A 57,238-nucleotide genomic window follows, 5' to 3' on the forward strand; every position below is an offset into this window, starting at 1 on the left:
TCCGGCGGGAGGGGCCCGGGCGTTTCCGTTCCCTCGCGGCCGTCAAACCCGTCCGGTTGGCGGGGTCCCGCCAGGGGACTGCCGAGGGGGGCGAACCGGAGAAACCGGGCAACGGGCGGCAACCGAACCATCCGTACCGGGATTTGGCGGTTCCTGGCCAATCGCGTAGGCAGCCTGTCCATCAGTGCAAACGGTTGTCATGCTTCTGACCAAGTCCCGTCCAACTCTTCGCCGCCCCACCCGAATCCGGCGGAGGGTCAGGAACCGCACGGGACGGCACGTCCGCGCCCTACCGCCCCCAAGGCGCCAACCCCGGCGCCCCGGTACGCGGCGCACCCGCACGCACCCGCGGGTCTCGTGGAAGGAACCCCGTACGTGAAGCGAAAGCTGACTGTCGGAGCCGTACTCTCCGCCACCGCCCTGCTGGCCGGCGTCGTCCAGATCGCCGCCGCCCCCGCCCAGGCCGCCACCCCCTCGGCCGCGCAGCAGCAGTCCGCGCTGCTCGCGCTGGCCTCCGGGCAGAGCGCCCCGGTCGCCCAGGCCCTCGCCCTCGGCGGCCAGGAGAAGCTGGTGCCCAAGGACGTGGTGGTGGACCAGGACGGCACCCGCCACCTGCGCTACGACCGGACCTACGCGGGCCTGCCGGTGATCGGCGGCGACCTGGTCGTCCACCAGAAGGCCGACGGCTCGGTGAAGTCGGTCGACCGGGCCTTCGCCGGGCAACTGTCGGTGCCCAGCCTGACCCCGGCCCTCGCCGCGCCCCAGGCCGCCGAGAAGGCCACCGCCGCGCTGCGGGCCACGGTCGGCGTCGCCGCCGACGCGGACGAGGCGGCGCTCAGCCGGATCGACCGCACCGGCGCCCCCGAGCTGGTCGTCTGGGCCGCCGACGGCACCCCGCGGCTCGCCCACCGCACGGTGGTCGAGGGCCAGCGGGCGGACGGCACCCCGAGCCGCCAGGAGGTCGTCACCGACGCCGCCACCGGCCAGGTGCTCTCCACCGACGAGAAGGTGCAGACCGCCACCGGCTCCGGCAAGGGCGTCTTCGTCGGCAGCGTCACGCTGACCACCACCCAGAGCGGCACCAGCTACCAGCTCAAGGACGCCTCCCGGGGCAACCAGTCCACCTCCGACCTCAAGGGCGGCACCTCGGGCAGCGGGACGCTGTTCGCCAACACCACCAACAGCTTCGGCAACGGGCTGGCCTCCAACCGCGAGTCCGCCGCCGTGGACGCCCAGTTCGGCGCGGCGGCCACCTGGGACTACTACAAGAACACCTTCGGCCGCAACGGCATCAAGAACAACGGCGTCGGCGCCGCGAGCCGGGTGCACTACAGCACCAACTACGTGAACGCGTTCTGGGACGACTCCTGCTTCTGCATGACGTACGGCGACGGCTCCGGCAACACCCACCCGCTGACCGCCCTCGACGTCTCCGGCCACGAGATGAGCCACGGCGTCACCTCGGCCACCGCCGGCCTGATCTACTCCGGCGAGTCCGGCGGCCTCAACGAGGCCACCTCGGACATCTTCGGCACCATGGTCGAGTGGTCGGCCAACCTCGCCGCCGACCCCGGGGACTACCTGATCGGCGAGCTGATCAACATCAACGGCAACGGCACCCCGCTGCGCTACATGGACAAGCCGTCCAAGGACGGCGCCTCGGCCGACTACTGGTCCTCCACCGTCGGCAACAAGGACGTCCACTACTCGTCCGGCGTCGCCAACCACTTCTTCTACCTGCTGGCCGAGGGCAGCGGCGCCAAGGTCATCAACGGCGTCAGCTACAACAGCCCGACCTCCAACGGCTCGACGGTCACCGGCATCGGCCGGACCAAGGCCGCGGCCATCTGGTACCGCGCGCTGACCGTCTACATGACCTCCACCACCAATTACAAGGCCGCCCGCACCGCGACCCTGAACGCGGCCCGTGACCTGTACGGCGCGAGCAGCACCGAGTACAACACGGTCGCCGCGGCCTGGAGCGGGGTGAACGTCAGCTGAGCCCCTCCGAGCCAACCCGGTAGGAAACGGCGACAGGCTGCCGCGGCCCTTTGGGAGAGGAGGCCGCGGCAGCCTGTCGGCCGTCCGCGAGGAGAAAGCGCCCGGGATCGGACGGTGCGCCCGGGATCAGGCGGCGGCGGGCTTCAGCTCGCCCTGCTCCTCCTTCTTGAGCAGCCGCTCGGCGAAGAAACCGCCGGTGGGCAGCACCGCGAGCACGAACAGCAGGACGCCGCGCTTGGCGTCCCACTTCTGCGCCTGCCAGGCCTGGATCCAGAAGACCACGTACAGGATGAACAGGACCCCGTGGACCATGCCCATCACCGGGACGGCGTCGAACGAGGTGGTCCGCTTCAGCACCGAGCAGATCAGCAGCAGGATGAAGGAGACCCCTTCGGGGCCGGAGACCAGGCGCAGGCGGTGGACGGCGCTGCTGTTCACGATGGATACCTCAATACGGGGTCGGCGGGCTTGTGAACGCTCGTGCACGCTTGTGACTCGCGCATGCTTGTGAAGCGACTCACAAGCATTCCGGCCATTATCGCCGAGCGGGCGTACGGCCCCCCGGCCGGGGTGGCCACCGTGCCCGATCTCACAGCACCCCCAAGGCCCTGTCACAGCTGTGTGTCGGAACGCCACCGAGTGCGACCGCCCGCCGCCCGGAACGCCTATCCTGCTGCCCTCGCGCCCACCATCCGGGCGCCGGGAGCAGCACACCACGGGGGTCGACACCACATGTTCAAGCGGGACTGGGACCGCAGGACCTGCGCCAAGCGCGGGCACATCACCTACGCGCCGACGGAGCCCGAGCTGGCCTCCCGGCTGCACGCCGCCACCGCCCTCGGCGACGCCTGGCGCTGCCTGCGCTGCGGCGACTTCGCCCTGGGCGCCCCGCACGGCTCCGGCCCGGCCGACGAGGCGCCGCTGGTGCCGCGCGGCAAGGCGCTGCGGGACCTGTTCATCCTGCGCTTCCTGGCCGTCGAGCGGGTGTTGCGCGGGCTGCTGATCATCGTGATGGCCTGGGCGGTGTGGAAGTTCTCCAACAGCCAGGACGCGGTGCACCGGGTCTTCGACGAGAACCTCACCGTCTTCCGGCCGGTCACCGACCACTTCCACTGGGACCTCGAACACGCCCCGATCGTCGAGACGATCCGCAAGACCTTCGACTTCGAGAAGAGCACCCTGCTGATCGTCGCCGGCGCGCTGCTCGGCTACGCGGTGATCGAGATCGTCGAGGCCGTCGGCCTGTGGCTGAACAAGCGCTGGGCCGAGTACCTGACGGTGGTCGCCACCGCGGCCTTCCTGCCGCTGGAGGGCTACGAGTTGAGCCACCACGTCAGCGCGGTGAAGATCTGCACCCTGGTGCTGAACATCGCGGCGGTGCTCTGGATCATGCTCTCCAAGCGGCTGTTCGGGCTGCGCGGCGGCGTGGTCGCCTTCGAGGCGGAGCGCCACTCCGCCTCGCTGCTGGAGGTCGAGGAGGCGGCCGGCACGATTCCGCACCCCGGGCAGGGAGCGCGCGCGGGGGCCTGAGCAGGGTTGTCGGGGGCTTGAACCGAACGCGCGCGCCCGCTTGAGTGGCGGCGCGCGCCCGGCCTGAGTGGCGCGTTTGTCGCAGCCCGGTACCAGTCGTCCCCCGCACCCTCCCCGGACCACGGCCGCAACGGTTAGATTGCGGCCGTGGCACAGTTCAGACTCCAGGGATCCCGGGTGCTCGCCGTCGAGTTGGGCGGGGACGCTGTCAAGGCGAGACACGGCTCGATGGTGGCCTACACCGGGCAGATGACCTTCAAGAAGCTGACCGGCGGCGGGGACGGCCTGCGCGGCATGGTCACCCGCCGGCTGACCGGCGAGAAGATGACGGTCATGGAGGTGAAGGGGCAGGGCATCTGCTACTTCGCCGACAAGGCCACCGAGGTCAGCCTCGTCCGGCTGAACGGCGAGACGCTGTACGTCGAATCGGACAATCTGCTCTGCACCGAGTCCACCCTGCACACCGGCACCAGCTTCACCGGACTGAACGGCATGTCCTCGGGCAACGGCCTGTTCACCACCAAGGTGGAGGGCCACGGCTGGGCGGCGCTCACCTCGGACGGCCCGGCCGTCATCCTGCGGGTCGACAAGAGCATGCCGCTGCGGGTGGACCCGGGCGCGTACGTGGCGCACACCGGCACCCTGCACCGCAGCCTGAAGTCGGGCGCGGGCTGGACCACGGTGATCGGCGAGGGCGGCGGCGAGGCCGTCCAGATCGAGTTCACCGGCGAGGGCCTGGTGTACGTCCAGCCCTCCGAGAAGGTCACCATCGGGGGCGACGTCTGATGGGCTTCACGAAGATCAACGGCAAGATGGTCGAGGCCCAGGTGGTGCCCGGGCAGCGGCTGTTCAGCCAGCGCGGCGCGATGCTCGCGTACAGCGGCGAGGTCCGCTTCACGCCGAACATCACCGGCGGGCAGGGCGGCGTGATGTCGATGATCGGCCGCCGGGTGGCCAACGAGGACACCCCGCTGATGACGGTCGAGGGCGAGGGCCGGGTGATGTTCGGCCACGGCGGCCACCACGTCCACGTGATCGACCTGTTCGGCGACACCCTGTACGTCGAGGCGGACCGGCTGCTCGCCTTCGAGGGCACGCTGCGCCAGTCCACCATGTTCATGGGCTCGCAGGGCGGGGTGATGGGCATGGTCCGCGGCCAGGTCACCGGGCAGGGCCTGTTCACCACCAAGCTGGAGGGCCAGGGCTCGGTGGCGGTGATGGCGCACGGCGGCGTCTTCGAACTGCCGATCGTCCCCGGCCAGTCGGTGCACGTCGACCCGCAGGCCTACGTGGCGCACCGCGGCGACGTGCGCAACAAGCTGTCCACCGCGATCGGCTGGCGCGAGATGATCGGGCGCGGCTCGGGCGAGGGGTTCCAGCTGGAGCTGTCCGGGCAGGGCACGGTCTACGTCCAGGCGAGCGAGGAGAAGCTCTGATGTCCTACCCGCCGCAGCCCCCGTACGGCTCGCCGCACGACCAGCCGACCCAGCCGGGCTTCGCCGTCCCGCCGGACTACGCTCCGCAGCCGGGCTATCCGCCGCCGCCGTCGGGGGGCTACCCGCCGCCGCCTGCGGCGCACCAGCCGCCGCCTCCGCCGCAGTACGCCGCCCAGCAACAGCCGTACGCCCAGGAGCAGTTCGGCGGCCCGGTGGCCCCGCTGCCGACCGGCCACGGCGGCCCCGGACCGGTGGTGTGGGACGTCCACAGCCTGCCGGCCGGGGACAACGTCAACCCGTACGCCTTCTCGGTCGAGCTGAACGGCGCCTACTTCCTCCAGAAGGGCAAGATGATCGCCTACTACGGCGACATCACCTTCAAGGGCGTCGGCGCCGGGGCGATCGACCGGGTGCTCGGGCAGCACTTCAACTCGCCGCTGCACGCGTCGGACTGGGTGGTCGCCGAGGGCCGCGGCAAACTGCTGCTGGCCGACCGGGCGTTCGACCTCAACTCGTACGACCTGGACAACGGCAACCTGACCGTCCGCTCCGGCAACCTGCTGGCCTTCGACCCGACGCTGCGGCTCAAGCAGTCGATCATCCCGGGCTTCCTGACCCTGATCGGCACCGGCCGCTTCGTCGCCGCCTCCAACGGCCCGGTGCACTTCGTCGAGCCGCCGATCCGGGTGGACCCGCAGGCCCTGGTCGGCTGGGCGGACTGCCCGGCGCCGTGCCACCACTACGACCACGACTACCTGCACGGGCTGATCGGCGGCCTGCGCCGGCTGACCGGCTTCGGCGGGGCCTCCGGCGAGGAGCACCAGTTCGAGTTCATCGGCGCCGGCCAGGTGCTGCTGCAATCGAGTGAGAAGCTGTTGGCGGAGCGGTCGGTCGGCCAGGTGGAGGCCGAGGCGGGCGTACCGGTCGGCGGCGTGCCGTCCCAGCCGGCCGCGCAGGGCGGCGGGAACCCGAACATCCCGGGCCTCGGCAACCTGGGCGACCTCGGTCGACGATTCGGCCTGTAAGTTGTACAAGATTGAACTAAATCGGCTATGCTAGAAGGCATGGATACGCACACGCTCGACACTGCGGACACCCCTCCGTCGCAGCCCGAGGAGGAGACTCCCTGGCTGTCCGCCAGGGAGCAGCGGATGTGGCGCGCCCATCTGGAGGTCGCCAAGCTGCTGGACTACCAGCTCAGCCGCGAACTCCAGCCCCACAACCTGGCGATCAACGACTACGAGATCCTGGTCGTCCTCTCCGAGGCCCCCGACCGCCGGATGCGGATGACCGACCTCGCGACCGCCACCCTCCAGTCGAAGAGCCGCCTCTCCCACCAGATCACCCGGATGGAGAACGCCGGCCTCGTCCTCCGCCAGGAGTGCCCGGGCGACCGCCGCGGCCTCTACGCCCACCTCACCGAGCACGGCTGGGACACCATGCAGCGCGTCGCCCCCGACCACGTGCGCAGCGTCCGCGCCCACTTCATCGACCGCTTCACCCCGGACCAGCTGGACGCCATGTACGAGGCCCTCGCCCCCATCGCCGAGCACCTCCGCGGCCTCCGCGGCAAGCCGTAGCCCCGGGGTCGACCGCAACACCCTTCACCGCTCCGGCCCTTGTGCGCGGGAAGTCGGCCGGGTCGAATTCCCCCGCGGAGGCAGGAACGGCAACCCATGAAGGGCGCGCCCGGCTGGGGCTGCTGCCCCTCCGGAGGGGGCGGAGAAGGAAGTGCTCCTCGGTTCTGCTTCGGCGGCCCCGGCCCGAGCGGGCCGGGGCCGCCGTTGCTTCGCGGTTCCGGGAACGGGTGGGCGGTGGTCCGCTCGCGGGTCGGGCGGGCCGACTTCCTGTGCGGGGTGGCGGGGGTCAGGTGGTGGTGAGGCCGGCGACGAGTTCGTCGGCGGCGCCGTAGGGATCGAGGGTGCCGGCGGCGACGCGGTCGGCGAGGGCGGCGAGGTGGCGGTCGCCCCGGAGGTCGCCGATACGGGCGCGGAGTTCGGCGAGGGCGATGGCCTCGATCTCCTGGGCGGCCCGGCGACGGCGGCGGGTGGCCAGTTCGCCGTGCTCCTCCAGCCAGGCGCGGTGCTTCTCCAGCGCCTCGACCACCTCGTCCACGCCCTCGCCGCGGGCCGCGACGGTCTTGACGATCGGCGGGCGCCAGTCCCCCGGCTCGCGGGCCTCGCCGAGGCCCAGCATGTGGTTGAGCTCCCGCGCGGTGGCGTCGGCGCCGTCCCGGTCGGCCTTGTTGACCACGAAGACGTCGCCGATCTCCAGGATCCCGGCCTTGGCCGCCTGGATGCCGTCGCCCATCCCGGGGGCCAGCAGCACGACGGTGGTGTCGGCCTGGGCGGCGACCTCCACCTCGGACTGGCCCACCCCGACGGTCTCGACCAGGATCACGTCGCAGCCGGCCGCGTCCAGCACCCGCAGCGCCTGCGGGGCCGCCCAGGAGAGCCCGCCGAGGTGGCCGCGGGTGGCCATCGAGCGGATGAACACCTCGGGGTCGGTGGCGTGATCCTGCATCCGGACCCGGTCACCCAGCAGCGCGCCGCCGGAGAACGGCGAGGACGGGTCGACGGCCAGCACCCCGACCCGCTTGCCGAGCCGCCGGTACGCGGAGACCAGCGCCGAGGTGGAGGTGGACTTGCCGACCCCGGGCGAGCCGGTCAGGCCCACCGTGTACGCCCGCCCGGTGTACGGCGCGAGCGCGGCCATCGCCTCCCGCAGCTGCGGCGCGGCGTTCTCGACCAGCGTGATCAGCCGGGCGACCGCCCGCGGCCGGCCCTCCCGGGCCTGCTCGACCAGCGTGGCGACATCGATCATCAGTAGCTCCTAGCGCAGACGCGGATGCCGAAAGGGGCTGCGGACCGCCATCCGCGGTCCGCAGCCCTGGAGATCAGATCCGGCCGGTCAGGCCTTCGGGACGCGCACGATCAGCGCGTCGCCCTGGCCGCCGCCGCCGCACAGCGCGGCCGCGCCGACCCCGCCGCCGCGGCGCTGGAGCTCCAGCGCCAGGGACAGCACCACGCGGGCGCCGGACATCCCGATCGGGTGGCCGAGCGCGATGGCGCCGCCGTTGACGTTGACGATGTCCGAGGAGACGCCCAGGTCCTTCATGGACTGGTAGGCGACGGCCGCGAACGCCTCGTTGATCTCGATCAGGTCGAGGTCGGCGACCTCCAGGCCCTCCTTGGAGAGCGCGTGCTTGATCGCGTTGGACGGCTGCGACTGGAGCGAGTTGTCCGGGCCGGCCACGTTGCCGTGCGCGCCGATCTCGGCGATCCAGCTCAGGCCCAGCTCCTCGGCCTTGGCCTTGCTCATCACGACCACGGCGGCGGCGCCGTCGGAGATCTGCGAGGAGGTGCCGGCGGTGATCGTGCCGTCCTTGGTGAAGGCCGGGCGCAGCTTGGCCAGGCCCTCGACGGTGGTGTCCGCGCGGATGCCCTCGTCCTGGCTGAACAGCACCGGCTCGCCCTTGCGCTGCGGGATGGCGACCGGGACGATCTCGGCCTCGAAGACGCCGTCGGCCTGCGCCTTGGCGGCCCGCTGGTGGGAGGCGGCGGCGATCTCGTCCTGCGCCTCGCGCGGGATGCCCAGGCGGGTGTTGTGCTTCTCGGTGGACTCGCCCATCGGGATGTTCTCGTAGGCGTCGGTCAGGCCGTCGTGGGCCATCGAGTCGAGCATCGCGATCGCGCCGTACTTGTAGCCCTCGCGGGACTTGGGCAGCAGGTGCGGGGCGTTGGTCATCGACTCCTGGCCGCCGGCCACCACGATGTCGAACTCGCCGGCCCGGATGAGCTGGTCGGCCAGCGCGATGGCGTCCAGGCCGGAGAGGCAGACCTTGTTGACGGTCAGCGCGGGGACGTTCATCGGGATGCCGGCCTTGACGGCGGCCTGGCGGGCCGGGATCTGGCCGGCACCGGCCTGGAGCACCTGGCCCATGATCACGTACTGGACCTGGTCGCCGGTGATCCCGGCCCGCTCCAGGGCGGCCTTGATCGCGACGCCGCCGAGGTCGGCGCCGGAGAAACCCTTGAGGGAACCCAGCAGGCGGCCCATCGGGGTCCGCGCACCGGCAACGATCACAGAGGTGGTGTTGGTCATGGGACGGGCCCCTTCGCACGTCGTGGCCAGGTGAGGTTGCCGCTCAATGTACTGACCTGTTACCCGCCCGTCACCGGAGTGACGGTGTGATCGAGCGCACTGACACCATCCAGTCAACACCGTGCCGAATCGGTCCGGGTGAACCGGAAGTCGGCCGACCGGCCGTGTGAGCAGGCTCGCACCCGGGGCACTGGCGTGGGCCGCGGGCGATGCGCTGCACTTGGTGCACTCTTCTCCCCCATCACCCGGAGGAACGCCGTGCTGACCCGCATCGACCACATCGGCATCGCCTGCCGAGACCTCGACAAGACGGTCGAGTTCTACCGCGCCACCTACGGTTTCGAGGTCTTCCACTCCGAGGTCAACGAGGAGCAGGGCGTCCGCGAGGCCATGCTCCGGATCAACGGCACCGACGACGGCGGCGCCTCCTACCTCCAGCTGCTGGAGCCCACCCGGCCCGACTCCACGGTGGCCAAGTGGCTGGAGAAGAACGGCGAGGGCGTGCACCACATCGCCTTCGGCACCGCGGACGTGGACGGCGACTCCGAGGCCATCCGGGACAAGGGCGTCCGGGTCCTGTACGACCAGCCGCGGATCGGCTCGATGGGTTCGCGGATCACCTTCCTGCACCCCAAGGACTGCGGCGGCGTGCTGACCGAGCTGGTCACCTCCGCGCAGCAGGGCCACGACGAGCACTGAGCACGGCGGGCACCGCGCCGTCACGAGCACCGAGCCATCGCCCCGGCCCGCCCCCGACGGGGGCGGTGCCCCGGCGGCAGCCGACGGCCCATCGGTCATGACCCGTCAGTAACCTGGCGGGGAGAGCCGGAAAACCCCCCTGCGGCCATTCCCCCGCGGTGTGCTCCCTCTACAATGCCCAGGTGCGCGAAGGCTCCGGGGGACGGAGGCGACGGGCACGGCCGAAGACAGGCCCGTCCGCCCGCCGGCGGCCGGCCCGTCGCAAGGGGAGTCCAGTACGCGGGCACGGCTGAACAGTCGCAAGACGGATCTGTCACCATTCTCCACAAGGCAAGAGTTCGCCCAGGAGTCCACTCGGACGGAGGAACGCGGAACCCCGCGCTCCGAAGCCCCGGATTCCGACAACCGCGGCGGGCAGCTCCCGGCATCACGGGAAGCCGTCCACCGGCCGCGGATGCAAGGACCAGTCGGACCGGCCCCCGGTGAACGGGAGCCCGGCCCCGGCCGGGTCGAGGACGCGACCAGGAGATGGATGGGACCGCGGAGTGCGGGGCAACGACCGCTACGAGGTTGACGATCACCTCTCCCAGTTCGAAGCCGAGATGGGTCGGACTCGGAAGGAGCGGGACAAGGCAGTCGAGCATGCCGAGGACCTCGCCTACCAGGTGGAGGTGCTGCGGGCGAAGCTGCACGAGTCCCGTCGCATGCTCGCCCAGCCGCGCGCCTTCGACGCCGTTTCCGGCCAGGCCGAGCAGATGCTCCGCACCGCCGAGATGCAGGCCCAGCAGCTGCGCGCCGACGCCGAGCGCCAGCTGCGCGACTCCCAGGCCGCCACCCAGCGGATCATGGCCGAGGCCGCCGAGCGCACCGCCCGGCTGGAGGCCGATCTCGCCGCCCGGCGCCGCCAGCTGGAGGAGGAGCTCGCCGAACTGCGCCGCTCCGCCGAGCAGCACGTCAACGGCTGGGCCGAGCAGACCCGGGCGGGCTCCGAGCAGGAGGCCCAGCGACTGCTCCAGGACGCCCGCGCCGAGGCCGAGCGGATGGTCGCCGCCGCCCGTGCGGAGGCCGTCGCCCTCGCCGACCAGGCCCGCGCCCAGACCGCCGCCGACGTGGACGCCGCCCGCGGCGAGGCCCACGCCGCCGCCGAGGCCGCCCTCCAGCGCGCCCAGAACGACGCCGAACGCCTGCTGCGCGCCGCCTCCGAGCAGGCCCAGCAGGCCGGCGCCCAGGCCGCCGCCGACGTGGACGCGGCCCGCGGCGAGGCCCAGCAGCAGCTGGCCGCCGCCCACGCCGCCGCCGAGGGACAGCTGGCCGCCGCCCAGGCCGAGATCGGCCGGCTCAAGGTGCAGGCCGCCGCCGAGCAGGCCCGGGCCGAGCAGCAGCTCGCCGCCGCCAAGGCCGAGATAGAACGGCTGCGCGCCGAGGCCATCGCCGAGGCGGAGCGCACCCGCCACGAGGCCGCCGAACTGCGCGCCCAGGCCGAGCAGGCCGCCGAGCAGCTCCAGGCCGACGCCGAGGCCGCCGCCGAGCGCAAGGTCGCCGACGGCGAGGCCGCCAACGAGCAGCGCTCGCAGACCGCCCGGGCCGAGGTGGCCCGGATGGTCGCCCAGGCCACCAAGGAAGCCGAGGAGATCCGCGCCGAGGCCGAGGCCGTCCGCACCGAAGCCGCCACCAAGCAGGCCGAGGCCGACGCCGCCAAGGCCGCCGCCGCCGAGGAGAGCGAGCGGCTGCGGGCGACCGCCGAGTCGGTCGCCACCGAGCTGAAGACCGAGGCCGAGGCGGCGATCGCCGAACTGCGCGCCCGGGCCGAGCGGGACGTCGCCGAGCTGCGCGCGCAGGCCGAGGCCGACGCCCAGCGACTGCGCAACCAGGCCGAGGAGGAGGGCCGGGCGGCCGGCGCCAAGGACGCCACCGTCCACCTCGCCAAGGCCGCCAAGACCGCCGAGGAGGTGCTCGGCCGGGCCGACCAGGACGCCGAGACGGCGCGCGCCGAGGCCGCCGCCGAGGCCGAGCGGATCCGCGCCGAGGCCGCCGCCGAGGCGCAGCGACTGCGCGAGCAGGCCCAGGCCGCCGTCGAGCAGGCCCAGAACGCCGCCCTGGACGACGCCGCCGCGATCCGCGAGCGGATCGAGCGGATGCAGGACGAGGCGGCCCAGCTGCGCGCCGAGGCCGAGGAGCTGCGCGCCCAGGCCGCCTCCGAGGCCGACCGGGTGCGCGGCGAGGCCCGCCGCCAGGCCGTCGTCCAGATCGAGGAGTCGGCGAAGAACGCCGAGGAGCTGCTCACCAAGGCCAAGGCCGACGCGGACGAGCTGCGCGCGGGCGCCGTCGGGGAGATCGAACGGCTGCGCGAGCAGGCCCAGGAGCAGGCCGCCGAGACCCAGGGCCGGGCCGAGCAGACCCTGGCCCGGGCCCGCGCCGAGGCCGAGAAGATCACCGGGACGGCCGAGCAGCAGGGCCAGGACGCGCTCACCGCCGCCAAGGCCGCGGCCGCCGAGAACCGGGCCGCCGCCGAGCGCGAGACCGCCGAACTCCGGCGCGAGGCCGCCGAGTTCGACCAGCGGGTGCGCGCCGAGGCGACCACCGCGGCGGAGGCCCTGACCACCGACGCGCAGGCCGAGGCCAACGCCGTCCGGGACGCCGCGGTGGCCGACGCCGAACGCGTGCGCACCGAGGCCGACACCGAGGCCGCCCGGACCCGGGCCGAGGCCGAGGCGTCCGCGAACGCGCTGCGCGAGGAGAGCCTGCGCGAGCGCGAGGCGGCGGCCGAGGGGCTGCGGCGCGAGCGCGAGGAGACCTCCGAACACCTGGACGCCGCCGAGCTCGCCCGCGAGGAGGCCGAGGAAGCCGCGGCGAAGACCCGCTCCGAGGCGGACACCTACGCCGCCGATGTCCGGGAGCGGGCGGACGGCTACGCCGCCGAGACCCGGGCCGAGGCCGAGCAGGCCACCGGCGAGCTGCGGGCCCTCGCCCAGCGCGAGACCACCCAGCTGCGCGAGACCGCCGAGGCCTACGCCGACCGCGTCCGCACCGAAGCCGAACAGCACGCCACCGACCTCACCAAGCGCACCGCGGCGGAGACCGCCGAGGTCCGCGAGGCGGCCGACCAGTACAGCGCCGAGGTCCGCGAGACCGCCGAGCGGCACAGCGCCGAAGTCCGCGAGCAGGCCGACACCTACGCCGCCGAGCAGCGCACCGCCGCCGACACGTACGCCGCCGAGACCCACGAGGCCGCCGACACGTACGCCGTCGGTGTCCGGGAGCAGGCGGACGGCTACGCCGCCGAGACCCGGGCCGAGGCCGAGCAGGCCACCGACGAACTGCGGGCCCTCGCCCAGCGCGAGACCACCCAGCTGCGCGAGACCGCCGAGGCCTACGCCGACCGCGTCCGCACCGAAGCCGAACAGCACGCCACCGACCTCACCAAGCGCACCGCGGCGGAGACCGCCGAGGTCCGCGAGGCGGCCGACCAGTACAGCGCCGAGGTCCGCGAGACCGCCGAGCGGCACAGCGCCGAGGTCCGCGAAGCCGCCGAGCGGCACAGCGCCGAAGTCCGCGAGCAGGCCGACACCTACGCCGCCGAGCAGCGCACCGCCGCCGACACGTACGCCGTCGAGCAGCACGCCGCCGCCGACGCGTACGCCGCCGAGGCCCGCGAGCAGGCCGACGCCCACACCGCCGAGCAGCGCGCCGCCGCCGACGAGGTGCTGGAGCGCGCCCAGACCATCGCCGAGCAGCGCCGCGACGAGGCGGCCAAGGACGCCAAGGCCACCCGCGAGAAGGCCGCCGCCGAACTGGCCCTGGCCAACGAGCAGGCCGAGACCGTCCGGGCCGAGGCCGGCCGCGCGCTGTCCGAGGCCCGCGCCGCCGCCGACGGCATCCGCGCCGAGGCCGCCGCCGAGCTGGAGCAGGCCAAGGCCGAGGGCGTCGAGCTGGTCGCCGCCGCCAAGGCCGAGGGCGCCGAGCTGGTCGCCCTCGCCGAGGAGGAGGCCGCCGAGGTCCGCCAGTCGGTGGCCGGCATGCACGAGGCCGCCGCCGAGCAGATCGCCGCGCTCAAGGCCGCCGCCGAGCAGCAGGCCGCCGAGGTCCGGGAGGCCGCCGAGCAGGACGCCACCGAGCTGCGCGCCCTCGCCGACCGCGAGACCACCGAGCAGCGCGAGGCCGCCGACGCGTACGCCACCGAGCTGCGCGCCCTGGCCGAGCGCGAGGCCGCCGAGCAGCGCGAGCTGGTCGACCGCGAGACCGCCGACCTGCGTGCCCGCACCGAGGCCGAGACCACCGCCCTGCGCGAGCAGACCGAGCTGGAGCTGGCCGCCGAGCGGGAGGCCGCCGAGAACGAGATCGGCCGTCTGCACGCCGAGGCCCAGGCCTACGACGAGCAGCTGCGCACGGACGCCGAGGCCGAGCTGCACGCCGCCCAGGAGACCGCCGAGCAGCTGCGCGCCGCCGCCGAGGCGCAGGCCGCCCGTACGGTGGCCGAGGCCGAGGCCCAGGGCGCCCGCACCGTCGCCGACGCCGAGGAGCTGGCGGCCGCCCTGCGCGCCGAGGCCGAGGAGTACGCCCTCGCCACCCGCACCCTGGCCGACGAGTACGACTCCGCCACCCGCACCCGCGCCGACGCCTACGACGCGGAGACCCGGGAGGCCGCCGAGCAGTTCGACAAGGCCACCCGCGAGCGGGCCAAGTCCGTCCTGGAGAAGGCCTTCGCGGACGCCGAGTCGCTCGGCGAGGACGCCCAGACCACCGCGCTGGCCACCACCGCCGCCGCCGAGGAGCAGGCGGACGCGATGGTCGCCGCCGCCCGCAAGGAGGCCGACCGGCTGGTCGCCGCCGGCGAGGCGGCCGGTCAGGCCGAGGTCGAGAAGGGCCGCTCCGACGCGGACGCGCTGCTCGCCGAGGCCCGCCGGGACGCGACCGCGATCCGCGAGCGCGCCGAGGAGCTGCGCGAGCGCACCGACGCCGAGGTGGAGGCGCTGCACGAGCGCGCCCGCAAGGAGAACGCGGCGGCCATGAAGTCGGCCGGCGAGCGGGTGGACGCGCTGGTGACGGCCGCCCAGGAGCAGCTGACCGAGGCCGAGGAGCAGGCGGTGTCGACGGTCGCCGAGGCCGAGGACCGTGCCGCGGCCCTGGTCGCGGCCGCCGAGGACCGGGCGAACGAGCTGACCTCGGAGGCCTCCGCGGAGGCCAGCAAGGTCCGGCTGTCCGCCGTCCGCAAGGCCGAGGGCCTGCTGAAGGAGGCGGAGACCAAGCTCGCGAACTCCACCGACCGCGCCGAGACGCTGATCGAGAAGGCCGAGAGCAAGCTGCGGGCGGCCGAGACCGAGTCGGAGGAGCGGCTGGAGCAGGCCGCCGCCGAGGCGGAGAAGCGGCTGCGGGACGCCGACGAGGCCGCGGACGAGCAGATCGAGCTGGCGAAGGCGGAGGCCGAGCGGCTGCTGGCCGAGGCGAAGGCGGAGGCCAAGCGGGTCACCGACGAGGGCCGGCGCGAGCTGGACGAGCTGGTGCGCCGCCGCAAGGACATCAACACCGAGATCTCCAGGGTCCAGGACGTGCTGTCCGCCCTGGAGGCGTTCGAGGCACCGTCACCGGTCGCCCAGGCCAACGGGGGAAGCAGCACCAAGAAGGACGGGGGCGCCAAGGCGGGTGCCGGAGTTGGTTCCCCCCGGTCGGGTGGCAATCGCTCGAAGAGCTCACCACCCGATTGAGCGGACATAGGCGGTCATTGTCCGTGAGAGAACGGCGTATCGCCGTCGACACTCCGGTACCGTGTCAGGATTCCCTCAACCACCTCAGCGGTTTGACGACAGGAAGCCCAGAACCCCATGAGCGACAGTCACTCCCCTCACGGCTTCGACCTTGTGCGCCGTGGGTACGAGCGCGCCCAGGTCGACGAGCGGATCACCAAGCTGGTGGCCGACCGTGACAGTGCATTGACCCGGATCAGCGCGCTGGAGAAGCGCATCGAGGAACTCCACCTGGAGACCCAGTCGGCCCAGGCCGCGGTCGTCGAGCAGGAGCCCTCCTACGCCGGTCTCGGCGCCCGGGTCGAGAAGATCCTGCGCCTCGCCGAGGAGGAGGCCAAGGACCTGCGCGACGAGGCGCACCGCGCCGCCGAGCAGCACCGCGAGCTCGCCGAGGCCGCCGCCCAGCAGGTCCGCACCGAGGCCGAGAACTACGCCAAGGACCGCAAGGCCAAGGCGGAGGACGAGGGTCTGCGGATCGTCGACAAGTCCAAGAGCGACGCCGCCCAGCTGCGCGCCGAGGCCAACAAGGACGCCCAGAACAAGCGCGAGGAGGCGGACGCCCTCTTCGAGGACACCCGCACCAAGGCCGCCCAGGCCGCGCTGGAGTTCGAGACCAACTTGGCCAAGCGCCGCGAGCAGTCCGAGCGCGACCTGGCCGCGCGTCAGGCCAAGGCCGAGAAGCGCCTGGCCGAGATCGAGCACCGGGCCGAGCAGCTGCGCCTGGAGGCCGAGAAGCTGCGCACCGACGCCGAGCGCCGTGCCCGCCAGACCGTCGAGACGGCCCAGCGCCAGTCCGAGGACATCGTGGCCGACGCCAACGCCAAGGCGGACCGCATCCGCAGCGAATCCGAGCGCGAGCTGGCGGCGCTCACCAACCGCCGCGACAGCATCAACGCCCAGCTGACCAACGTCCGCGAGATGCTGGCGACGCTGACCGGCGCGGCCGTGGCCGCCGCCTCGCTGCCGACCGACGACACCATGGGCGTGCCCGCCCAGCAGTCGCGCTGACGCGCGTCTGACGGCCCAGCAGAACAGGCCCTCACCCGACCGGGTGAGGGCCTGTCGGTTTGTGCCCCGTCATCACCTCGGGCGCTCTTCCAGCGGGGGGTAGGCCCCGTCGGGGCGCTGGTGTCCGCTGCTGAGCTGGTTGCCCTCGTCGTCCGAGACGGTGCCGAACCAGGAGGTGCACCAGACCGACACCGAGTCCGGCCAGTACTGCACCTCGAAGGGGTGGCCGGGGCCGTAGTCGCCGTACGAGATGACGATGAAGGTCTCCCCCGGGCGCATCCAGTAGTCCTCGCCGAGCGGCTCCAGGGTCAGCTCGACCAGTCCTTCGCCCCGGTTGGTCACGGGCATCCGGCCGGTCACCTCCAGCGCCGAGTAGTCCCAGGCCGCCGCGTCCTGGCTCTCCTGGCTCATCCGGCGGCCACCCGGGCGAGCAGGGCGCGCACGGCGGCGTCGAAGGCCTCGGGCGCCTCCAGGGCGCTCAGGTGGCCCACCCGGGGCAGGACGGTCAGCTCGGCGTCCGGCCGGGCCCGCAGCATCGCCTCGGCCTCCTCCGGCGCCACCAGGGCGTCCTGGGCGCCGGCCACGATCGCGAGCGGCACCCGCAGGGCGGCCAGGACGTCCAGGGAGTCCGGGCGGGCCGCCATGGCCCGCTGGGCCCAGGCGACGGCGGCCGGCGGGGCGGCGGCGATCATCTCCTCCACCCGGTCCACCAGGTGCTGCGAGTCGGGCGCGAGCTGCCCGGCCGCGGCCCGCTCGTCCAGCAGCAGCCGCACGCTGTCGCGCGCGGTGACGGCGGCGGCGATCCGCTCCCGGTTGGCCCGTACGGCGTCGGTGTCGGCGGTGGCCCGGGTGTTGGCCAGCAGCAGCCCGGCGAGCCGGCCGGGGTGGCGGCGGGCGAAGGCCAGGGCCACGTAGCCGCCCATGGAGAGCCCGCCGACCACCGCGCGTTCGATCCCGGCCGCGTCCAGCAGCAGTGCGAGGTCGTCCGCGACCAGGTCCAGCGAGGGCTCGTCACCGCCCAGCCCGGTGCCGCCGAAGCCCCGCTGGTCGGGGGCGAGCACCCGCGCTTCGTCCCCGGTCGGACCGGGCAGCGCGTCCAGTTGGGACGACCACATCGAGGCGTTCAACGGAAAGGCGTGCAGCAGCACGAGGGGTGTTCCGGTACCGCTCTCGCGGACCGACACCGCAGATGGACTCAAGGTCATGTCGTCACCGTATTCCGGCCCACCGTGCGGGCCCACTCAGCGGGCCGCGATATCCCCTTTGTCCTAGCCTGGCAAGGAACTGAGGGAGCACGAATGATCGAGCTGCACGAGCTGACAAAACGTTACGGCAAGACCCTCGCGGTGGACCGCCTCAGCTTCCAGGTCCCCCGGGGTGTGGTGACCGGATTCCTCGGCCCGAACGGCGCGGGCAAGTCCACCACCATGCGCATGATCCTCGACCTCGACCGCCCGACCGCCGGCCGGGTCACCATCGACGGCAAGCACTACGGACAGCTCAACGAGCCCCTCAAGTACATCGGCGCCCTGCTGGAGGCCAAGGCCGTCCACCCCGGCCGCACCGCCCGCGACCACCTGCTCTGGCTCGCCCAGAGCAACCGCATCCCCGAGCACCGGGTGGACGAGGTGCTCGCCCTGGTCGGCCTCACCCCGGTGGCCCGCAAGCGGGCCCGCGGCTTCTCGCTCGGCATGGGCCAGCGCCTGGGCATCGCCTCCGCCCTGCTCGGCGACCCGGAGATCATCATGTTCGACGAGCCGGTCAACGGCCTCGACCCGGAGGGCATCCTCTGGGTCCGCAACCTGATGAAGCGCCTCGCCGCCGAGGGCCGGACGGTCTTCGTCTCCTCCCACCTGATGAACGAGATGGCCGTCACCGCCGACCACCTGGTGGTCATCGGCAAGGGCCGGCTGCTCGCCGACCTGCCGATGCCGGAGTTCATCCGGCGCAACTCCCGCTCCGCCGTACGGCTGCGCGGCCCGGAGCCCGAACGGCTGCTCGACGTGCTGGCCGAGGCCGGACTGCGGCACGAAACAGGCCCGGACGGCTCCTACGAGGTCGTCGACGGGGACATCGCCCGGATCGGCGAGCTGCTCGCCGGACACGGCGTGGTGCTGCACGAGCTCAGCCCGCAGCAGGCCTCGCTGGAGGAGGCGTTCATGCGGATGACGGCCGACTCGGTGGAATACCACGCGGGCAGCGGCCCGGACCGGGACGCGGCCGGCGCGGCCGAGGAGTGGGGCGCCGGCCCGCGGCCGGACCGCGCCCGGCAGACCACCACGGCACGACAGGAGGAGAACTGAGATGGCGTCCTTCCCCGCGGTCCTGCGCTCCGAGTGGACGAAGATCCGCAGCGTCCGCTCGACGCTCTGGACCCTCGCGCTGACCTTCGTCGTCACGGTCACCGTCGGTGCCCTGCTGGCCCTGGTCACCAACAACAACTTCACCGAGTTCCGGGGGAGCACCCAGACCCCGTTCGACGCCACCAGCACCGTCTTCTCCGGCATCGAGCTCGGCGAGCTGGCGATCATCGTCTTCGGCGTGCTGGCGATCGGCAACGAGTACAGCAGCGGCATGATCCGGCTCACCCTGGCCGCCGTCCCGCAGCGCGCCACCCTGCTCACCGGCAAGGCCGTGGTGCTCGGCGCGCTCGCCCTCGCCGTCGCGCTGGTGACGGCCTTCGTCACCTTCTTCGTCGGCCAGGCGCTGCTCGGCTCGCACGCCACCACCATCGGCGCGCCGAACGTGCTGCGCGCCGTGCTCGGGGCCGCCCTGTACCTGACGATGCTCTGCCTGTTCTCGGCCGGCGTCACCGCGATGCTGCACAGCCAGACGCTCGCGCTCGGCGTGCTGGTGCCGTTCTTCTTCCTGCTCTCGCCGATCCTCTCGGCGGTGCCGGTGGCCAAGACCCTGGCCCGCTACTTCCCGGACTACGCGGGCTCGCGGATGATGCTGGTGTACCAGCAGCACGGCCAGCCGTACGGGCCGTTGGCCGGCTTCCTGATCTGCCTGGCCTGGACGGCGGCGGCGCTGATCGGCGGGACGCTGGTGCTCAAGAGGCGCGACGCCTAGGGTCCGTCAGTACCGCGGAGCGCCGCGCCCCCGCAGCAGGTTGGAGGCCCGGCGCTCCCGCGCCCCCCAGCAGGCCCGGTGCCAGTGCCGCCGATCGTCCACCCCCGCGCCGTGCATCGGCCAGGCCACCACGTGGCCCATCCCCGGCGGGATCTCCTGGTCGCAGCCCGGACAGCGGTAGTGCCGCCCCGCCGTCCCGGCGACCGTTTGCACCACCCAGTCGTCACCCCGGTAGCTCTCGGTGCGGCGCAGCGAACCGCCGAGTGGCGCGGCCGGCTCTGCGCTCTCGCGGGGGGCGGCGCTCTTGATCCGGTTGCGGCGCGGCGACACGGCGGACTCCCTCTCCTGCTGGGTGCTGGGCCGTTCCAGCGTACGGCCGGCCCGGCTCCCGCCCGGCCACTACCACGGCCCCGTCCGGCACTTCGGGCTTTTTGCCGAGATCCACCCGATCATCGGGGAAATCGGGGCTTCCGCGTGCCATTGGCACATGACATCCGATACCCACAAGGGGAGAGGCGGGGCCCGCAGACCCTGCGCGCAGCCCGAGGAGGCCCCAAGTTGAGCAAGACCACCGCCCGCGTGGAGACCACCCGGCCCGTCGGGGGCCGACCGCCCGCCCCCGGTCCGGCGCTGGCCACCGTCACCCCGGTGACGGCCGTCGCGGGCGAGCCGCTGCCCGCGGCCCAGCGGGCGGGCGCGCTGCCGCCGGCCACCGGATCGGTCCGGGTCGGCCTGTTCCTGCTGTCCGCCCAGTTCCCCGGCCAGAGCCACGGCGAGGCGCTGGAGCGCACCGTCCGCTCCGCCGTCGAGGCCGAACGCGCGGGCCTGGACAGCGTCTGGCTGGCCGAGCACCACTTCGTGCCGTACGGGGTCTGCCCGGACGCCGCCACGCTGGCCGCGATGCTGCTCGGCCGCACCCGCCGGATCGGCGTCGGCACGGCCGTCAGCGTGCTCTCCACCCGGCACCCGGTGGCGCTCGGCGAGCAGGCCGCGCTGCTCCACCTCACCTCCGGCGGGCGGTTCACCCTCGGGGTGGGCCGCGGCGGGCCGTGGATCGACCTGGACGTGTTCGGCGGCGGCGTGGACGCCTTCGAGCGCGGCTTCCCGGAGCGGCTGGACCTGCTGCTGCGCTGGCTGCGCGGCTCCCGGGTGGGCGCGGACGGACCGCAGTTCGCCTTCCCCGAGGTCGCGGTGGTGCCGCGGGCCACCGAACCGGTGCGGCGGTCGGGCCTGAGCAGCTGGCTCGGCCTCGGCGGGCGGTCCGGGCCGGTGCGCTTCCCGCGCCAGCGCCGGGACGACGAGGGCCTCGGCGAGGAGCTCACCGTCGCCGGGCGGCCGGTGGCCGGCCCGCCGGTGGTGGTCGCCTGCACCTCGCCGGGCGGGGTGCGGCTGGCCGCCGAGCGCGGCCTGCCGATGCTGCTCGGCATGCACTCCGGGGACGAGGACAAGCTGCGGATGCTGGAGCTGTACCGGACGGCCTGGCTGGCCGCCGGGCGCGGCGAGGAGCAGCTGCGCCGGGTCAGCCGCCGGCACGTGGCGGCCGGGGTCGCCCAGGTCGACGACCGCACCGCGGCGGCCCGGTCCACCCTGCTGAACGCGATGCCCGGCTGGTTCGAGTACGGGCTCGGCGCCCACCGCACGGTGGACGGCCGCGAGCGCAGCATGCGCGACCCGCGCCAGTACACCGAGCTGCTCTGCGACCTGCACGCGGTGGGCACCCCGCGGCAGTGCGCCGACCGGCTGCTGGCCACCGCCGAGCGCACCGGCATCCGGCGCTTCGCCCTGCTCGCCGAGGGCAGCGGCGAGCACGAGGCGACCCTGCACAACATCGCCCGGCTCGGCTCCGAGGTGCTGCCGCAGCTGGGCTGAACTCGCGGCCGCCGCCCCTCCCCCCGCGTCGGGGGACGGGGCGGCCGGCGCCGCGGCGGGGGTACCGCTGGATCAGCAGTCCCGCAGTTCCTCGGACTGGTTGAGCAGCTGCTCCCGGACGGAGGTGAAGCGCTCGTACCGCGCCTCATTGGGCTCCGAGGGCAGGAACACCGCCACCCGGTGGCAGTTCTGGAAGGCCAGCCGGACACCGAAGTGGCGCTGGAGCGCGCCCCGGATGGCATCGCTGGCGAGGGCGCGCAGCAGCTGGCCGCGGGCCTGCTCGCTGGGCGGCGGCACCTGGTTGTCGGCGAAGTCGGTGCCGTCGACCTTCGCCTGGGCGACCAACGAACTGATCAGGTCCCAGGCGTAGGGCAGCGAGACGCGGACGCAGTCGACGAATTCCCGCTCGTCGACCTCGCCCCGCTCGGCCTTCTCCAGCAGGGCCGGTGAGACGTCGAGCGACATGGATTCTCCTCTCGCGGTCCACCCGCGCGGCGCCCGGGTGGTCGTGCGTAGGTCAAGACAGTGAGGGTGGCGAAGCTCGCACGGGGCGTCCGGAACACCGAGGAACGGGGGTTTCCGACGACCTTCGCGAGGAGCGACGGCACCACGGGACGTGACGCCCCGGACACCGAACGCGCTCAGAACAGCGTGGCAGTCAACGGCGCGGCAGGCCGGTCGTTCCCGTGGATTGCCACGGAAATACGGTGCGGCGCGCCAGATTGGCCGGAACCCGTTGGATCGTTCACCCGAAGCCTCCGTCCCCGTTGACAGCGGCCCCGCGGGACCGCGCGCCCTCCATGGTGGCCGGGTTCGCGCCTTCTTCACCCCGCCGTCGCGGAATCGCATCAACTGGCCCCGGTGGGCTAGCGTGGTCGACCGTGCGTCTCGTAATTGCCCGCTGCTCAGTCGACTATGCCGGTCGGCTCTCCGCCCATCTGCCGTCCGCCACCAGGCTGATCCTGGTCAAGGCCGACGGCAGCGTCAGCATCCACGCCGACGACCGTGCCTACAAGCCGCTCAACTGGATGTCCCCGCCGTGCGTCCTCAAGGAAGCCGACGGGGTCTGGACGGTGGAGAACAAGGCCGGCGAGAAGCTGATCATCACGCTGGAGGAGGTGCTGCACGACTCGTCCCACGAGCTCGGGGTCGACCCGGGCCTGATCAAGGACGGCGTGGAGGCCCACCTCCAGGAACTGCTCGCGGACCGGATGGAGGTGCTCGGCTCCGGCTGGTCGCTGATCCGCCGCGAGTACCCGACGGCCATCGGCCCGGTCGACATCCTCTGCCGCGACGCCGACGGCGCCACGGTGGCCGTCGAGATCAAGCGCCGCGGCGAGATCGACGGTGTCGAGCAGCTCACCCGCTACCTGGAGCTCCTCAACCGGGACCCGCTGCTGGCCCCGGTCAAGGGCGTCTTCGCCGCGCAGGAGATCAAGCCGCAGGCCCGCGTGCTGGCCACCGACCGCGGCATCGGCTGCGTGGTGCTGGACTACGACGAGCTGCGCGGCATCGACGACGACAAGCTCAAGCTGTTCTGACCCCCCGGGGTGGTCGCGCCGGCCGTCCCGCTGGGGCTGGTCGGCGCCCCTGAGGTGGCCGGCGGCGTGCTCGGGGTGGTCGCCGGCGAGGACGGGCTGTGGCTCGGCGTCGGCGACTTCGAGGGCTCCCCGGTCGGCTGGGGCGGCTGCGGCTGCGGGTCCGGCTGCTGCGTCCGGCCCGGCGCGGACGTCTGCGGGGCCTGCGACTCGCCCGCCCCGGGTGAGGAGCTCAGCCGGTGCGTCGGCGAGGCGCTCGACGCGTGCGAGGCGCTGCCGCTCACGGTCGGCCCCTGGCCGCTCCCCTGCCCCGCCGGGCTGCCCGGCCCGGCCCCGGCGGTACCGGCGCCGCCGCTGCCGGTGGGCAGCGGGTACGGCGACTCCTGGGCGCCGCTGCCGTGGTCCGGCCGGCCGTCACGCGGGTCCGTCCCCTTGGCCGCGTCCGGCCCGCTCATGCTCATCGCCACCGCCGTACCGAACACCCCCAGGGCCAGCACGGCCGTGGAGACCACCGCCACCCGCCGCCGCCTGCTGGACTTCAGCCCGGCCGGCACCCGGGCCGCGATCTTGCGGATCACCGGCGCGCGGCCGGGCGCCGCCACGGCGGGCGCGGCGGCGGGCAGCTGCCGGCCCTCGGCGCGCAGCAGGTCCAGCATCCGGCCGGCCGCGGCCACCCCGCGCTGCTCCCCCGCCGCGGCCCGCAGGGTGAGCGCGGTCTCCAGTTCGGCGATGGCCCGGGACGGCTGCCGGACGCAGATCGCGTACACGCCCGCCTCGTGGTGGAACCAGGCCTGGTCGACCGGCGAAGCCGTCCGGCGGGCCGCCTCCAGGCCCAGTTCGAGCACCCGCTCCCAGGCGCCCCAGCGCAGCGACAGCGCCAGCGCGGGCGCCGCCGCCCGGGCGAGCCTGACCACCGCGTCGTGCCGGCCGGCCGCGCGGTCGGCGAGCAGCACGCCGACCACCACCTCGGCCTCGGCGGCGATCTGCTCCAGCGTCACCGAGCTGTGCCCGACCCACCAGGCGAAGTGCTGGGCGGCGCCGTCGACGCAGCCGCGGGCCGGCCAGTGCGGGGCCAGCAGTTCCAGCGCGCCGGCGGTCAGCCGGTGGTGCCCGTCGACGGACACCGCGAGCCCGGCGTCGGCGAGTTCGGCGAGGGCGGCCTCGCCCTGCCCGACATCGATCAGGGCCGGCAGGTGCGGGGCGGTGGGGCACTCGCCGCCGAGCGCGACGGCCAGCCGCAGTACGGCCTGCGCGGGCTCGCTCAGGCCCTCGGCGAGCCGGACGGCGGGCGCGGCGGTCTCCGGCACCGAGGGCAGCGGGACGGTGCGGCGCAGCTCGTTCTCCCGGATGGCCGGGTCCGGGTCGTGGGCGGGCTCGGCGACGGCGCCGAAGACGTCCATCCGGTCGTCCTCGGCGGCGACCAGCGCGTCCACCGAGACGTCCCGCTGGCGCAGCAGCGCGGCGGCCTGGACGAAGCGCAGCGGCAGGCCCTCGGACTCGAACCAGAGGTCGACCGCCCAGGCCTTCTCGGCGACGTCCAGCGGGCGCCCGGCCAGCCGGGCGGTGAGGGCGAGGCAGGCGCCGCGGGAGAGCCCGGCCACCAGGTGGTCCTGGAGCCTGGAGCCGGCCGGCAGCGGCGGGCCGTCCGGGGCGGCGGAGATCAGGAAGGCGCAGCGGGGGGCGGTGGCGAGCAGCTGCTCCAGCTCGGCGCCGGAGGGTTCGGCGGCGTCGATCACCACGATCGCGCCGACCTCGGCGAGGTGGGCGGCCAGCTGCCCGGGGTCGGGCCGGTAGCCGGGGGCGTGGTGGGTGGCCGCGAAGAGGTCCTGGAGCAGGTCGGAGACGGTCCGGCGGTGGCCGCAGAGCTGCACCACACCACCGGGGGTGAGGTCGGCGGCGGCCTCGGCGACGGCCGACAGCAGTGCGCTGCGGCCCGAGCCGGCCTGGCCGACCAGGCGTATCGAGCGGCCCTCGGCGAGCAGGCCGAGCAGTTCGGCGATGTCGGCCTCGCGGTCCAGCATCGGCAGGTCGGCGGGGCCGGCGCCGAGCGCGAGCGGGCCGACCGCGCGGCCGACGCCGCCGGCCGGGCCGCGGGCGGGCTCGCTGCGCCCGATCCGCCGGGGCTGCGGGCGCCACTCCTCGGGGCAGGGCCTGGCCTCCGAACCGTCCGGCGCGCCGACGCCCACCAGCAGGCCGCCGGAGACCAGTTCACCGCCGCGGGTGCGGACGGGCTCCTGCCGGGAATCCGGGGATGGCTGTGCCACGTTCTGCTCCGCCTCGTGCTCGGCCGTCGGCGCCCCGCGCCGTCCGGCTGACGTCCCGATCGTGGCCGCGGCCGGGCTGGAGGCAGCCCCGCGGCCGTCTTCTGACGGGCAGACTCTTGCACATCCGGGCCGGGCCGTGCAGAGCGGTCCGCGGCCGCCGCCGGGCCGGTGGCGCTGACCAGCGGCGTTGCGCGGTGGGGCCGGAGGGCGTGCGGGCGCGCGGTGCGGCGCCCGGCGTTGCGGCCGGTGTCAGAGCGCGGCCCCGTGCGCCTCGGCGGCGCCGTCGACGGCCAGGATGCGGTGCAGCTTGGTGGCCACCAGCAGCCGCTGGAGCTGGGCCGGGACGGAGCGCAGCACCAGCCGGCGGCCGATCCGGCCGGCCCGCCGGTGGGTGCCCATGATGACGCCGAGGCCGGTGGCGTCCCAGAACTCCAGCCGGCCGAGGTCGAGCACGAGGTCGCCGAGGCCGCCGTCCACCGCCTGGTGCAGCCGGGCCCGCGCGTCGGCGGCGGTGCGCACGTCGAGGCGGCCTTCGATGGCCAGCGCCGTGTGGTCGCCGGTGATGCGCATGCTCTCCTCCTTCGCCTGGACGGCCTGGTGCGGGGCTGGTCCGCCCCGGTCGTGCCGGGTACGGGGGCGGGGGGTGCATCCGGGCGGGCCGTGGCCCCGTGTCCGGACCCGGGCGGAATGCCGGGTTCCCTCATCTGACGGTGAACCGGCTCCACAGGTTGCTGGTTCCGGCCAGATCTGAAGCAACTTCACCCGTCCGAGGGAATATACGCAGGTCGGCCCCACACCTACGCTCGATTACCGCCCAAATCACCCGTCTGCGGCACCCGGCGTGAGGAAACTCACCCGTCCCGGTGGAGCGGGTCGTACGGCCTTCCGACCGCACGACCCGTCACCTGTTCGGCCGGTCGGCTCACTTGCCTTCGTACGGGTAGAAGCCGCGGCCGCTCTTGCGTCCCAGGTCACCGGCGGTGACCATGCGCGCCATGATCTCCGGTGCGGCGAACTTCTCGTCCTGGGTCTCGGTGTAGATGTTGCGGGCGGCGTGCAGCAGGATGTCCACGCCGGTCAGGTCGGCGGTCTGGAGCGGGCCCATCGCGTGGCCGAAACCGAGCCGGCAGGCGGTGTCGATGTCCTCGGCGGTGGCCACGCCCGACTCGTACAGCTTGGCGGCCTCGACGACCAGAGCGGTGATCAGGCGGGTGGTCACGAAACCGGCCACGTCGCGGTTGACCACCACGACCTCCTTGCCGACGCCCTCGGCGTAGGCGCGGGCGACGGCCAGCGTCTCGTCACTGGTCTTGTAGCCGCGGACCAGCTCGACCAGCTTCATCATCGGGACGGGCGAGAAGAAGTGGACGCCGACGACCGACTCCGGGCGCTGGGTGGCGGCGGCGATCCGGGTGATCGGGATCGCCGAGGTGTTGGAGGCGAGCACGGCGCCGTCCTTGGCGAGCTTGTCGAGCTCGCGGAAGACGCCCTCCTTGACCTCCAGCTTCTCGAACACGGCCTCGACCACGATGTCGGCCTCGGCGACGGCGCCCAGGTCGGTGGTGGTGGTGATCCGGCCCAGCGCGGCCTCGGCGTCCTCGGCGCTCAGCTTGCCCTTGGAGACGAACTTCTCGTACGAGGCGCGGATGCCCGCCAGGCCCCGCTGGAGCGCCTCCTCGGTGACGTCCCGCAGCATCACCGGGTGGCCGGCCTGCGCGGACACCTGGGCGATGCCGGCGCCCATCAGGCCGGCACCGATCACGGCGATCTGCTTGCTGGACGCATTGCTCATGGCTGGGTCTCCCGGATGCCGTCGCCGCCCTGCGGGCGGGCCCTGAAGGCGGCTCAGGGCAGGGGTGACTGCCATGGGAGCCGCACTGCTCACGGCGGACTCTAATGCGCGGATCCCGCCCGGAATAGCGGTCGGAGGTGTGATCTGTGCCGACCCCGCGGACCGGTGGTCAGACGGTCAGCCCGAGGTCCTGGGCGAGGATCGCCGCCTGTACCCGGCTGCGCAGCCGAAGCTTCGCCAGGATCCGGCTGACATGGGTCTTGGTGGTCGCCTCCGCCATCTCCAGCCGGGCCGCGATCTCCCCGTTGGACATCCCGGCCCCCAGGCAGGCCAGCACCTCCCGCTCACGGCCGGTCAGCCCCGCCACCGCCGCCCGCGCCTCCGCGCCGACCGGCCGGTCCGGGCGGGCGAAGGCCCCGATCAGCCGCTTGGTCACCGAGGGCGCCAGCATCCCGTCCCCGCGCGCGACGGTTCGGATGCCCTCGATCAGGGTGTCCGCCTCCAGGTCCTTGAGGAGGAAGCCGGAGGCGCCGGCCCGCAGCGCGCCGTAGACGTACTCGTCCAGGTCGAAGGTGGTCAGCACGAGCACCTGGGCGGCCCCGGCGGCGACCACCTCGCGGGTCGCCGAGACGCCGTCCAGCCGGGGCATCTGCACGTCCATCAGCACCACGTCCGGCCGCAGTTCCAGCGCCAGCCGGACGGCCTCCTCGCCGTCGGCGGCCTGCCCGACCACCTCGAACCCCGGCTCGGCGCGCAGGATCATCACCAGCGCCGCCCGTACCGCCGCCTGGTCCTCGGCCACCAGCACCCGGATCGTCATGCCCGCCCCTCGCTCTCCCCGGCGCGCGGCAGCACCGCGCGCACGCTCCAGTACCCGTCCTCGGGCCCGGCCTCGAAGCTGCCGCCGAGCAGCCCGGCCCGTTCCGCCATGCCCACCAGTCCGGCCCGGGCGCCGGGCAGCCCCCGGCCCTGCTCGCCCCGGTACGGGCTGTCGACCGAGATCCGCAGCTCCTCGGGCCCGAACTCCAGCCGCAGGCTGACCAGTCCGGGCCCGGCGTGCTTGAGCGCGTTGGTCAGCGACTCCTGGACGATCCGGTACGCGGCCAGCCCGACCGGCACCGGCAGCTCGCCGCGCTCGCCCCGCTCGTCCAGTTCGAAGTCCAGCCCGACGTCCCGGCCGGCCGCCCGGGCCTTGGCCAACAGGGCGTCCACCGCGGCCAGGTCGGGCGCCGCGTAGGACTCGTCCACCTCTCCCCCGCCGCTGTCCCGGAGCAGTCCGATCATGCGGCGCATTTCGGCCAATCCCTGGACGCTGTTCTCCCGGATCACCGCCAGCACCTCCACCAGCGGGTCGTCCTCGGGCAGTCGGCGGCGCCGGGCCACCGACTGGGCGCCGGTGGCGTGGATCGCGATCGCCGACAGGTGGTTGGCCACCACGTCGTGCAACTCCCTTGCCATCCTGGCCCGTTCGGCGACGACCGCCTCGCGCCGGTCCATCTCCGAGAGCAGCGCGGTCTGTTCCGCCCGCAGCCGCTCGCTCTCCGCCTCCTGCCGGTGCCTGCGCACCAGGTCCCCGGTCCACACCGGCGCCAGGAAGACCAGCGAACTGACCACCACGATCAGCAGCCCGGCCGAGGTGCCGCCGGCGTACCAGGCCAGGAGGGAGAGCACCAGCACGGTGGCCCCGCCGCTCAGGTGCAGCACCCGGGACATCCGCGGGCCGCCGTAGAGCACCGCCGCGTACAGCAGGTCGGTGTACATGATCATCGTCGCCAGCAGGCTGCCGGCGAACAGGCTCCCCGCGAAGGCCAGCCCGCCGACCGTCACCGCGAGCACCGGCCGGGTGCGCCGGACCAGCTCCAGCGCCGCCATCACCACCAGCGGCAGCAGCACCGCCCACAGCGGCGCGGTGTCGGCCCGGTCGTACACCTTGAAGACGATCAGCACGACGCCACCGAGCAGGCCGCACAGGGCGATCAGCCGGTCCAGGCGGCGCGGGGGGATGGCACGGAACGGGAGGGGCACGTTCCCATCTCACCATCCCCGGCGCCGCGACCGGCTCCGATCCACGGAGGAGCCCGCTACATCGAAAGGTGCAGGCCCGGACGGCACCCCGCGACGACGACACCCGAGCGCCCGCGCACGAGGCTGGGAGCACCGCCGAACCACCGGGAGCAGAACGTGATCGTCACCCTCATCGTCGCGGCCGAGATCTCCTTCTGGATCCTGCTCGGCCTCGGCCTCGCCACCCGCTACCTGCTGCGGTGGCGCCGCACCAGCACCGCCCTGCTGGTCGGCCTGCCGCTGGTGGACCTCACCCTGTACGCGCTCACCGTCCTCGACCTGCGCGGCGGCGCCGCACCGAGCTGGACCCACGCCCTGGCGGCGAGCTACGCGGGCTTCTCGATCGGCTACGGCCCCTCGCTGGTCCGCTGGGCCGACCGGCACTTCCTGTACCGCTTCGCCGGCGGCCCCAAGCCGCCGCCCTCGCCGAAGTACGGGCCGGAGCGGACCAGGTACGAGTGGCAGATCGCCGGCCGCACCGTCGTCTCGGCGGCGATCACGCTGAGCCTGATCACCCTGCTCGTCCCGCTCTCCGGCGGCTCCGCCCACTTCGGCACCTTCACCCAGTGGTACCTCAAGCTGGGCCTCGCCGCCGTGGTCAACGTGGCCGTGGCCGGCTGCTACTCGCTCTGGCCCAAGCAGCCGCCGGCCGGCGTGGTCGTCGAGGACGGCCGGGTGGTCTCCGACAAGGGCTCCACCAGGGTCTAGCGGTTCTCCCCCGGCACCCAGAGCACGTCGCCGCGCTCCTTGTTGGCCACCCGGGCCAGGATGAACAGCAGGTCGGACAGCCGGTTGAGGTACTTCGCGGTCAGCGGGTTGACGCTGTCGCCGTGCTCCGCGATCGCCGCCCAGGTCGAGCGCTCGGCCCGCCGCACCACCGTGCAGGCCAGGTGCAGGTGGGCCGCGCCGGGCGTGCCGCCGGGCAGGATGAAGCTGCGCAGCTTCTCCACCTGCTCCAGGTAGTGGTCGCAGTCCCCCTCCAGCCGGTCGATGTAGGACTGGAGCACCCGCAGCGGCGGGTACTTCGGGTCCTCGACCACCGGGGTGGACAGGTCGGCGCCCACGTCGAACAGGTCGTTCTGGACCCGGACCAGCACCGCCGCCACGTCCTCGGACAGCTCCCCGACGGCCAGGGCCACCCCGATCGCCGCGTTCGCCTCGTTGGCGTCCGCGTACGCGTTCAGCCGCGGATCGGTCTTGGTGGTCCGGCTCATGTCGCCCAGCGCGGTGGTGCCGTCATCGCCGGTACGGGTGTAGATGCGCGTCAGATTGACCATGCGGCCACCCTAGCGGCGGGGGTCAGACGACGGGGCGGTCAGGCGACATTGACCCGCTGGCCGGGCGGAGCCGCCTCCAGCCAGGCCAGGAAGCCGGTCAGCGCGTCCTCGCTCATCGCCAGCTCCAGCGGCGCCCCGTTGTGCAGGCAGCGCAGCACCACCGAACCGGACAGCAGCGCCAGCTCCTCCTGGCCCTCCGGGTAGCGCCGGCCCAGTACCTCGATCTCCCGGCGCGGCAGGACCTTGCGCGGCCGGGGGGCGTACGAGAAGACCCGGAACCACTCGATCGAGTCACCGCTGTACCGGCCGATACCAAAAACCCACCCCTTGCCGTCGGTCGGGGGGACCGGGGCCGAGGTGGGCTTGCCGTTCTCGTCGAGGTCGGGCTGCGTCGAGGCGTCGGCGGGCATTTTGAGCCGGTAGCTACAGTCGAACGTGCCGCCGACCCTCTGGATCAGGCGGCGCCGGACGGCGAAGGCCATCAGCCCCATCACACCAAGGGCCACGACCGCCGCACACACCACAAGCGCGAGGACCATGCTCACCCACCTCCTCGCTACCCGCGTTCCCCGTAGCGGTCGTATCAACGACCGCGCTGACCTACCAACTACGACGACAGTCCCGGGGTCACGCTCACGCGTCCCCGGGACCGTCGGTCGACCCCGCTAAGCCGGGGTCCGGCGCACTCAGGCGTGGACCTTGAGGCCGCGCGCCGCGAACAGACGGACCTCGGCGCGCCGCTCGGCGTGCTCGTCCAGGTCCGACTTGGCCTTCTCCAGTGCGCGCTCGGCACGCGCGACGTCGATCTCGTCCGCCAGCTCGGCGATCTCCGCGAGCAGAGACAGCTTGTTGTCGGCGAAGGAGATGAAGCCGCCGTGCACCGCGGCGATCACGGTGCCGCCGTCCACCGTGCGGATGGTGACGGGACCGGTCTCCAGCACGCTCAGCACCGGGGTGTGACCCGGCATGATGCCGGTGTCACCGGAGGCCGTACGGGCGACGACGATGGTGGCCGCACCGGACCACACCTTGCGGTCGGCTGCGACCAGCTCGACGTGCAGCTCAGCCAACGTGGGCTCCTAGGCTCATGCAACGCCCGATTACTCGGGAGTTTCGGTAAGAATAACGGCCCCGCGCCTCCGGCATGAAACCGGCGGCACGGATTTGACCGGAATCACAGCCGATGCGACGCGAGGGGCGGTCCCCAGGCTCGGGGGCCACCCCTCACGTCACTCACCAGCTGCTACCGGCCGCGATTACTTCTTCGCCAGCTCGGCGGCGTTCTTCTCCAGGTCCTCGATGCCACCGCACATGAAGAAGGCCTGCTCCGGGACGGAGTCGTACTTGCCGTCCGCGATCGCGTTGAAGGCCTCGATGGTCTCCGACAGCGGCACGGTCGAACCCTCGACACCGGTGAACTGCTTCGCCACGTAGGTGTTCTGCGAGAGGAAGCGCTCGATGCGACGGGCACGGTGCACCGTGATCTTGTCCTCTTCGGACAGCTCGTCGATACCGAGGATCGCGATGATGTCCTGGAGGTCCTTGTACTTCTGCAGGATCCCCTTGATACGGATGGCCGTGTCGTAGTGGGTCTGCGCGATGTACCGCGGGTCGAGGATGCGGGACGTGGAGTCCAGCGGGTCGACGGCCGGGTAGATGCCCTTCTCCGAGATCGGACGCGACAGAACGGTGGTCGCGTCCAGGTGGGCGAAGGTGGTGGCCGGGGCCGGGTCGGTCAGGTCGTCCGCGGGGACGTAGATCGCCTGCATCGAGGTGATCGAGTGACCGCGGGTCGAGGTGATGCGCTCCTGGAGGAGGCCCATCTCGTCGGCCAGGTTCGGCTGGTAGCCCACCGCGGAGGGCATGCGGCCGAGCAGGGTCGACACCTCGGAACCGGCCTGGGTGAACCGGAAGATGTTGTCGATGAAGAGGAGCACGTCCTGCTTCTCGACGTCACGGAAGTACTCCGCCATGGTCAGCGCGGACAGCGCGACGCGCAGACGGGTGCCCGGCGGCTCGTCCATCTGGCCGAAGACCAGCGCGGTCTTGTCCAGAACGCCCGAGTCGACCATCTCGTCGATGAGGTCGTTGCCCTCACGGGTGCGCTCGCCGACGCCGGCGAACACCGACACACCACCGAAGTTCTCGGCGACGCGGTAGATCATCTCCTGGATCAGAACGGTCTTGCCGACACCGGCACCACCGAACAGACCGATCTTGCCACCGGTGACGTACGGGGTGAGGAGGTCGATGACCTTGATGCCGGTCTCGAACATCTCGGTCTTGGACTCAAGGTCCTTGAACTCCGGGGCCTTGCGGTGGATCGGCCAGCGGACCTCGACCTGCGACTCGAACTCGTCCTTGTCGACGTTCAGCACGTCACCGAGGGCGTTGAACACCTTGCCCTTGGTGATCTGGCCGACCGGGACGGAGATCGCGGAGCCGGTGTCGATGACCTGCGAACCGCGGACCAGGCCGTCGGTCGGCTGCATCGAGATGCCGCGGACCATGCCGTCGCCGAGGTGCTGGGCGACCTCAAGGGTCAGGATCTTCTTGCCCGTGCCGTCGGGGTTGTCCACCTCGACGTGCAGGGCGTTGTACATGTCCGGAATCGCGTCGACGGGGAACTCCACGTCGACGACCGGGCCGATGACCCGCGCGACGCGGCCCGTCGCCGTGGTCGGCTCAACAGTGGTGGTCATACTCATTCGCTCCCGCGGCTCGCGTCAGCCAGCGCGTTGGCGCCACCGACGATCTCGCTGATTTCCTGGGTGATCTCGGCCTGGCGGGCCGAGTTGGCAAGCCGCGTGAGCGACTTGATGAGCTCGCCGGCGTTGTCCGTCGCGCTCTTCATCGCGCGGCGACGGGCGGCGTGCTCGGAAGCGGCCGACTGAAGCATCGCGTTGTAGATCCGGCTCTCGACGTACCGCGGCAGCAGCGCGTCCAGAACGCCCTCCGCCGACGGCTCGAAGTCGTACAGCGGGAAGATCTCCGACTTGGCCGGCGACTGGTCGCTGAGCTGGACCTCGTCCAGCTTCAGCGGCAGCAGCCGCGCCTCCACCGCGTTCTGCGTCAGCATCGACACGAACTCGGTCGAGATCAGGTGCAGCTCGTCCACGCCGCCGGTCTCGGCCGTGAAGGCCTCGATCAGGTCGGCCGACACGGTCTTCGCGTCACCGTAGGTCGGCTTGTCCGAGAAGCCCGTCCACGAGCCCGCGATCGTCAGACCGCGGAACGTGTAGTACGAGACGCCCTTGCGGCCGACGATGTACGTCACCACGTCCTTGCCCTCGGCCTTCAGACGCTCGGTGAGCGTCTGGGCGGCCTTGATGGCGTTGGTCGAGTAGCCGCCCGCCAGGCCGCGGTCCGCCGTGATCAGCAGGACGGCGGCGCGCTTGGCGTCCGGGTTCTCGGTGGTGAGCGGGTGCTTGGCGTTGGACCGGGTGGCCACCGCCGTCACCGCCCGGGTGAGCTCATCGGCGTACGGAGTGGAGGCGGCCACCGCGCGCTGCGCCTTGACGATGCGCGACGCGGAGATCATCTCCATCGCCTTGGTGATCTTCTTCGTCGCGGTGACAGAGCGGATCCGGCGCTTGTAGACCCGAAGCTGTGCTCCCATGGGTCGTTACGTCCTTTCCCTCGCTACCGGACTCAGGCCTGCTCGGAGAGCAGCTTGCCGTCAGCGGTCTGGTAACCCTGCTTGAAGGCCTCGATCGCGGTGGTGAGCGCGTCGACGGTGCCGTCGGCCAGCAGACCGGTCTCGACGATGCCGGCCAGCAGGTCCTTGTGCTGGAGGCGGACGTGGTCCAGGAACTCGCGCTCGAAGCGGCGGATCTCGGCGACCGGGACGTCGTCCAGCTTGCCGTTGGTGCCGGCCCAGATGGAGACGACCTGCTCCTCGACCGGGAACGGCTGGTACTGGCCCTGCTTCAGCAGCTCGACCATGCGCGCACCGCGCTCCAGCTGGGCCTTGGAGGCCGCGTCCAGGTCGGAACCGAAGGCGGCGAAGGCCTCCAGCTCACGGTACTGGGCGAGGTCCAGACGCAGGCGGCCGGCGACCGAGCGCATGGCCTTGATCTGGGCGGAGCCACCGACGCGGGAGACCGAGATACCGACGTTCACGGCCGGGCGGATGCCGGCGTTGAACAGGTCGGACTCCAGGAAGCACTGGCCGTCGGTGATGGAGATGACGTTGGTCGGGATGTACGCCGAGACGTCGTTGGCCTTGGTCTCGATGATCGGCAGACCGGTCATCGAGCCGCCGCCCAGGGCGTCGTTCAGCTTGGCGCAGCGCTCCAGCAGGCGGGAGTGCAGGTAGAAGACGTCACCCGGGTAGGCCTCGCGGCCCGGCGGGCGGCGCAGCAGCAGGGAGACGGAACGGTAGGCCTCGGCCTGCTTCGACAGGTCATCGAAGATGATCAGGACGTGCTTGCCGTCGTACATCCACTCCTGGCCGATGGCCGAGCCGGTGTACGGGGCGAGGTACTTGAAGCCCGCCGGGTCGGACGCGGGAGCGGCCACGATGGTGGTGTACTCCAGCGCGCCGGCCTCCTCCAGGGCGCCGCGGACGGACGCGATGGTGGAGCCCTTCTGGCCCACGGCGACGTAGATGCAGCGGACCTGCTTCTCCGGGTCGCCCGAGCGCCAGTTGTCACGCTGGTTGATGATCGTGTCGACGGCCACCGCGGTCTTGCCGGTCTGGCGGTCACCGATGATCAGCTGACGCTGGCCACGGCCGATCGGGGTCATCGCGTCGATGGCCTTGATGCCGGTCTGCAGCGGCTGCTTGACCGACTTGCGGGCCATGACGCCGGGGGCCTGAAGCTCCAGGGCGCGGCGGCCGGTCGCGGCGATGTCGCCCAGGCCGTCGATCGGGTTGCCCAGCGGGTCCACGACGCGGCCGAGGTAGCCGTCGCCGACCGGAACCGAGAGGACCTCGCCCGTGCGGCGCACGGTCTGGCCCTCTTCGATGCCGCCGAACTCACCCAGGACGACGACACCGATCTCGCGGGTGTCGAGGTTCAGCGCGAGGCCGAGCGTGCCGTCCTCGAACTTCAGCAGCTCGTTCGCCATGACCGAGGGCAGGCCCTCGACATGGGCGATGCCGTCCGCCGCGTCAGTGACCGTGCCGACCTCTTCCACAGAAGCGGCGTCCGGCTGGTACGACTGGACAAAGTCGGCCAGCGCGTCCCGGATCTCCTCCGGACGGATCGTAAGCTCCGCCATCAGGCTTCCCTGCTCTCCTAGTTTGCGATCCTCGGCCCGCCATTGAGGGCCGCAAGTATTCGACTCTCGGCCGGGTCTTGCGAACCGGCCGTACGTTTTCCCGACTCCGGTGGAGCCGGTTTCCCGACCGAGGGTCGGATGTGCTGCTTCGGTGCTCAGCCTTCGAGCGACTGGCGAGCGCCTTCGAGGCGGCTCGACACGGTGCCGTTGATGATCTCGTCGCCGATCTGCACCCGGACGCCGCCGACGACCTCGGGGTCGACGTCGATGTTCAGGTGGACCTGGCGGCCGTACATCCGGCCCAGAGCACCGGACAGGCGCTCCTTCTGGGTGTCGGACAGCGGCACCGCGGTGGTGACCAGGGCCACCACGCGGCCACGACGGGCGGCAGCGAGCTTCGAGTAGGACTCAAGGCCCTGCTCCAGGCTACGGCCACGCGGCGCGTTGACGAGGGCCGTGACCAGCCGGACGGTGCCGGCGTTGGCGCGGCCGCCGAGCAGCTTCTTGATCAGCTCGGCCTTCGCGGCGGCACCGGCCTTCGGCTCGGTCAGCGCGGAGCGCAGCTCGTTGGAGCCGCTCACCACCCGTCCGAAGCGGAAGAGCTCGTCCTCGACGTCGTCCAGGGAGCCGGCCTTGTCCGCGGCGATGACCTCGGCGTAGGCGGCGAGCTCCTCGGTCGCGTCCACCAGGTCACGCGAGCCCGACCAGCGGGAGCGGACCAGGCCCGAGACCAGGTCGACGGTCGCGCCGGAGACCTGGCCGGTCAGCAGCGAGGCGACCAGCTGGGCCTTGTCCTGGCCCGACCGGGAGGGGTCGGTCAGGACGCGGCGCAGCGACACCTCGCGGTCCAGCACGGCCGTGACGGCGGTGAGCTCCTCGGCGAGCTTGGCCGCGTCCACCGAGGTGGAGTCGGTCAGGCTCTCCAGGTTCTGCCGACCGGCGGCGAGCGCCTCGCGGCTGGCGCCGATCACTTGGCCGCACCCTGAGCAACGGCGGCCTTGGCCTCCAGCTCGTCCAGGAAGCGGTCGATGACGCCGCTCTGCCGGGTGTGGTCCTCAAGGGACTCACCCACGATGCGGGACGCCAGCTGGGTGGCCAGCGAGCCCACGTCCTGGCGCAGGGCGGCAGTCGCCTGCTTCTTGTCCGCCTCGATCTGGGCGTGACCGGCCGCGACGATGGCCTCGCGCTGACGCTGGCCCTCCTCGCGCATCTCGGTGAGCTGGGCGGCGCCCTGCTCGCGAGCCTGCTCGACGATGCGGGCGGCCTCGTGGCGCGCCTCGGCGAGCTCGGCGCGGTACTGCTCAAGCAGTGCCTGGGCCTCGGCCTGAGCGGCCTCGGCGCGCTCCATGCCGCCTTCGATCGCGTCCCGGCGCTCCGACAGCACCTTCTCGATGCTGGGAAGGAGCTTCTTGCCGAGCAGACCGAAGACGATGAAGAAGCAGAGCAGGCCGATAACGATCTCGGGCGTGTTCGGGAGAAGAGGGTTCATCTTCTCCTCAGTCTCCGCCGCGAGCTGAGCCACGATGCTCATTTCTGGACCTTCCTCGAAGGGTCTGCGGCAGGATTACTTGTTGCCGAAGACGAACGGCATGACGATGCCGATGAGGGCGAGCGCCTCGGTCAGCGCGAAGCCGATGAACATGTTGGAACGGATGAGACCGGCAGCCTCGGGCTGGCGGGCCATGGCCTGGACACCGTTACCGAAGATCAGACCGACGCCGATGCCGGGGCCGATGGCGGCGAGGCCGTAGCCCAGGGAGGCGACGGAACCGTAGACAGTGCCCTCAGCGAGGATGCTCATTGACGTTGTCCTTTGCAGGGTGGTGAACCGGTGGTGATTGGCCACCGGGCGATCCGGGAGGTGGTTCTCGGCGGGGCTTGGGCCCCGGGGCTCAGTGCGCCTCTTCCAGGGCACCGGCGATGTAGCTGCTGGCCAGCATCACGAAGATGTAGGCCTGCAGGAACTGGACCAGCAGCTCGAAGGCGGTCAGGCCGACGGCGACGATGAACGAGGCCGAGCCGTACAGCGCGCCCAGGGACGGGCTGAGCAGGTACCAGGAGGCAATGGAGAACATCACGATCAGCAGGTGGCCGGCGAACATGTTCGCGAAGGCTCGGACCGCGAGCGTGAAGGGGCGCACGAAGATGTTCGAGAAGAACTCGATCGGCACCAGGATGAACATGACCCAGCCGGGGATGCCCGACGGCCAGCAGAGGTTCTTCAGACCGCCGACGAAGCCGTGCTTCTTGAAGGTCAGCGTCATGTAGGTGATCCACACGACCGCCGCGAGGCCGGCCGGGAACGCGATCGCCGCCGAAACCGGGAACTGGGCGAACGGGATGATCGACATGATGTTCATCAACCAGATGAAGAAGAACATCGAGACGAGCATCGGGACGTACTTCTCGCCCTTCTTGCCGATCGTCTCCAGCACGATGGAGCGCTTGACGAAGTCGTAGCCGATCTCACCGACCAGCTGGAGCTTGCCGGGGACCAGCTTCGGCTTGGCGAAAGCTGCCCAGAAGAACACCACGACCAGGAGCGCCACGATGATCGACAGCAGCATCGGCTTGTTGAACTCGATGCTGCCGATCGAGAAGATCGGCTTGAACTGGAACTCGTTCAGACCCGGGGCCGGGAAGCCGCAGCCAGCGTCCCCGAAGTGGCAACTGCCTGAGGCGAGGGGCGTGAGTTCAGCACTCACCACGGACTCCTTCGTCATGACGCATGGATACGGCAACCTCGGTGTGTCGGCGTGGCCTGCGGCCACGGTGCGGCACTGGAACTTGATGGGTTTCTCGCCGACCCCGCGCGCCGGTGCACTGCACCACAGCGGGATCATCGAAGACTGCGCGGATCAGGGGGGCGATCCGTCCGTTCTCCGGACAGACCAGGCCTCTTCCCGTACTCCGTTGTTGCGACGGACGATAGCAGCCCGTCAGTGCGGCATAAACACCGCCCCCCTCGTTGGGGGGACAGTCGGGCCTCGTCACTGTTGACGCCCCTTGTCGGAGGGCTTGTCGCCCTTCTTTTCGGAGGCGTCGGGGTCGACGTAGAAGGTCTTGGCCTTGAGCGCGCCGCGCACCTGGAAGCCCGTCCAGATCAGGGCACAGCCCAACAGGGTGAAGGCGAACGCCTGCCGGTTGAAGAGCTCGGTGTTCTTGAAGACCGCGAGCACGATGCCGACCAGCAGGATCTGCGTGGTGTACACCAGCAGCGCCGCGGCCATCATGATCTGCGGGTTCGAGCGGGTGAGCCGGTCGAGCGCGATCTGGCCGAAGCTGAAGAAGGCCATCACGAGGAGCGCGCCGAACAGGGCGCCGAGCAGCCCCTTCCCACCGGCGACGGCGAAGGAGATCGCCATGGCGATGATCCCGGCGACCGCAGTGGGAATCGCGGCGCCTCGGAGGATCCGGGCGTCGGTGGACGGCATGTCGGCAGCTCCGGCGGCATGTCGATGTGGCGGGGGGACGGGCACAGCGGTGGCGGGTGACACCGGACCGAGGCATCGCCGCGGGCCGCCCGCTGGAGCGGGGGACCCGATGAGGGAGACCGACAGGGACGGAAGTCATCCACCTGTCAGGACTTTCGGCGTGTTCTCGGTACTCGTGAACGGTATCACAAACTATTTGATGAGAGCTTTACCATGAATATGTGGCTCCTGTCACACCAACGGCGCAACGGCTCCGCCATTCGAGTGATCCGATCTGATGATCCGTCAACTCCCTCATCGGCGGCGGCCGGTGGCGGTGCCCTGGTCGTCGGCCGGGACGGAGCCGGCGCCGGAGTCCTGCTCGGCTTCACCCAGGAGTTGCTTGTCCTTGGCCGACAGTTCGGCCATCGGACCGCTCTGCCGCCGGCGGTAGCGCGGCGGGACGAAGGACTGCACCACCCGCGGGGCGCGCGGCCGGAACCGCGGGGTGAGCAGCACCACCATGCCGACCAGGCAGAGCCCGGCGAGCGTCAGGATCACGGTGCGGCCGGTGTTGGTCACCGAGAAGGCCACCGAGCCGAAGGCGATCAGCGCGGCCCAGAAGTACATGATGAGCACCGCTCGGCTGTGCGAGTGACCGACCTGGAGCAGCCGGTGGTGCAGGTGGCGCTTGTCCGCGGCGAACGGGGACTGGCCGGCCCAGGTGCGGCGGACCACGGCGAGCAGCAGGTCGGCGAGCGGCAGCGCGATGACGGTCAGCGGCAGCAGCAGCGGGATGTAGATCGGCACCAGGGTGTGCACGGTGGCGGTCTGCGAACCGGTCTCGCTGCTGATCAGGTCGGGGTCGACCCGGCCGGTGATGGAGATCGCGGCGACGGCCAGCATCAGCCCCAGCATCATCGAGCCGGAGTCGCCCATGAAGATCCGCGCGGGGTGCATGTTGTGCGCCAGGAAGCCCATGCACATGCCGATCAGCAGCACGCTGAACAGCACGGCGGGGGCCGCGTCGGAGATCGCGTAGCCGTACCAGAGCCGGTAGCTGTACAGGAAGAAGGCCATCGCGGCGATGCAGACCATGCCGCCGGCCAGGCCGTCCAGGCCGTCGATGAAGTTCACCGCGTTGACCATGACGACGACCAGGGTCACCGAGATGACCATGCCCTGGGTCGGACTCACCGCGACCGGGCCGTAGCCGGGCACCGGGAGGGTGATCACCGTGACGCCCTGCCAGACCATCACACCGGCGGCGATCATCTGGCCGCCGAGCTTCACCAGCGCGTCCACGCCCCACTTGTCGTCGAGCACCCCGAGCAGGAACATGATCCCGGCCCCGGACAGCAGCGCGCGGATGTCGGTGCCCTGGGAGAACACCTTGCTCAGGTTGTCGAGCTGGGAGGCGACCAGGATGCCCGCGCACAGTCCGCCGAACATCGCGATGCCGCCGAGCCGCGGCGTGGGCTCGCGGTGCACGTCGCGGGCGCGCACCGGCGGCATGGCGCCGGCCGCGATGGCGAACTTCCGGACCGGGCCGGTCAGCAGGTAGGTGACGGCGGCCGTACAGAACAGCACCAGCAGATACTCACGCACCACTGGCCTCCTGCATGACTGTCGAACGGGGAGCTACCGAAGGTACTCCCCTGTCTTCCCGGGGTTCGAGGTGCGTCGCCACGGCACACACCTTATTGAGTCGGACGCCGGGAACGCGCATCGCGGTTCGCCCTCCCGGGTAGGAGATTCCGATGCCCGGGAGACGATCCGTCAGGCGCGGTCGGCGAAGGCCAGCGCCAGCTCCCGGACCCGCGCCGCGACCGGGGCCGGCGCGCCCCCGGCGAGCGCCCGCGCGACCAGCCCGGCGATCTCGGTCAGCTCCGCCTCCCCCATCCCCTGGCTGGTCACCGTGCCGGTGCCCAGCCGGATGCCGGAGGCCTCGGCGGGCGGCGCCGGATCGTACGGCAGCGCGCACTTGCCGAGCAGCAGCCCGGCCGCCGCGCAGCGCCGCTCGGCCTCCGCGCCGCTCACCCCGAGCGGGCTCACGTCGACGGCCACCAGATGGGTGTCGGTGCCGCCCGTCAGCGGGCGCGTTCCGGCCGCTGCGAGCCCCTCGGCGAGCGCCCGGGCCCCGGACACCGCCCGCTGCGCGTACGCCCGGTACGCGGGCTTGGAGGCCTCCATGAGGGCCACCGCCTTGCCGGCCACCTCGTTCATCGCCGCGCCGCCCTGGCTGAACGGGAACACCGCCCGGTCGATCCGCTCGGCCAGCTCCGCGGTGCACAGCAGCAGCCCGCCGCGCGGGCCGCGCAGCAGCTTGTGGCTGGCCGCCACGGTGACATCCGCGTACGGCACCGGGGAGGGCGCCAGCCCGGCCGCGATCAGCCCGGTGGTCTGCGCGGCGGAGGCGACCAGATAGGCGTCCACCTCGTCGGCGATCTCCCGGAACGCCGCCCAGTCCGGGTGCCGGGGGTGCGAGATCGAGCCGGCCACGATGGCCTTGGGGCGGTGCAGCCGGGCCAGGTCGCGCACCTGGTCGAGGTCGATCAGCCCGTCGTCCTCGCGCACGCCGTAGCCGGTGAACTCGAACCAGCGTCCGGAGAAGTTGGCGCGCGAGCCGCAGCTGAGGTGGCCGCCGTGCTCCAGCGACATCGCCAGCACCCCGTCACCGGGTCGCAGCAGCGCCGCGTACACCGCGAGCATCGCCGAAGTCACCGACCGGGGCTGGACGTTGGCGTGCGGGGCGGCGAACAGTTCGCGGGCCCGGTCGATCGCCAGCAGCTCGGCGGCGTCGGCCAGCGCGCAGCCGGTGTGGTGCCGGCGGCCCGGGTAGCCCTCGGCGTACTTGTCGATCAACGGGCCGGAGAGCGCCGCCAGGACGGCCGGGCTGGTCAGGTTCTCCCCCGCCAGCAGCTGGATCGTTTCGGCGCGCCGCTCGGCCTCCGCGGCCAGCAGGTCGGCCAGCTGCGGATCGGCCCGGCGCAGCGCCTCGGACGCCCAGGGGCGTCCCGTCGTCGCGGTCGGGCCGGTCGCGGCATCGGTGACGGTCATGGCGGGACTCCCGGGCGCTGCGGGGACTGTGTCACCCAGCGTAGGACCGCTGCCGCCGCCGGGCCCGCCGAGCGGCGGCCGGCTCGGCCTTATGGCGCTCGGCGCGGCCTTATCGCGCTCGGCTCGCCTCCGGGCCGCTCCTGACCCGGCGCCGACGGTCGGCGCTCCAATGCCCTCGTTCCTCGGGCCTCCTCGCTTCTCCCTCTCGGCGCCGGCGCGGCCCTTCGGCTCGCTCGCACGGGCTCGCTCGCGCGGCTCAGCGCGGCGCCGGGACGCCGGTGAGCGCGGTGACCACCGGGTCGACCGCGTGGAATATCTCCTCGCCGCAGTTGCGGAACATGCCGATCGGAGCCCCGTACGGGTCCTCCAGCTCGTCCGACTCCGGGGTGGCGGCCAGCAGCCAGCCGCGCAGCGCGGCGGCCGCCCGGACCAGCGCGCGGGCCCGCTCGGTGACGTCGGCGCCGCGCCGCGGGTCCGGCAGGGTGCCCGGGTCGATCGTCCGCACCAGGCGGGTGAACTCCTTCAGCGTGAAGGTGCGCAGCCCCGCCTCGTGGCCCATCGAGATCACCTGGGCGCGGTGGTCCAGGGTCGCGGTGAGCACCAGGTCGGCCTCGACCACGTGCTCGTCCAGCAGCTCGCGCCCGGTGAAGCCGCCGCTGTCGGCGCCGTACTCGTCGAGCACGGTCGCGGCGTGGTCCTCCATCGGCGCGCCCACATGGCCCCAGGTCCCGGCGCTCTCGACCAGGATCCGCCCGGCCACCCGGGGGCTCAGCCGGGTGTCCAGCTCACGCCGGGTCAGCCGCTCGGCGATCGGCGAGCGGCAGATGTTCCCGGTGCACACGAACAGGATCCGGAAGTGGTCCAGCGGCCTGGGGCCCACGCTCAGGTACGGCGCTATGCCCGGCCCGGCGTGGAGCGAGGCGGTGGGCGTCAACTGCCGGCCTCCAGGTCGGGTACGACCTCCCTCAGCTGCTCGACGCTGATCGCCCCGGCCCGCAGCAGGACCGGGACCTTGCCGGTGACGTCGACGATGGACGAGGTGGCGGCGTCCACCGACGCCCCGCCGTCCAGGTAGACCGAGACCGCGTCGCCGAGCTGGGCCTTGGCGTCGTCGCAGGTCAGCGGGGACGCCCCGCCGATCCGGTTGGCGCTGGAGACGGCCAGCGGGCCGGTGGCGTTGAGCAGCTCGATGGCGACCGGGTGCAGCGGCATCCGGACGGCCACGGTGCCGCGGGTGTCGCCGAGGTCCCAGCGCAGCGAGGGCTGGTGCCGGGCGACGAGGGTGAGCCCGCCGGGCCAGAAGGCGTCGACCAGCTCCCAGGCCTGCTCGGAGAAGTCGGTGACCAGGCCGTGCAGGGTGGTCGGCGAGCCGACCAGCACCGGCGAGGGGGTGTTCCGGCCGCGGCCGCGGGTGGCCATCAGCTCGCCGACGGCCTCCGGGGAGAAGGCGTCCGCGCCGACCCCGTACAGGGTGTCGGTGGGCAGCACGACGAGTTCGCCGCGGCGGATGGCCGAGGCGGCCTCGCGCAGACCGGTGGCGCGGTCCCCGGCATCGGCACAGTCGTAGCGGCGGCTCATCGGTGCGGTCCCCTTCCGGAGTGGCTCATGACAGTCACTACGGCCGTCACTGCGGTCACAGCGCGACCTTGCGCGCCGTGGTGCTGTGCTCGACAGTTCACAACCCGACCCTTCGGGCGGTTGTGAAACGCGGCCGGTTGTTCAGGTCACGGTGGTCGGCGGTGTCCGTCCAGCCGTGTTCCTCGTTGAAGATCCACGGCACCTGGCCGCCCTGCTGGTCCGCGTGCTCGATCACCACCGCGCCGCCCGGGCGCAGCAGCCGGGCCGCGACCCGCTCGATGCCGCGGATGGTGTCCAGGCCGTCCTCACCGGAGAACAGCGACATCTGCGGGTCGTGGTCGCGGGCCTCCGGCGCGACGTACTCCCACTCGGTGAGCGGGATGTACGGCGGGTTGGAGATGACCAGGTCGAAGCGGCCGTCCCAGGAGCGGTCGTCCTCGAAGGCCTTGGTGGCGTCCCCGGCGTGCAGGGTGATCCGGGCGCGGTCCGGGCTGGCCTCGATGTTGCGCCGGGTGTACTCCAGCGCGCCCTCGTCGAGTTCGAAGGCGTGCACGGTCGAGCGCGGCAGCTCCTGGGCCAGGGCGAGGGCGATCGCGCCGGAGCCGGAGCACAGGTCCACCACCAGCGGCTCGGCCACGTCCATGTCGCGCACCGCGTCTATCGCCCACTCGACGACCGTCTCGGTCTCCGGCCGGGGCACGAACACCCCGGGGCCGACCGCCAGTTCGAGGTAGCGGAAGAACGCCCGCCCGGTGATGTGCTGGAGCGGCTCGCGCGCCTCCCGGCGGGACACCGCCTCCCAGTACCGGGCGTCGAAGTCGGCGTCCTTCACCGTGTGCAGCTGGCTGCGCTTGACGTTGTGGACGTAGGCGGCGAGCTCCTCCGCGTCGAAGCGCGGCGACGGTACGCCGGCCGCGGCCAACCGCTGAGTGGCCTGGGCCACCTCGGCGAGCAGCAGGTTCATCCGTACGACCTCTTGTTTCTCCGGCTCCGGGCGAAACGCGGGCTGGGGCGCGCCGGTCTCAGTTCTCTTGGGCGGCCGCGGCGAGCTTGGCCGCCGCGTCCTTGTCGACGCAGGACTGGATCACCGCGTTCAGTTCGCCGTCCAGGACCTGGTCCAGGTTGTACGCCTTGAATCCGGTGCGGTGGTCCGAGATGCGGTTCTCGGGGTAGTTGTACGTCCGGATCCGCTCGGAGCGGTCCACCGTACGGACCTGGCTGCGGCGCGCGTCCGAGGCCTCCCGCTCGGCCTCCTCCTGCGCGGCGGCCAGCAGCCGCGAACGCAGGATGCGCATCGCCTGCTCCTTGTTCTGGAGCTGGCTCTTCTCGTTCTGGCAGGACGCCACGATACCGGTCGGCAGGTGGGTGATCCGGACCGCGGAGTCGGTGGTGTTGACCGACTGGCCGCCGGGGCCGGAGGAGCGGTAGACGTCGATCCGCAGGTCGTTGGCGACGATCTCGACCTCGACCTCCTCCGCCTCGGGGGTGACCAGCACGCCCGCCGCGGAGGTGTGGATGCGGCCCTGGGACTCGGTGGCGGGGACGCGCTGCACGCGGTGCACGCCGCCCTCGTACTTCAGCCGGGCCCAGACGCCCTGGCCGGGCTCGGTGTTGCCCTTGGTCTTCACGGCCACCGAGACGTCCTTGTAGCCGCCGAGGTCGGACTCGTTGGAGTCGATGATCTCGGTCTTCCAGCCGATCCGCTCCGCGAAGCGCAGGTACATCCGGAGCAGGTCGCCGGCGAACAGCGCGGACTCCTCGCCGCCCTCGCCCGCCTTGATCTCCAGGATGACGTCCTTGTCGTCGCTCGGGTCGCGCGGGACCAGCAGCAGCCGCAGCTCCTCGGTCAGCTCCTCGCGGCGCGCCTCGGAGTCCTTCACCTCGGCGATGAACTCCGGGTCCTCTGCGGCGAGTTCGCGCGCGGCCTCGATGTCCTCGCCGGCCTGCCGCCACTGCCGGTAGACCCGGGTGATCGGGGTCAGCTCGGCGTACCGCTTGGCCAGCTTGCGCGCGTTGGCCTGGTCGGCGTGGACGGACGGGTCGGCCAGCCTCTTTTCGAGGTCGGCGTGCTCGACGAGGAGCTCTTCGACTGCCTCGAACATGGGGTGGCCTTCTTCCCGGGGGCTCGGAACGTGGGGTGGGGGTGGGGAACTCGGGTGCGGAACTTCGCGGGGGACGCGAACGGCGCCGGCCCCCGAGCGCCCCCGAAACGAGTACGGGGGCACCGGGAACCGGCGCCGAGGGAGCGCTAGGCCTTCGCGCTGTGCTGCTTGCCGAAGCGCTTCTCGAAGCGGGCAACGCGGCCACCCGTGTCGAGGATCTTCTGCTTGCCCGTGTAGAACGGGTGGCACTGCGAGCAGACCTCGGCGCGGATCTCGCCACTGGTCTCGGTCGAGCGGGTGGTGAACTCGGCACCGCAGGTGCAGGTCACCTTGGTGACCACGTACTCGGGGTGAACGTTGGGCTTCAAGGGGTTCTCCTAGGTTTCGGGAGGGTACCGGGTCGACGGCTGAGTGCCGCACGTGAACCGGGACCGACGGACCAGTCTGCCAGGACCGGCCGCTTCTTCCCAAACCGGGGGGCCCTCGGGGATATTCCGGGCGCCCGCTCAGCGCGTCGCGCCGGCCTTCGGGGTGGCCTTCCCGGTGCTCCTCGCGGCCGTCGGGGCGGGCGCGGGAGGCGCCTGGGCGGGGTTCTGCGGCTGCGCGGAGACCACCGCCGGGGGGAACGGCCGGTCGACCCTGAGCGCCGTCCAGACCTGGTCGGCCAGCGGCTGCTGGGGAACCACCCGGTTGGGGTCGCTGGGGGCGGTCTCCACCGGCAGGGTGACCATGCTCAGCTGGTCCGGGCCGATCCCCTTGAGCTCCTGGACGAGCCCCACCAGCGAGTTCACCGAGCCCAACGCGGAGTCGGTGGTGATGCTCTTGGTCACCGTGTCGCCGATCGACCACATCTTGACCGGGTTGGTGAACAGCCCGGTGCCCCCGGCCTGCTTGAGCAGCGAGCGCACCATCTGCTTCTGGAGCTCGATCCGGCCGAGGTCGCTGCCGTCGCCGACGCCGTGCCGGGTGCGCACGAAGGCCAGCGCCTGCTGCCCGTTCAGGTGGTGCTCGCCGGGCGGCAGGTCGAGCCCGCTGTCCTTGTCGTGGATGGCCACCGTGGTGTTCACGGTGGCCCCGCCTATGGCGTCCACGACCCGGGCGAAGCCGGCGAAGTCGATCTGGAGGTAGTGGTCCATCCGCAGTCCGGTGAGCTGCTCGGTGGTCCTGACCGCGCAGGCCGCGCCGCCGCTCTCGAACGCGCTGTTGTACATCGCCCGCTTGGCGCCGGGCACGGTCTTCCCGCTCGCGTCCACGCAGTCGGGGCGGACCACCAAGGTGTCGCGCGGGATCGAGACGATCTGGGCGCCGGAGTGGTCCTGGTTGATGTGCACCACCATCGCGGTGTCCGAGCGGGCGGTGTCGCCGGTGTTCCCGCCGGCCATCGAGCCGTTGTCGCCGGCCCGCGAGTCGGAGCCCAGCACCAGGATGTTGAAGGAGCCGTCGGTGGCGGCCGGCGGCCGGGCGTCGCCCAGCCGGCCGTCGATGTCGACGCTCCTGATGTTGCCGTTGAACTTGAAGTACGCGAAGAGCCCCGCACCGGCCCCGAGGACGACGAGCGCGGCGAACGCGCAGGCGGCCGTCCGCAGCAGTCTGCCGCGGCGGCTCAGGATCCTCTTGTGCTCGGCCATACGGACCAGAGTAAATCGGACAACATGATCCAAACGCCCTCAAGGTGTCCCGACTCTGGAACAAAGCGGCCAGGACGCGCGGAACCCCGGACCGCTCGCGCGATCCGGGGTTCCGTGCCGAGACAGCCGTCCGGCTACGGTCAGTCGCCCGAGCCGGGGGTGGTCTTGGCGATCTGCATCAGGAACTCGGCGTTGCTCTTGGTCTGCTTCATCTTGTCCAGGAGCAGCTCGATCGCCTGCTGCGAGTCGAGCGCGTGCAGCACCCGGCGCAGCTTCCAGACGATGGCCAACTCCTCGCTGCCGAGCAGGATCTCCTCCTTGCGGGTGCTGGAGGCGTCCACGTCGACGGCCGGGAAGATGCGCTTGTCCGAGAGCTTCCGGTCGAGCTTGAGCTCCATGTTGCCGGTGCCCTTGAACTCCTCGAAGATCACCTCGTCCATGCGCGAGCCGGTCTCGACCAGCGCGGTGGCCAGGATGGTCAGCGAGCCGCCGTTCTCGATGTTGCGCGCGGCACCGAAGAACTTCTTCGGCGGGTAGAGCGCGGTCGAGTCGACACCACCGGACAGGATGCGGCCGGAGGCCGGCGCCGCCAGGTTGTAGGCGCGGCCGAGGCGGGTGATCGAGTCCAGCAGGATGACCACGTCGTGGCCCAGCTCCACCAGGCGCTTGGCGCGCTCGATGGCCAGCTCGGCGACGGTGGTGTGGTCCTCGGCCGGGCGGTCGAAGGTCGAGGAGATGACCTCGCCCTTCACCGACCGCTGCATGTCGGTGACCTCTTCCGGACGCTCGTCGACCAGGACGACCATCAGGTGGCACTCGGGGTTGTTGTGGGTGATCGCGTTGGCGACCGCCTGGAGCACCATGGTCTTGCCGGTCTTCGGCGGCGCGACGATCAGACCGCGCTGGCCCTTGCCGATCGGTGACACCAGGTCGATGATCCGGGTGGTCAGCACGCCCGGGTCGGTCTCCAGGCGCAGCCGCTCCTGCGGGTAGAGCGGGGTGAGCTTGTTGAACTCGGGGCGGCCGCGGCCGCTCTCCGGGTCCATGCCGTTGACGGAGTCCAGGCGCACCATGGCGTTGAACTTCTCGCGGCGCTCGCCGTCGCGCGGCTGGCGCACCGCGCCGGTGATGGCGTCACCCTTGCGCAGGCCGTTCTTGCGGACCTGGGCGAGCGAGACGTAGACGTCGTTCTGGCCCGGCAGGTAGCCGGAGGTGCGCACGAACGCGTAGTTGTCGAGGATGTCGAGGATGCCCGCGACCGGGATCAGGACGTCGTCCTCGCCGATCGGCGTCTCGACCGGGCCGGCCTCGAAGCCGTCGCGGCCACGGCGGCCACGGCGGTCGCGGTAGCGCCCGCGCCGGCCCCGGCGGCCCTCGCCGAACTCGTCGTCCTCGTAGCCGCCCTGCTGGGCCTGCGGCTGCTGCTGGGCCTGCTGGGTCTGGCGGCCCTGCTGGTCGGCCTGGCCGCCCTGCTGCTGGCCGCCGCCCTGCTGGGTCTGGCGGTCGGAGCGCTCACGGCGGTTGCGGCGGTCGCGACGCGACTCGCGCCCATCGCCGTCGCCCTGGGCCTCGCCGCCCTCGGTGCGCTCGGTGCGCTCGGTGCGCTCCGTACGGTCGGTGCGGTCACCGCGCTCGCGCCGCTCACGGCGGTCGCGACGGCTCTCGCGGCCGTCCTCGCGCCCCTCGAAGCCGCGGGTCTCGGCCGGACGGGCCTCGGCCTGCTTCGGCTCGGCGACCACGACGGCGGCGGCCTCGGCCTCGACGGCCTGGGCGGCCGGGGCGGTGGGGGCACCGGCGGCCGAGGTGGCGCGACGGCGGGTGCGCTCGGTACGGGCCGGCGCGGCGGTCTCGGCGGCGGCCTGGACCGGGATCTCGATCTGGGCCTGCGGCTCGGCGGCCTCGGCGGGGGCGGCCTTGGCGGCGGCCTTGGTGCGGCGGGCCGGCTTCTCGGCCGGGGCCTCGGCCTCCGCCTTGGCGGCGGTGCGCTTGGCGGCCGGGGCGGTGCCACCGGCGGCGAGCAGCGGGTCCCCGCCGCTCTTCTCCTTGATGGTCTCGATCAGCTGGCTCTTGCGCATGCGGCCGGTACCGGTGATGCCAAGGTCCGCGGCGAGCTTCTGGAGCTCGGCCAGCACCATGCCGTCCAGGCCCGCGGCGGCACTGCGGCGGCGCCGCGCCGGGGCAGCGGGGGTGGCGGCGTCCGACGCGTCGGCGTCCGGGCGCATCAGATCGGTGGAGTCGCTCACTAAGGGTCCTTCCCTGGAGCGGGCGTCGGCCTGTCTGGCTCGGCGACCGGTTGTGCTGTCCTGACCAACGCTCGACTGCGTCGGTCCGAGGCGGTGGTCCCTCGAATGGCGGGAGCCCGTCGAGGGAGAGCTACGTACGAGGTGCGGTGCATGAAGCACGGTGGTGCTGAGTTGGCGCGTGGGCCGGTCGTGTGTCGACCTCCCCTGGGGGCATAGCCCCCACGCTCCCTGCGAATCCCGGGCCCCCGTCGCGTGACGGTGGCCCGCGCTCCGCCCGTCCTGGCCTCTAGGTGGGAGGCCGCGGGTGGGAGTCAGGTGCCGTGTCACGGCTTCGGGATGCGGCCGCATGTCGCGCAGGCAGGCTGCGTACGCGCTGCGGTGGGCTCCCGGAGAATCGTCGCCCCGTGCATCGCCGGGACTCCACTGCCGTGGAGTGCTGGGATCGGGACGCGGCGCACCGAGCCCCGGAGGGCACCTGGTGCAGCAATGAGGTTAACACTACCGACCCCCTCAGACATTCCCCAGCCTTGCGCTTGCCAATCGTGTCCGTCGGGCCCGGCTCGGCAGGGTGCCGGTGCCGGGCCCCGCGCGGCCCGTTCGGGCTGCTCAGACGTCCAGCGGGAGCACGACGGCCCCGGTGCGGTCGACGTCCAGGCGGTGCGCGGCGAACGCCGGGTCGCCGCCGTGGCCGTGGTGACCGGCGAAGGAGAGCACCTTGTCGACGCCCGCCTCGTCGGTGAGCGCCAGGACGGTCGGGCCGGCCCCGGAGATGACCGCGGGGAAACCCTCGGCGCGCAGCGCGCCGACCAGGGCGGCGCTGTCCGGCATCGCGGAGGCGCGGTAGTCCTGGTGCAACCGGTCCTCGGTCGCGGCGAACAGCAGGTCGGGGCGCCGGGTCAGCGCCTCCACCAGCAGCGCGGAGCGGCCGGCGTTGACGGCGGCGTCGGCCAGCGGGACGGTCTTCGGCAGCAGGCCGCGGGCGGTCTCGGTGAGCACCGCGCCGGCCGGCACGAACACCACCGGGACGACCTGCTCGGACGGCTCCAGGGCGACCGCCTTGGCCGACTCCTCATCGGTCCAGGCGATGGTGAAGTTGCCGCGCAGGCAGGCCGCGACGTTGTCCGGGTGGCCCTCCAGCTCGGAGGCGAGGGCCAGCAGCGCGTCGTCGTCCAGCGCGGACGGACCGCCGATGGCCACCGCGCGGGCGGCCACGATGCCGGCGCAGATGGCGGCCGAGGAGGAGCCGAGGCCGCGGCCGTGCGGTATCCGGTTGGCGCAGACGATTTCGAGGCCGCGGGGCTGGCCGCCGAGCCGGTCGAAGGCGGCGCGCATCGAGCGGACCAGCAGGTGGCGCTCGTCGCGCGGCAGCGTCTCGGCGCCCTCGCCCGCGATGTCGACGGAGAGGCCGGAGTCGGCGACCCGGACGACCACGTCGTCGTACAGGCCCAGCGCGAGCCCGAAGGCGTCGAAGCCTGGGCCGAGGTTGGCACTGGTCGCGGGAACCCGGACCCGGACGGCGGCGGCACGGAACGCGGGACCGGCCATGCGGTGGACTCTCCTGGGGAAATCGGGCGGCGCGGAGCGCGTCGTCGGTGCGAGGGTGGGGAACGGACCGCGATCCCTCAGGGGGGGCGGGCGGTCGCGGGGGTCGGCTCGGGCCGGACCCGCCGGGCCCGGGGCAGTTGCCACCCGGCCGAGGCCAGCGTATCGAAGAGAGGTTCCCCAGCGGTACACCCCGTGGGCCTTCGATCTGGTGTGTTGCCGGTTCTGGCCGGAATGCGCACCCCCCTCCGGTGAGGAGAGGGGCGGAAACGCATCGCAATGCGAAGCTCAATTGACACAAAAGTGTCAGTGTCGAACTTCGACGGGCCGACCCTCGAAAGGGTCGGCCCGTCGACGTGTCAGACCCCGTTACCGGTCGAGCAGTCCGAGGCTGCGGGCGGCCGCCTCCGGGTCGATCGGGACGACCTGCGGCTGCGGCGCGCCGGCCACCGCCCAGTCCGGGTCCTTCAGGCCGTTGCCGGTCACGGTGCAGACGATCCGCTGGCCCGGGTCGACCAGGCCGGCCTCCGCCTTGGCCAGCAGACCGGCCACCGAGGCGGCCGAGGCGGGCTCCACGAAGACGCCCTCCTGCGAGGCCAACAGCCGGTAGGCGGACAGGATCTGACGGTCCGTCACCTTGTCGATGAGGCCGCCGGACTCGTCCCGCGCGGCGAGCGCGAAGTCCCAGGAGGCCGGGTTGCCGATCCGGATCGCGGTGGCGATCGTCTGCGGCTTGAGCACCGGGGCGCCGTCCACGATCGGGGCCGAGCCGGCCGCCTGGAAGCCCCACATCCGCGGGGTGCGGGTGGCCAGGCCGTCCGCGGCGTACTCGCGGTAGCCCTTCCAGTAGGCGGTGATGTTGCCCGCGTTGCCGACCGGCAGGACGTGGATGTCCGGGGCCTCGCCGAGCATGTCGACGATCTCGAAGGCCGCGGTCTTCTGGCCCTCGATCCGCACCGGGTTGACCGAGTTGACCAGCGCCACCGGGTACTTCTCGGACAGTTCGCGGGCGAGGGTCAGGCAGTCGTCGAAGTTCCCGTCGACCTGGAGGATCCGGGCGCCGTGCACCAGCGCCTGGCCCATCTTGCCCAGGGCGATCTTGCCCTGGGGGACGAGCACCGCGGAGACCATCCCGGCCCGCACCGCGTACGCGGCGGCGGAGGCCGAGGTGTTGCCGGTGGACGCGCAGATGACCGCCTGGGCGCCCTCCTCCTTGGCCTTGGAGATGGCCATCGTCATCCCGCGGTCCTTGAAGGAACCGGTCGGGTTGGCGCCCTCGACCTTGAGGTAGACCTCGCAGCCGGTGCGCTCGGAGAGCACCTGGGCGGGGACGAGGGGCGTGCCGCCCTCCAACAGGGTGACCACCGGGGTGGCCGCGGTGACCGGCAGGCGGTCCCGGTACTCCTCGATCAGGCCGCGCCACTGGTGGGTGTGCGCGCCTCGGACGACGTTCTCGGCAACGGCGTTCATGGCTGTTCCTTATTCCCCTTCGACCCGCATGATGCTGGCCACGTCCCGCACGCTGTCCAGCGCGCGGAGCTTGTCGACCGTCGCCGACAGCGCGGCGTCGGTGGCACGGTGGGTGACCACGACGAGCGAGGCGTCGCCGTCGCGGCCCTGCTGGCGCACGGTGTCGATGGACACGCCGTGCTCGGCGAAGACGGACGCCACCTGGGCGAGCACGCCCGCGCGGTCGTCCACGTCCAGGCTGACGTGGTAGCGGGTGACCACCTGGTCCATCGGCTTGGCCGGCAGCCGGGTGTACACCGAGTCGCCGGGGCCGGTGGTGCCGGCCACCTTGTTGCGGCAGACCGCGACCAGGTCGCCGAGCACCGCGGAGGCGGTCGGCGAGCCGCCGGCGCCCGGGCCGTAGAACATCAGCCGGCCGGCCGCCTCGGCCTCGACGAACACCGCGTTGTACGCCTCGCGGACGGAGGCCAGCGGGTGCGACAGCGGGATCATCGCCGGGTGGACGCGCGCGGTGACGGACTCGCCGTCGGCCGCCCGCTCGCAGATCGCGAGCAGCTTGACCACGCAGCCCATCTCCTTGGCGGAGGCGATGTCGGCCGCCGTCACCTCGGTGATGCCCTCGCGGTAGACGTCCGCCGCGGTCACCTTGGTGTGGAAGGCGATGCCGGCCAGGATGGCGGCCTTGGCGGCGGCGTCGAAGCCCTCCACGTCGGCCGTCGGGTCCGCCTCGGCGTAGCCCAGCGCGGTGGCCTCCTCCAGCGCCTCCGAGTAGCCGGCGCCGGTGGTGTCCATCTTGTCGAGGATGAAGTTGGTGGTGCCGTTGACGATCCCCAGCACCCGGTTGACCTTGTCGCCGGCGAGGGACTCGCGCAGCGGGCGCAGCAGCGGGATCGCGCCCGCCACCGCGGCCTCGTAGTACAGGTCCACCCCGGCCTCGGCGGCCGCGGCGTGCAGCTCGGTGCCGTCCTTGGCGAGCAGCGCCTTGTTGGCGCTGACCACCGAGGCACCCTGCTCGAAGGCCTTGAGGATCAGCGATTTGGACGGCTCGATGCCGCCCACGACCTCGACCACCACGTCGATGTCACCGCGGCCCACCAGGGCCTCGGCGTCGGTGGTGATCAGGTGCTCCGGGACGCCCGGCCGGACCCGGCCGGCCCGGCGGACGGCGATCCCGGCGAGCTCCACCGGGGCACCGATGCGAGCGGCGAGGTCGTCGGCCGTCGTCGTCATGATGCGCGCCACCTCGGAGCCCACCACACCACAACCCAGCAACGCCACCTTCAGCGGGCGCGTACGCATCATCCGACTCCGCTCTGCATTCATCGTGCTTCGGTAATTCCGGCGGGATTTCCGGTCCCGCCGGGAACTTCGGTCCGTACCAGTCTCCGGGACTTTCCGCACGGATCTACGGTCGTTCCATGATCTGAGACGAGTATTTCGTCATCCGATATCCAGACGCAGGAGATCCTCCTGCGTCTCGCGCCGGACGATCACCCGCGCCGCACCGTCCTTGACGGCGAGCACGGGGGGCTTGAGGGCGTGGTTGTAGTTGCTCGCCATCGAGCGGCAGTAGGCGCCGGTCGCGGGCACCGCGATCAGGTCCCCCGCGGCCAGGTCGGCGGGCAGGAAGGCGTCCCGGACGACGATGTCGCCGGACTCGCAGTGCTTGCCGACCACCCGCACCAGCATCGGCTCCGCGTCACTGGTACGCGACACCAGGGCCACCGAGTACTCGGCGTCGTACAGCGCGGTGCGGATGTTGTCGGACATCCCGCCGTCCACGCTGACGTAGGTGCGCAGGCCCTCCAGCGGCTTGACGGTGCCGACCTCGTACAGCGTGAACGCCGTCGGGCCGACGATCGCCCGGCCCGGTTCCACACTCAGCCGGGGGGTGTCCAGCTGCGCGGCGGCGCACTCGCGGCGGACGATGTCGGCCAGCGCGGCCGCGATCTCGGCCGGCTCGCGCGGGTCGTCCTCGCTGGTGTACGCGATGCCGAGGCCGCCGCCGAGGTCGATCTCGGGCAGCTGGACGCCGTGCTCGTCACGGATCTCGGCCAGCAGGCCGACCACCCGGCGGGCGGCCACCTCGAAGCCGGCCATGTCGAAGATCTGCGAGCCGATGTGCGAGTGGATGCCGCGCAGCTCCAGGCTGTCGCGGTGCGCGAGCACCCGGCGCACCGCCTCGGCGGCGGCGCCCCCGCCCACCCGTCGCCCATCACCACCCTCAACCGAGCCGCTTCGCGGCGCAGCCAGATTCAAGGAGAGCCCGAACTTCTGGTCCTCGTGGGCGGTGGCGATGAACTCGTGGGTGTGCGCCTCGACGCCGACGGTGATCCGGATCAGCACCTGCTGGCGCACGCCCTGGCCGGCGGCGATCGCCGCGAGGCGCTCGATCTCCTCGTAGGAGTCGACCACGATGTGCCCGACGCCGGTCTTCACCGCGTGTTCCAGCTCGTCCGCGGACTTGTTGTTGCCGTGCAGCGCGATCCGCCGCGGCGGCATCCCGGCGGCCAGCGCGACGGCCAACTCGCCCGCGCTGCACACGTCGAGGTTGAGGCCCTCCTCGTGCAGCCAGCGCACCACGGCCTTGGAGAGGAACGCCTTGCCGGCGTAGTAGACGTCCGCGTCGGTGCCGAAGGCGTCCCGCCAGGCGCGCGCCCGGGAGCGGAAGTCCTCCTCGTCCAGCACGTACGCCGGGGTGCCGAACTCGGCGGCCAGCCGCTTGACGTCGACGCCGCCGACGGTGGCCACGCCCTCGGCGTTCCGGGCGACGGTGCGCGACCAGACCTTGGGATCGAGCGCGTTCAGGTCGGCGGGCGGGGCCTGGTAGTGGCCCTCGGGCAGGACGTCGCCGTGGCGGGGGCCTGCGGGGTGTGCACTTCGGCTCATGCTGCTGAGTCCTTCGAGACCTATGGCGAGGGGCGGCGACGGTCCCCGTTGACCGTCCGCCGCCCCCGCCGTTGCGCTTGGGGGTGGTGCCTACATCCGCTCGGGCGCCGTCACGCCCAGGAGCGTGAGGCCGTTGGCGAGCACGGTGCGCGTCGCCTCGACCAGCCAGAGGCGGGCGCGGTGCGTGTCGGTGAGCTCCTCGTCGCCCTTGGGCAGGAACATGCAGTTCTCGTACAGGCGGTGGTACTTGCCCGCGAGCTCCTCCAGGTAGCGCGCGACCCGGTGCGGCTCGCGCAGCTCGCCGGCCGTGGCCAGCACCCGCGGGAACTCCGCGAGGTGGCCGAGCACGTCGGACTCCCACTCGGTGGCCAGCAGCTCGGGTTTGAACTGCTCGGCCGCGCCCTTGTCCACGCCCAGCTCGGCGGCCTTGCGCGCCACGCCGCACATCCGGGTGTGGGCGTACTGGACGTAGAAGACCGGGTTCTCGGTGGTCTGGCTGGTCAGCAGGTTGATGTCCAGCGTGATCGTCGAGTCCGTGGAGGAGCGCGCCAGGGTGTAGCGGGCGGCGTCCACGCCGATCCACTCGACCACGTCGTCGATCGTGATGATGTTGCCGGCCCGCTTGGACATGCGGACCTCTTCGCCGTCGCGAAGCATCTTCACGAACTGGCCGATCTTCACCTCGATGTTGCGGTTCATGTCGTCGCCCGCGCAGGCCGAGATGGCCTTGAGGCGGTTGACGTAGCCGTGGTGGTCGGCGCCCAGCATGTAGAGCGCGACCTCGGCGCCGCGGTCCCGCTTGGACAGGTAGTACGCGGCGTCGGCGGCGAAGTAGGTCTTGTCGCCGTCGGCCTTGATCAGGACGCGGTCCTTGTCGTCGCCGAAGTCCGTGGTGCGCAGGAAGACGGCCTCGTCCCGCTCGAACACGTGGCCCTGCTCGCGCAGCCGGTCGATGGCCTTCTCGACGGCGCCGGAGTCGTGCAGCGACTTCTCCGAGAACCACACGTCGAAGTGGGTGCCGAACTCGTCCATCGAGCGCTGGATCTCGGCGACCATGAGCTTGAGGCCCTCGGCGCGGAAGACTTCCAGCTGCTCGGCCTCGGGCAGGTCGAGCACGCCCGGGACGGCGTCGGTCAGCGCCTTGGCGATGTCGACGATGTACTCGCCGACGTACCCGCCCTCCGGCACCTCTCGACCGTTCGCGGCGGCCTGGAGCGAGGCGGCGAACTTGGTGATCTGCACGCCGGCGTCGTTGAGGTAGTACTCGGTGGTGACGTCGGCGCCGGAGGCCCGCAGCACGCGCGCCAGGGAGTCGCCGACGGCGGCCCAGCGGACGCCGCCGATGTGGATCGGGCCGGTCGGGTTGGCGGAGACGAACTCCAGGTTGATCTTCAGGCCCTTGAGGGCCTCGTTGCGGCCGTAGGCCTCGCCCGCCTCGACGACGGTGCGCGCCAGCGCACCGGCGGTGGCGGTGTCCAGGGTGATGTTCAGGAAGCCCGGACCGGCGATGTCGACCTTGGCGACGCCGGTGATCCCTCGCAGGCGCTCGACCAGCAGTTCGGCAATGGCTCGCGGCGGCTTGCCGGCCGCCTTCGCGAGCTGGAGGGCCACGTTCGTCGCGTAGTCGCCGTGGTCCCGGTTCTTGGGCCGGTCGACCGTCACGTGCTCGGGCACGGCGACGGCCAGCTCGCC

At 72.3% G+C, this 57,238-nt stretch carries 51 protein-coding genes (1 of these 51 running past the window's edge); 14 read left to right on the plus strand and 37 right to left on the minus strand.

The features are described from left to right. Positions 1 to 375 precede the first annotated feature (375 nt). Positions 376 to 2,001, plus strand: a complete 1,626-nt coding sequence (locus QWJ13_RS20595) for a M4 family metallopeptidase (RefSeq protein ID WP_316526240.1) — start codon at positions 376 to 378, stop codon at positions 1,999 to 2,001. A gap of 126 nt (positions 2,002 to 2,127) precedes the next feature. Here QWJ13_RS20595 and QWJ13_RS20600 read toward each other — a convergent pair whose 3' ends face one another. After that, complete coding sequence (locus QWJ13_RS20600; RefSeq protein ID WP_432277565.1) at positions 2,128 to 2,439, minus strand: DUF3817 domain-containing protein; 312 nt, start codon at positions 2,437 to 2,439, stop codon at positions 2,128 to 2,130. Between the two features lie 294 nt (positions 2,440 to 2,733). Between QWJ13_RS20600 and QWJ13_RS20605 the strand changes: the two genes are divergently transcribed. The 5 genes from QWJ13_RS20605 to QWJ13_RS20625 all read left to right on the plus strand — a co-directional run bounded on the left by QWJ13_RS20605 (position 2,734) and on the right by QWJ13_RS20625 (position 6,547). After that, a complete protein-coding gene (locus QWJ13_RS20605; RefSeq protein WP_316526241.1) occupies positions 2,734 to 3,531 on the plus strand; it encodes a DUF2127 domain-containing protein in 798 nt (265 codons plus the stop codon). 147 nt (positions 3,532 to 3,678) lie between these two features. After that, a complete protein-coding gene (locus QWJ13_RS20610) occupies positions 3,679 to 4,317 on the plus strand; it encodes an AIM24 family protein (protein WP_316526242.1) in 639 nt (212 codons plus the stop codon). Continuing rightward, the gene (locus QWJ13_RS20615) at positions 4,317 to 4,967 is read left to right on the plus strand and encodes an AIM24 family protein (RefSeq protein WP_316526243.1); all 651 of its coding nucleotides are present in this window, start codon (positions 4,317 to 4,319) and stop codon (positions 4,965 to 4,967) included. Before QWJ13_RS20610 ends, QWJ13_RS20615 begins: the two co-directional genes overlap by 1 nt. Positions 4,968 to 5,188: 221 nt before the next feature. Next, entirely contained in the window at positions 5,189 to 5,992 is an 804-nt protein-coding gene (locus QWJ13_RS20620; protein WP_316526694.1) for an AIM24 family protein, read from the plus strand. Positions 5,993 to 6,031: 39 nt separating this feature from the next. Then, positions 6,032 to 6,547, plus strand: coding sequence for a MarR family winged helix-turn-helix transcriptional regulator (locus QWJ13_RS20625; protein ID WP_316526244.1), 516 nt, complete (start codon positions 6,032 to 6,034; stop codon positions 6,545 to 6,547). A gap of 286 nt (positions 6,548 to 6,833) precedes the next feature. Here the strand turns inward: QWJ13_RS20625 and meaB are convergent, their stop codons facing one another. Both meaB and QWJ13_RS20635 read right to left on the minus strand, forming a co-directional pair. Beyond that, positions 6,834 to 7,790 carry a methylmalonyl Co-A mutase-associated GTPase MeaB gene (gene meaB / locus QWJ13_RS20630; protein WP_316526245.1) on the minus strand — a complete coding sequence of 319 codons (957 nt, stop codon included), beginning with the start codon at positions 7,788 to 7,790 and terminating at the stop codon, positions 6,834 to 6,836. Between the two features lie 87 nt (positions 7,791 to 7,877). Then, a complete protein-coding gene (locus QWJ13_RS20635) occupies positions 7,878 to 9,071 on the minus strand; it encodes an acetyl-CoA C-acetyltransferase (protein WP_316526246.1) in 1,194 nt (397 codons plus the stop codon). A 258-nt stretch (positions 9,072 to 9,329) separates the two neighbouring features. Between QWJ13_RS20635 and mce the strand changes: the two genes are divergently transcribed. From mce to QWJ13_RS20650, 3 genes are all read left to right on the plus strand, one after another. Beyond that, on the plus strand, positions 9,330 to 9,770 hold the full coding sequence (gene mce, locus QWJ13_RS20640) for a methylmalonyl-CoA epimerase (protein ID WP_316526247.1): 441 nt from the start codon (positions 9,330 to 9,332) through the stop codon (positions 9,768 to 9,770). A 545-nt stretch (positions 9,771 to 10,315) separates the two neighbouring features. Then, complete coding sequence (locus QWJ13_RS20645) at positions 10,316 to 15,472, plus strand: hypothetical protein (RefSeq protein ID WP_489753397.1); 5,157 nt, start codon at positions 10,316 to 10,318, stop codon at positions 15,470 to 15,472. A gap of 117 nt (positions 15,473 to 15,589) precedes the next feature. Further along, positions 15,590 to 16,519 carry a coiled-coil domain-containing protein gene (locus QWJ13_RS20650; RefSeq protein ID WP_316526249.1) on the plus strand — a complete coding sequence of 310 codons (930 nt, stop codon included), beginning with the start codon at positions 15,590 to 15,592 and terminating at the stop codon, positions 16,517 to 16,519. A 72-nt stretch (positions 16,520 to 16,591) separates the two neighbouring features. Here QWJ13_RS20650 and QWJ13_RS20655 read toward each other — a convergent pair whose 3' ends face one another. Together QWJ13_RS20655 and QWJ13_RS20660 are read right to left on the minus strand one after the other, a co-directional pair. Next, positions 16,592 to 16,930, minus strand: coding sequence for a hypothetical protein (locus QWJ13_RS20655; protein ID WP_316526250.1), 339 nt, complete (start codon positions 16,928 to 16,930; stop codon positions 16,592 to 16,594). After that, positions 16,927 to 17,724 carry an alpha/beta fold hydrolase gene (locus QWJ13_RS20660; RefSeq protein ID WP_316526251.1) on the minus strand — a complete coding sequence of 266 codons (798 nt, stop codon included), beginning with the start codon at positions 17,722 to 17,724 and terminating at the stop codon, positions 16,927 to 16,929. Before QWJ13_RS20660 ends, QWJ13_RS20655 begins: the two co-directional genes overlap by 4 nt. Before the next feature lie 93 nt (positions 17,725 to 17,817). Between QWJ13_RS20660 and QWJ13_RS20665 the strand changes: the two genes are divergently transcribed. Further along, positions 17,818 to 18,822, plus strand: coding sequence for an ATP-binding cassette domain-containing protein (locus tag QWJ13_RS20665; protein ID WP_316526252.1), 1,005 nt, complete (start codon positions 17,818 to 17,820; stop codon positions 18,820 to 18,822). A gap of 1 nt (position 18,823) precedes the next feature. Next, entirely contained in the window at positions 18,824 to 19,591 is a 768-nt protein-coding gene (locus tag QWJ13_RS20670; RefSeq protein WP_316526253.1) for an ABC transporter permease subunit, read from the plus strand. Positions 19,592 to 19,597: 6 nt separating this feature from the next. Here the strand turns inward: QWJ13_RS20670 and QWJ13_RS20675 are convergent, their stop codons facing one another. Continuing rightward, positions 19,598 to 19,921 carry an Rv1322 family protein gene (locus QWJ13_RS20675; protein ID WP_316526254.1) on the minus strand — a complete coding sequence of 108 codons (324 nt, stop codon included), beginning with the start codon at positions 19,919 to 19,921 and terminating at the stop codon, positions 19,598 to 19,600. A 369-nt stretch (positions 19,922 to 20,290) separates the two neighbouring features. Here QWJ13_RS20675 and QWJ13_RS20680 point away from each other — a divergent pair, with 369 nt between their 5' ends. Further along, on the plus strand, positions 20,291 to 21,460 hold the full coding sequence (locus QWJ13_RS20680; protein WP_316526695.1) for an LLM class flavin-dependent oxidoreductase: 1,170 nt from the start codon (positions 20,291 to 20,293) through the stop codon (positions 21,458 to 21,460). Positions 21,461 to 21,532: 72 nt separating this feature from the next. Here the strand turns inward: QWJ13_RS20680 and QWJ13_RS20685 are convergent, their stop codons facing one another. After that, the gene (locus QWJ13_RS20685) at positions 21,533 to 21,925 is read right to left on the minus strand and encodes an SCO5389 family protein (RefSeq protein WP_316526255.1); all 393 of its coding nucleotides are present in this window, start codon (positions 21,923 to 21,925) and stop codon (positions 21,533 to 21,535) included. A 416-nt stretch (positions 21,926 to 22,341) separates the two neighbouring features. Between QWJ13_RS20685 and nucS the strand changes: the two genes are divergently transcribed. Further along, entirely contained in the window at positions 22,342 to 23,001 is a 660-nt protein-coding gene (nucS, locus tag QWJ13_RS20690; RefSeq protein ID WP_189915743.1) for an endonuclease NucS, read from the plus strand. Here nucS and QWJ13_RS20695 read toward each other — a convergent pair. The 5 genes from QWJ13_RS20695 to QWJ13_RS20715 form a co-directional block, all read right to left on the minus strand. Further along, positions 22,953 to 25,262 carry an ATP-binding protein gene (locus QWJ13_RS20695; RefSeq protein ID WP_316526256.1) on the minus strand — a complete coding sequence of 770 codons (2,310 nt, stop codon included), beginning with the start codon at positions 25,260 to 25,262 and terminating at the stop codon, positions 22,953 to 22,955. The two genes, nucS and QWJ13_RS20695, sit on opposite strands and share 49 nt — an antisense overlap. 249 nt (positions 25,263 to 25,511) lie before the next feature. Further along, positions 25,512 to 25,832 (minus strand): STAS domain-containing protein, encoded by a 321-nt coding sequence (locus QWJ13_RS20700; RefSeq protein ID WP_316526258.1) that lies wholly within the window; start codon positions 25,830 to 25,832, stop codon positions 25,512 to 25,514. A 352-nt stretch (positions 25,833 to 26,184) separates the two neighbouring features. Then, positions 26,185 to 27,054, minus strand: a complete 870-nt coding sequence (locus QWJ13_RS20705; RefSeq protein ID WP_316526259.1) for a 3-hydroxyacyl-CoA dehydrogenase family protein — start codon at positions 27,052 to 27,054, stop codon at positions 26,185 to 26,187. A 169-nt stretch (positions 27,055 to 27,223) separates the two neighbouring features. Beyond that, positions 27,224 to 27,874, minus strand: coding sequence for a response regulator (locus tag QWJ13_RS20710; protein ID WP_316526260.1), 651 nt, complete (start codon positions 27,872 to 27,874; stop codon positions 27,224 to 27,226). Further along, the gene (locus QWJ13_RS20715; RefSeq protein WP_316526261.1) at positions 27,871 to 29,079 is read right to left on the minus strand and encodes a sensor histidine kinase; all 1,209 of its coding nucleotides are present in this window, start codon (positions 29,077 to 29,079) and stop codon (positions 27,871 to 27,873) included. Before QWJ13_RS20715 ends, QWJ13_RS20710 begins: the two co-directional genes overlap by 4 nt. Positions 29,080 to 29,235: 156 nt before the next feature. On the opposite strand from QWJ13_RS20715, the gene QWJ13_RS20720 reads away from it, so the two are divergent. Then, on the plus strand, positions 29,236 to 29,826 hold the full coding sequence (locus tag QWJ13_RS20720) for a hypothetical protein (protein ID WP_316526262.1): 591 nt from the start codon (positions 29,236 to 29,238) through the stop codon (positions 29,824 to 29,826). Here the strand turns inward: QWJ13_RS20720 and QWJ13_RS20725 are convergent. The 25 genes from QWJ13_RS20725 to argS all read right to left on the minus strand — a co-directional run. Then, the gene (locus QWJ13_RS20725; RefSeq protein ID WP_316526263.1) at positions 29,823 to 30,395 is read right to left on the minus strand and encodes a cob(I)yrinic acid a,c-diamide adenosyltransferase; all 573 of its coding nucleotides are present in this window, start codon (positions 30,393 to 30,395) and stop codon (positions 29,823 to 29,825) included. The genes QWJ13_RS20720 and QWJ13_RS20725 overlap by 4 nt on opposite strands. A 38-nt stretch (positions 30,396 to 30,433) precedes the next feature. Beyond that, positions 30,434 to 30,934, minus strand: coding sequence for a DUF2550 domain-containing protein (locus QWJ13_RS20730; protein WP_316526264.1), 501 nt, complete (start codon positions 30,932 to 30,934; stop codon positions 30,434 to 30,436). Positions 30,935 to 31,081: 147 nt separating this feature from the next. Continuing rightward, entirely contained in the window at positions 31,082 to 31,465 is a 384-nt protein-coding gene (locus QWJ13_RS20735) for a F0F1 ATP synthase subunit epsilon (RefSeq protein WP_316526266.1), read from the minus strand. A gap of 186 nt (positions 31,466 to 31,651) precedes the next feature. Then, a complete protein-coding gene (atpD, locus tag QWJ13_RS20740; protein ID WP_316526267.1) occupies positions 31,652 to 33,097 on the minus strand; it encodes a F0F1 ATP synthase subunit beta in 1,446 nt (481 codons plus the stop codon). Between the two features lie 2 nt (positions 33,098 to 33,099). Next, a complete protein-coding gene (locus QWJ13_RS20745; RefSeq protein ID WP_316526268.1) occupies positions 33,100 to 34,014 on the minus strand; it encodes a F0F1 ATP synthase subunit gamma in 915 nt (304 codons plus the stop codon). Positions 34,015 to 34,046: 32 nt separating this feature from the next. After that, the gene (gene atpA, locus QWJ13_RS20750; protein ID WP_316526269.1) at positions 34,047 to 35,621 is read right to left on the minus strand and encodes a F0F1 ATP synthase subunit alpha; all 1,575 of its coding nucleotides are present in this window, start codon (positions 35,619 to 35,621) and stop codon (positions 34,047 to 34,049) included. 155 nt (positions 35,622 to 35,776) lie between these two features. Next, positions 35,777 to 36,592: a F0F1 ATP synthase subunit delta gene (locus QWJ13_RS20755; protein WP_316526270.1), complete on the minus strand. Its 816-nt coding sequence runs from the start codon at positions 36,590 to 36,592 to the stop codon at positions 35,777 to 35,779. Beyond that, positions 36,589 to 37,152 carry a F0F1 ATP synthase subunit B gene (locus tag QWJ13_RS20760; protein ID WP_316526271.1) on the minus strand — a complete coding sequence of 188 codons (564 nt, stop codon included), beginning with the start codon at positions 37,150 to 37,152 and terminating at the stop codon, positions 36,589 to 36,591. The genes QWJ13_RS20755 and QWJ13_RS20760 overlap by 4 nt, the downstream gene beginning before the upstream one ends. A gap of 33 nt (positions 37,153 to 37,185) precedes the next feature. Beyond that, a complete protein-coding gene (gene atpE / locus QWJ13_RS20765) occupies positions 37,186 to 37,422 on the minus strand; it encodes an ATP synthase F0 subunit C (RefSeq protein WP_031074289.1) in 237 nt (78 codons plus the stop codon). Between the two features lie 91 nt (positions 37,423 to 37,513). After that, a complete protein-coding gene (gene atpB / locus QWJ13_RS20770; RefSeq protein WP_316526273.1) occupies positions 37,514 to 38,344 on the minus strand; it encodes a F0F1 ATP synthase subunit A in 831 nt (276 codons plus the stop codon). A 267-nt stretch (positions 38,345 to 38,611) separates the two neighbouring features. After that, entirely contained in the window at positions 38,612 to 39,055 is a 444-nt protein-coding gene (locus tag QWJ13_RS20775) for a Cg1360 family ATP-synthase-associated protein (RefSeq protein ID WP_316526274.1), read from the minus strand. Positions 39,056 to 39,349: 294 nt separating this feature from the next. Beyond that, entirely contained in the window at positions 39,350 to 40,642 is a 1,293-nt protein-coding gene (locus QWJ13_RS20780) for an MraY family glycosyltransferase (protein ID WP_316526275.1), read from the minus strand. A 171-nt stretch (positions 40,643 to 40,813) separates the two neighbouring features. Continuing rightward, a complete protein-coding gene (gene glyA, locus QWJ13_RS20785; protein WP_316526277.1) occupies positions 40,814 to 42,094 on the minus strand; it encodes a serine hydroxymethyltransferase in 1,281 nt (426 codons plus the stop codon). Between the two features lie 256 nt (positions 42,095 to 42,350). Continuing rightward, positions 42,351 to 42,992, minus strand: a complete 642-nt coding sequence (locus QWJ13_RS20790; RefSeq protein WP_316526696.1) for an arsenate reductase/protein-tyrosine-phosphatase family protein — start codon at positions 42,990 to 42,992, stop codon at positions 42,351 to 42,353. 32 nt (positions 42,993 to 43,024) lie between these two features. After that, positions 43,025 to 43,672, minus strand: coding sequence for an L-threonylcarbamoyladenylate synthase (locus QWJ13_RS20795; protein ID WP_316526278.1), 648 nt, complete (start codon positions 43,670 to 43,672; stop codon positions 43,025 to 43,027). 97 nt (positions 43,673 to 43,769) lie between these two features. Then, positions 43,770 to 44,636: a peptide chain release factor N(5)-glutamine methyltransferase gene (prmC, locus tag QWJ13_RS20800; RefSeq protein WP_316526279.1), complete on the minus strand. Its 867-nt coding sequence runs from the start codon at positions 44,634 to 44,636 to the stop codon at positions 43,770 to 43,772. Positions 44,637 to 44,694: 58 nt separating this feature from the next. Beyond that, the gene (gene prfA, locus QWJ13_RS20805) at positions 44,695 to 45,774 is read right to left on the minus strand and encodes a peptide chain release factor 1 (protein WP_316526280.1); all 1,080 of its coding nucleotides are present in this window, start codon (positions 45,772 to 45,774) and stop codon (positions 44,695 to 44,697) included. A 146-nt stretch (positions 45,775 to 45,920) separates the two neighbouring features. Beyond that, a complete protein-coding gene (rpmE, locus tag QWJ13_RS20810; protein WP_316526281.1) occupies positions 45,921 to 46,142 on the minus strand; it encodes a 50S ribosomal protein L31 in 222 nt (73 codons plus the stop codon). 138 nt (positions 46,143 to 46,280) lie between these two features. Beyond that, positions 46,281 to 47,402 carry an LCP family protein gene (locus tag QWJ13_RS20815; protein ID WP_316526283.1) on the minus strand — a complete coding sequence of 374 codons (1,122 nt, stop codon included), beginning with the start codon at positions 47,400 to 47,402 and terminating at the stop codon, positions 46,281 to 46,283. A 140-nt stretch (positions 47,403 to 47,542) separates the two neighbouring features. After that, entirely contained in the window at positions 47,543 to 49,645 is a 2,103-nt protein-coding gene (gene rho / locus QWJ13_RS20820; RefSeq protein WP_432277566.1) for a transcription termination factor Rho, read from the minus strand. Positions 49,646 to 50,251: 606 nt separating this feature from the next. After that, positions 50,252 to 51,190: a homoserine kinase gene (gene thrB, locus QWJ13_RS20825; RefSeq protein ID WP_316526284.1), complete on the minus strand. Its 939-nt coding sequence runs from the start codon at positions 51,188 to 51,190 to the stop codon at positions 50,252 to 50,254. Positions 51,191 to 51,556: 366 nt separating this feature from the next. Further along, positions 51,557 to 52,657: a threonine synthase gene (gene thrC, locus QWJ13_RS20830; RefSeq protein WP_316526286.1), complete on the minus strand. Its 1,101-nt coding sequence runs from the start codon at positions 52,655 to 52,657 to the stop codon at positions 51,557 to 51,559. 9 nt (positions 52,658 to 52,666) lie between these two features. Beyond that, entirely contained in the window at positions 52,667 to 53,959 is a 1,293-nt protein-coding gene (locus tag QWJ13_RS20835) for a homoserine dehydrogenase (protein ID WP_316526287.1), read from the minus strand. Between the two features lie 138 nt (positions 53,960 to 54,097). After that, on the minus strand, positions 54,098 to 55,546 hold the full coding sequence (gene lysA / locus QWJ13_RS20840) for a diaminopimelate decarboxylase (protein WP_316526288.1): 1,449 nt from the start codon (positions 55,544 to 55,546) through the stop codon (positions 54,098 to 54,100). Positions 55,547 to 55,636: 90 nt separating this feature from the next. Next, positions 55,637 to 57,238, minus strand: the 3' portion of a protein-coding gene (gene argS, locus QWJ13_RS20845) for an arginine--tRNA ligase (protein WP_316526289.1). Its footprint extends 60 nt past the window's final position; the window shows 1,602 of its 1,662 coding nt (coding positions 61-1,662); the start codon falls outside the window, past its right edge — the gene reads right to left on this strand; its stop codon occupies positions 55,637 to 55,639.

The organism is Kitasatospora brasiliensis, assembly GCF_032654805.1.
GTDB classification, from domain to species: Bacteria; Actinomycetota; Actinomycetes; order Streptomycetales; family Streptomycetaceae; genus Kitasatospora; species Kitasatospora brasiliensis.

Bases quoted from the DNA above. Each gene is read 5' to 3' on its own strand.
- QWJ13_RS20605 (WP_316526241.1), top strand. From the start codon at position 2,734: ATGTTCAAGCGGGACTGGGACCGCAGGACCTGCGCCAAGCGCGGGCAC.
- QWJ13_RS20615 (WP_316526243.1), top strand. From the start codon at position 4,317: ATGGGCTTCACGAAGATCAACGGCAAGATGGTCGAGGCCCAGGTGGTG.
- QWJ13_RS20625 (WP_316526244.1), top strand. From the start codon at position 6,032: ATGGATACGCACACGCTCGACACTGCGGACACCCCTCCGTCGCAGCCC.
- meaB (WP_316526245.1), bottom strand. From the start codon at position 7,790: ATGATCGATGTCGCCACGCTGGTCGAGCAGGCCCGGGAGGGCCGGCCG.
- QWJ13_RS20635 (WP_316526246.1), bottom strand. From the start codon at position 9,071: ATGACCAACACCACCTCTGTGATCGTTGCCGGTGCGCGGACCCCGATG.
- QWJ13_RS20650 (WP_316526249.1), top strand. From the start codon at position 15,590: ATGAGCGACAGTCACTCCCCTCACGGCTTCGACCTTGTGCGCCGTGGG.
- QWJ13_RS20655 (WP_316526250.1), bottom strand. From the start codon at position 16,930: ATGAGCCAGGAGAGCCAGGACGCGGCGGCCTGGGACTACTCGGCGCTG.
- QWJ13_RS20660 (WP_316526251.1), bottom strand. From the start codon at position 17,724: ATGACCTTGAGTCCATCTGCGGTGTCGGTCCGCGAGAGCGGTACCGGA.
- QWJ13_RS20665 (WP_316526252.1), top strand. From the start codon at position 17,818: ATGATCGAGCTGCACGAGCTGACAAAACGTTACGGCAAGACCCTCGCG.
- QWJ13_RS20670 (WP_316526253.1), top strand. From the start codon at position 18,824: ATGGCGTCCTTCCCCGCGGTCCTGCGCTCCGAGTGGACGAAGATCCGC.
- QWJ13_RS20685 (WP_316526255.1), bottom strand. From the start codon at position 21,925: ATGTCGCTCGACGTCTCACCGGCCCTGCTGGAGAAGGCCGAGCGGGGC.
- QWJ13_RS20700 (WP_316526258.1), bottom strand. From the start codon at position 25,832: ATGCGCATCACCGGCGACCACACGGCGCTGGCCATCGAAGGCCGCCTC.
- QWJ13_RS20705 (WP_316526259.1), bottom strand. From the start codon at position 27,054: ATGAGCAATGCGTCCAGCAAGCAGATCGCCGTGATCGGTGCCGGCCTG.
- QWJ13_RS20710 (WP_316526260.1), bottom strand. From the start codon at position 27,874: ATGACGATCCGGGTGCTGGTGGCCGAGGACCAGGCGGCGGTACGGGCG.
- QWJ13_RS20725 (WP_316526263.1), bottom strand. From the start codon at position 30,395: ATGGTCAATCTGACGCGCATCTACACCCGTACCGGCGATGACGGCACC.
- QWJ13_RS20730 (WP_316526264.1), bottom strand. From the start codon at position 30,934: ATGGTCCTCGCGCTTGTGGTGTGTGCGGCGGTCGTGGCCCTTGGTGTG.
- atpD (WP_316526267.1), bottom strand. From the start codon at position 33,097: ATGACCACCACTGTTGAGCCGACCACGGCGACGGGCCGCGTCGCGCGG.
- QWJ13_RS20745 (WP_316526268.1), bottom strand. From the start codon at position 34,014: ATGGGAGCACAGCTTCGGGTCTACAAGCGCCGGATCCGCTCTGTCACC.
- atpA (WP_316526269.1), bottom strand. From the start codon at position 35,621: ATGGCGGAGCTTACGATCCGTCCGGAGGAGATCCGGGACGCGCTGGCC.
- QWJ13_RS20760 (WP_316526271.1), bottom strand. From the start codon at position 37,152: ATGAGCATCGTGGCTCAGCTCGCGGCGGAGACTGAGGAGAAGATGAAC.
- atpE (WP_031074289.1), bottom strand. From the start codon at position 37,422: ATGAGCATCCTCGCTGAGGGCACTGTCTACGGTTCCGTCGCCTCCCTG.
- atpB (WP_316526273.1), bottom strand. From the start codon at position 38,344: ATGACGAAGGAGTCCGTGGTGAGTGCTGAACTCACGCCCCTCGCCTCA.
- QWJ13_RS20775 (WP_316526274.1), bottom strand. From the start codon at position 39,055: ATGCCGTCCACCGACGCCCGGATCCTCCGAGGCGCCGCGATTCCCACT.
- glyA (WP_316526277.1), bottom strand. From the start codon at position 42,094: ATGACCGTCACCGATGCCGCGACCGGCCCGACCGCGACGACGGGACGC.
- QWJ13_RS20795 (WP_316526278.1), bottom strand. From the start codon at position 43,672: ATGAGCCGCCGCTACGACTGTGCCGATGCCGGGGACCGCGCCACCGGT.
- prmC (WP_316526279.1), bottom strand. From the start codon at position 44,636: ATGAACCTGCTGCTCGCCGAGGTGGCCCAGGCCACTCAGCGGTTGGCC.
- prfA (WP_316526280.1), bottom strand. From the start codon at position 45,774: ATGTTCGAGGCAGTCGAAGAGCTCCTCGTCGAGCACGCCGACCTCGAA.
- QWJ13_RS20815 (WP_316526283.1), bottom strand. From the start codon at position 47,402: ATGGCCGAGCACAAGAGGATCCTGAGCCGCCGCGGCAGACTGCTGCGG.
- thrB (WP_316526284.1), bottom strand. From the start codon at position 51,190: ATGGCCGGTCCCGCGTTCCGTGCCGCCGCCGTCCGGGTCCGGGTTCCC.
- thrC (WP_316526286.1), bottom strand. From the start codon at position 52,657: ATGAACGCCGTTGCCGAGAACGTCGTCCGAGGCGCGCACACCCACCAG.
- QWJ13_RS20835 (WP_316526287.1), bottom strand. From the start codon at position 53,959: ATGATGCGTACGCGCCCGCTGAAGGTGGCGTTGCTGGGTTGTGGTGTG.
- lysA (WP_316526288.1), bottom strand. From the start codon at position 55,546: ATGAGCCGAAGTGCACACCCCGCAGGCCCCCGCCACGGCGACGTCCTG.